This window comes from Micromonospora sp. NPDC005252, assembly GCF_042872475.1.
GTDB lineage: Bacteria > Actinomycetota > Actinomycetes > Mycobacteriales > Micromonosporaceae > Micromonospora.
In genome coordinates this window covers 198807-254303 of the sequence record NZ_JBIAKN010000005.1, presented here as the reverse complement: position 1 = coordinate 254303, position 55497 = coordinate 198807, and the positions used below count along the sequence as shown (strand labels likewise).

Here is a 55497-nt window from a genome sequence, read left to right as displayed (position 1 = left end):
GAGGCGGTGACCGTACGGGAGTTCCGGGAGATGGTCGCGCGACTGCCCCGCGACGACGATGGCGGCGCCGCGACCGATCCGCCCGTTCGGCCCGACCCGTTCACCCGCTGACCCTCGCACGCGCCCCCGTCGGCGCTTTGGGCCGCCAAGATCCACCCGACTTCCAGCAAGTCGGGGCATCCCGGCCCGCGGATACCGCGATTTCCAGGAAACGGAGTGGATCGTCGCGGGCGCTCTGTCATTCGCCGAACCGCTCCCTGAAGGTGCGGATGAAACTCTTGGTCACCTCTTCCACGAAAACCCGGGGTTCGGTGTCGAAGTTCGTCAGCATTGCGCGAGCACCGGGCAGGTCGCCCGATACCGCCAAACAGACAGCCAGAGTGCCGTACTCGACCTGTGACTTCGGTCGGCCGACGAGTGTCTCGATCATCGCCGACAACGTCTGGTTGCCGACGAGGAAGGGCTCACCGTAAGTCGTTAGATCGGCGACCACCTGGGCAACGGCCTCCTCGGCCCGCTCCGGCGACGCGACCCACCACCGAAGGGGGGTGATGTTTGGCGTCGCTGCCTCCCGGAGCAGATCGCCCATGGTCGCGCCGACCTGGCAGACCGTGCTGGTGCGCCGGAAAAGTCTTCGCTGAAGGTCAGCAATGCCAGCATGCTCGACGCCAAGGGCTGGGGTGAGCGAGATGCCGCCGTCGCCGGCGAGGTTCACGCTCAAATGAAAGACGACCTCCGTAGAGGGTGCGCGGATGAAGGCCACCTCGTCGTGGGGCACCAGGCGGTGCTGCCGCCATCCAGCGGGTGCCAACTGCTCGGCCAGCCGATCGACCACCAACGTCCGTATCGGGCTGACATGCTCCGGCCGTGACCTCATGACGCGATCATGGCACGCACGGTTCGGCGAAAGCGCCGCCGAACGGCCACCTGGTGCCCGGCTGGGAGGCGCGGGTGTTCTTCACCTGCCCGGGACCGCCCATCGCCTAGGACCGTGCCGGTGATCGACTCGGTTTCGCCGATATCGGGGTGTCCCCACGACCGGGATACCCCGATATCGCTGATGTGGGGGTCGATAAAGCCCGCGGCGGGCGACTAGGCGTCGGCGTCGGGTAGGTCGTCCGGCTCGGTGACCCACGCCGAGAAGACCGGCACCCCGTGCCACCGCCCGGTGACGCCGTCGGCCCTGCTGTCGGTGGCGACGGCCACCACGGCGTACGGGTGGCCGAAGCGCAGCTCGGCGGTGCGGGCGACGCCCTCCGGCGGCAGGCTGACGGTGCCGAACATCCCGGTGACCGCCGCCGCCTCGAAGCCGTACCGGCCATACCGGGCCATCGCCACCTGCCGCGCCTCGAAGCCCTGCACCGGCTGGGCGAGTGCCCCGGCCAGCGCCGCCGTGGCCGCCGGGAAGCCCAGCGGCTCGGCGGTCAGGTCGTGCTCGCTGCGGGCCGACCAGCAGGGGAGCACCGCGCTGTGTCGTTCCTCGCGGCCGTCGCGGGCCCGGGTCCGGACCCGCTCCTCCCGCAGCGTCCACAGCGCGGTCTCGCCGAGCGGCAGGTCGAACAGCGAGCGCCGTCCGGCCGGTTGCGCGCCGTCGGCCGCGCCGGCACTGAGGTCGTACGCGATGGCGAGCACATCGGTTGGCGGCACGTGCGGTGCGGCGGCCACCGAGAGCACCACCAGCCCCGCGCCGTCGGTCGCCTGGGCCCGGGCGGCGTGCACGATCACGTCGCCGGCCCGCTCGGTCGTGACGATGGCCCCCTGGTGCCCGTGGTCCGGGCTGCGCAGCGCTCGCCGTAGGTCGCGCGCCCAGGCGCTGGCCGGGCCGAGCGCGCGGGCGTCGGTGACCTCGAACGGCTGGGCCCAGGAGATCCGGGTGGCCAGCGCGCTGGCCAGGGCGAAGACGACGTCCGGGCTGACCTTCAGGGGGAACGTCTCGATCAGGCCGTGGGTGTGCTCGCGTGCCCACGCGTCCAACCCGGCCTGGTCGGGCAGCGTGCCGACCTCGGTCGCCGCCGGCAGCGCGGCCCGCCACCCGGCCGGCCACCCGGCCGGCTCGTCGGTGAGCCGACCCGGTCGGAGCCAGAGCGCGGTGGCGGAGGCGACCAGCGGATGCGGCGCGTCCAGCAGGGCGCGGGCAACCTCCGCCGCGCGGGCCAGGTCCGTGCCCAGGGCGTCCGCCAGCTGCCCGGTCGCCGGGTCGGTGTCAGCCGTGGCCGCGCTGAGGGCGAGCAGCAGCCAGGCCCCGAGCGGGGAGGCGACGTGATGCCGGTCGCCGATCGTGGCGTGCAGCCGCTCGGCGTACGCGGAAAGCGGCTCGTGCAGGTCCGTCGTCATGTCCCCACTCTGCCCGTCGTACCGGGGTCCGGCATCTCCGCCGGCCCTGCTCACGACCACAGCTCGAACGGTTCGTCGATCTGCTCGCCGGCCAGGAAGGGCGTGATCAGCCGGGGGAGCTGGCCGGGATAGAACCGCTCCTCGCTGGCCACCACCTCCGGCAGCGGCCACCACCGGAAGCCGAAGTAGTCCTCACGCTCGTAGTCGAGCCGGTCCGCCTCGTCCACGTCCGGCCCGGGCCCGTTCAGCCGTACGGCGACGATCACCTCGTCCTGGACGTGGCGCAGCTGGCGGTGCAGGAAGCTCGCCCGTCGCCGCCAGGTCGGTGCGCCCACCTGGTCGGCGGTGATCACGATGCCGGTCTCCTCGCGCAGCTCCCGCACGGCCGTGTCCCGGTACGTCTCACCGCGGTCCATACCGCCGCCAGGCAACTCCCACCAGGTGCCCAGCCGGGGATGGTCCGGGTCACGGGTGTGGAACAGCAGTACCCGTTCGGTGTCGTCGGAGACGACCACGCGCACCGCGCGCCGCTCGAGGATCGGCAGGTCGTCGGGCAGTTCGTCCATCGGGCCAGTCTGCCGCAGTGCGTCGACTCCGGCGGGCCGCGCCGGGGCCGGTAGGCTGCCCGCCGTGGCTGGTCTCTTGAGGAACGTGGCGCAACGCATCTCCCGGGTAGGCGCGGCAATCCCGTCGCCCCGGCGTACCGGGCCGGCTCCGGCGCGGGTGGCCCGCCCTCGCCAGGTGAGCGCGTTGCAGCGGCGCGAGCTGAGCTACGCGCCGGAGGTCGACGGCCAGGCCGACCCGGGCGAGATCGTCTGGACCTGGGTGCCGTACGAGGACGACCCCCGCCAGGGCAAGGACCGCCCGGTGCTGGTGGTCGGACGGCACAGCCGGACGCTGTTCGGGCTGATGCTGTCCAGCCAGAGCGAGCGGGACGGTCAGCGGCACTGGTTCGCGCTCGGCCCCAGCGAGTGGGACCGCGACAAGCGGCCGAGCTGGGTCCGGCTGGACCGCGTGCTCACCATGCGCGAGGACAGCATCCGCCGCGAGGGCGCCGTGCTGGACCGGCCCCGGTTCGACCGGGTCGGGCAGGCGCTGCGCGCCGGCTACGGCTGGCGCTGACCGTACCCCCTGGCACGCCCGGGGCCGGACGGCCCGTCAGGCCGGCTCGCGGCTCGGGCCCACCGCGGCGCCCTGCGCCTCCGGCGGCGGGTACGGCTGCTCGGCGAGCAGCCGGGCCAGGTGCGCGCTGTTGAGCGCGAGGGCCTTGGTGGTGCGGCCGGTGGTGTCCGGCTTGGGGCCGGCGTCGCGGTAGTCCACCTTGTGCAGTGCCTCGCCGACCCAGTAGGTCGCGCCGGCCGCCGCGAGGGTGAAGCCGACCTCGCTGAGCGCGCCCTGGATTTCGGCGATGGTGTGGTGCGCGCCGTCCTCGTTGCCGACGACCGCGACGCCGGCCACCTTGCCGTAGGTGAGCAGCCGTCCCTCGTCGTCGGTCTCGGACAGTTCGGCGTCCAGGCGTTCGAGGACCATCTTGGTGACGCTGGCGGGCTGGCCCAGCCAGATCGGTGTGGCGATGATGAGTATCTGGGCCGCGAGCAGCTTGGCGCGGATCGCGGGCCAGCCGTCGCCGTCGCCCTCGTCCGTCGACACCCCGAAGCGCACGCCGTGGTCGACCACCCGCACGATCTCGCCGTCCACGCCTTGGCGGGTGAGCTCCGCCACCACCTCGCGACCCAACTGGTCGGAGCTGGACGGGGTTGGCGACGGCTTGAGCGTGCAGTTGAGGACGAGGGCGCGAATGCTCACCACGACGGGTTCCTCTCGGCGACGGGACGGCCGGGTTCCCCATACCCGGTCTCCGGGGTGACTCACCAGGGATCTCCTGAACGGGTTGACAGACAGCGGATGAGCTGTAAATTCAACTCATCGGTTAATCATCTAGGTGGTTGAAAGCGACATGACAGCAGGCCCGGTCAGTGCCGTGTTCGCCGCGCTCGCCGACCCGACCCGCCGCGCCATCCTGGCCCGACTGGCGACCGGCGAGGCGACGGTGAACGAACTGGCGGAGCCGTTCCCGATCAGCCTCCAGGCGATCTCCAAGCACCTCACGGTGCTGGAGCGTGCCGGGCTGATCGTGCGGACCCGCGAGGCGCAGTGGCGGCGCTGCCGGCTCGACCCGGCGCCGCTGCGCACCCTCGCCGAGTGGGTCGACCAGTACCGCCGGCTCTGGGACGAGCGCCACGACGCCCTGGACGACTACCTACGCGACCTGAAGGAGACCAGCCGTGACCGAAACCCGTGACCTGACGATCGACATGTCCTCCGACCGGGACATCACGATGACCCGGTCGTTCGACGCCCCGCGCGACCTCGTCTTCGCCGCACACACCCAGGCCGAACACCTCAGGCACTGGTGGGGCCGGGGCAATCCGCTGGACGTCGAGATCGACTTCCGCGAGGGCGGTCGCTACCGCTTCGTCGAGCACGCCCCGGACGGCAACGAGTACGCCTTCCGGGGCGAGTTCCAGGAGATCGTCGCGCCGGAGCGGATCGTGCAGACGTTCGAGTTCGAGGGCATGCCCGGCCAGGTGGCGGTGGAGACGCTGGTCTTCACCGAGCAGGACGGCCGCACGGTGCTCACCGGCACCACCCGCTTCGACACCACCGAGCAGCGCGACGGCATGGCCGGGTCCGGGATGGCGCAGGGGGTAGCCGAGTCGTACGCCGCACTGGAGCGCCACCTGTCCACAATGCGCTGACGGCTGAGGCGGGAGGGCGGGAAGGCCGGGACGAAACAGAAATGGCAGGGACGTCGCGCTCCCTGCCACCTCCAACATATAGCGCACCGGGGGTCTTGCGGCAAGACCCGGGTGCTGCCGCAGAATCTCCACCCGAAGCCCAGAACTGGGAAAATCGGGGGATCTCGTGATCGATGTGATCATTGCCGGCGGCGGGCCGACCGGTCTGATGCTGGCCAGCGAGTTGCGACTGCACGGTGTGCACGTTCTCGTGCTGGAGAAGGACGCCGAGCCGACCCGCTACGTCCGTTCGCTGGGTCTGCACGCGCGCAGCATCGAGGTGCTGGACCAGCGCGGTCTGCTGGAGCGCTTCCTCGCCCTGGGCACGCGGCATCCGCTCGGTGGCTACTTCGCCGCGATTCCCAAGCCGTCGCCGGGCGGTCTCGACAGTGCCCACGCGTACGTCCTCGGTATTCCGCAGACCACCACCGACCGGCTGCTCGCGGAGCACGCCGTCGAGGTCGGCGTCGAGGTCCGCCGCGGCTGCGAACTGGTCGGGCTGAGCCAGGACGACAACGGGGTGACGGTGGAGCTGGCCGACGGTACGCCGCTGCGGTCGCGCTACCTCGTCGGCTGCGACGGCGGCCGGAGCACGGTCCGTCGGCTGCTCGGGGTCGGCTTTCCGGGTGAACCCAGCCGGGTCGAGTCGCTGCTGGGCGAGATGGAGGTGGGCGTACCGGCGCAGACGGTCGCCGACGTGGTGGCCGAGGTCCGCAAGACGCACCTGCGGTTCGGCCTCGGGCCGCTCGGGGACGGGGTGTACCGGGTTCTCGTGCCCGCCGCGGGGGTCACCGAGGATCGCTCCGTCCCGCCGACCATCGAGGAGTTCCAACAGCAACTGCGGGCGTACGCGGGCACCGACTTCGGCGTGCACTCCCCGCGCTGGCTCTCCCGCTTCGGCGACGCCACCCGGTTGGCCGAGCGCTACCGGGTCGGTCGGGTGCTGCTGGCCGGAGACGCGGCGCACATTCACCCGCCCACCGGCGGGCAAGGGCTCAACCTCGGCATTCAGGACGCGGTGAACCTCGGTTGGAAGCTGGCCGCCGCGGTCAACGGCTCGGCGCCCGACGGGCTGCTGGACAGCTACCACGCCGAGCGGCACCCGGTGGCCGCCGACGTGCTCATCAACACCCGCGCGCAGATGTTCCTGCTGTCCCCCGAACCGGGGCAGCAGGCAGTCCGCCACCTGCTGTCGGAACTGATGGACTTCGAGGACGTCAACCGGTACCTGATCGAGAAGGTCACCGGCCTGGGGGTCCGCTACGACTTCGGCGCGGGCCACGAGCTGCTCGGTCGGCACCTGCGGGACGTGCGGCTGACGCGGGGACGGCTCTACGACCTGCTGCACGGCGGTCGTGGGCTGCTGCTCGACCAGACCGGCCGGCTCTCGGTCGACGGGTGGGCCGACCGGGTCGACCACGTCGTCGACGTCAGTGCGGAACTGGACGTACCCGCGGTGCTGTTGAGGCCGGACGGCCACGTGGCCTGGGCCGGCGACGATCAGACCGACCTGGTGGGTCAGCTGCCCCGGTGGTTCGGCGGACCCGCCACCTGAGACGGACCCGCCACCTGACCGGTCACCACTCCGCGAGGCGGGCGCTGTCGACGAGTTGGCGGGGCGACCGCGGGCCGGCGAGGCTCTTCGCCTGGTACATGGCCGCGTCGGCGCGGCTGAGCGCGTCGGTGAGCTGGGCCGGACCGGTCACCGGGGCGAGCCCGACCGAGGCGGTGACCCGGACGCTGCACCCACTGAGCCGGATGGGCGCGGCGACAGTCTCGCTGAGACGTCGGGTGGCGTGCTCGATCCAGCGCCGGTCGACTGTCGGGCTGGCGAGCAGGCCCGCGAACTCGTCGCCGCCGAGGCGGGCGACGAGGTTGTCCCCGGCGAACCCGGCCAGCCGTTCGGCCACGCTGATCAGCACCTGGTCGCCGGCGGCGTGCCCGTACCGGTCGTTGATCTGCTTGAAGTCGTCGAGGTCGAGCACGATGGCGATCAGCGGCTGGCCGTCGGCGTTGGTGAGCAGCGCGGCCGCGAGGCGGTAGAAGGCGCGTCGGTTGGGCAGCCCGGTGAGCGGGTCGTGGCTGGCGGCGTGCCGTTCGGCGGCCAACTCGGCCTGGAGGTGCCCGATCTCGGCCTCGGCCCGCAGGGCCCGTCGGCGCATTTGCCAGGAGGAGAGCAATGCTCCCGCCGCACAGATGCCGGAGGCGACGCTCATCGGATCCGGCACGAGACCTCCCATCGCCGCGACCGCCTCCAGCCTTCGGTCTCGCGGCGCGGTGCCGCGTCGGGCAGTTTTCCCTGGTGGTTGCCCCAGTCGGGGTAACGCAAAGTGAACGGATAAGCACCGATCACGTGCGTTATCATGCTCGCCGTCCGGTGCAGATGCAATAGCAGATGCACGTGCATAACCGTCCACTGTCGATACCGCACCCTCGCCGTCACCGCTCCTCCCACGGGCACCGGCGGGCTCGTGAGCAGAAAGACGCCTCTCATGCAACAGCCACCCAATGGCGTTCCGATTACTCAGTTGCCCCCGCTGAGCTGGCAGAAGAGCCGCCGCAGCAACCCGAGCGGCAACTGCGTCGAACTCGCCGAACTGCCCGGGGGAGCCGGCATCGCCGTTCGCAACTCGCGCCATCCGGAGGGACCCGCGCTGATCTACACAGTGGACGAGATCGCCGCGTTCGTGCTCGGCGCACGCGACGGCGACTTCGATCACCTGATCAACTGACCGGTCGTCGAAGGCCGTCCCGGGGACGGGACTGAATCGCCGGTCCGGAGGAGTTCACCTCACTGTCGGTCCATGGCATGCTTACACGTCGGCCGGGCTGGGTGCCCGACCGCGTGGTCGGTATCCGGAGGTCCGCACGTGACGATGGTTCCCGCCGAGGGCGGCCCGACAACCGGGCCGACCGTGCTGCGCATGCTGCTCGGCGCCCAACTGCGCCGCCTGCGGGAGTCCAGCGGGGTGACCCGGGAGGGCGCCGGGTGGGAGATCCGCTCCTCCGAGTCGAAGATCAGTCGGATGGAGCTGGGGCGGGTCGGCTTCAAGGAACGCGACGTGTCCGACCTGCTCACCCTGTACGGCGTCAGCGACGAGGGCGAGCGCGCGGCACTGCTGAAGCTCGCCCGGGACGCCAACAGCCCCGGCTGGTGGCACCGCTACGGGGACGTGCTGCCCAGCTGGTTCCAGTCGTACCTGGGCCTGGAGGCGGCGGCCGCGCTGATCCGCAGCTACGAGGTGCAGTTCGTCCCCGGCCTGTTGCAGACCCGGGAGTACGCTCGCGCGGTCGTGCTGCTCGGGCACGGCGGGGCCGGCGCCGCCGAGATCGATCGCCGCGTGGAGTTGCGGATGCAGCGCCAGCAACTACTGCACCGGGACAACCCGCCGCAGCTCTGGGCCGTGGTGGACGAGGCGGCGCTGCGCCGTCCGATCGGCGGCGCCGAGGTGATGCGTGAGCAGCTCGTCGCGCTCATCGAGGCGACCAAGTCGCCCACCATCCGGCTACAGGTCATCCCGTTCGCCGCCGGGGGCCACGCGGCGGCCGGTGGCGCCTTCACCATCCTGCGCTTCGGCGACCAGGAGCTGCCCGACATCGTCTACATCGAACAGCTCACCAGCGCCATCTACCTCGACAAGCGCGAGGACCTCGACTATTACGCCGTGGCCATGGAGCGGTTGTGCGTCGAGGCCGAGCCGCCGGAGCGTACGCCGGAGATCCTCGGTCAACTGCTGGAGGAGCTCTACCCGCAGTGAGCGCCCGGCCGGGGTCGCCCTGAGGGTTCGCAGAATCGTATTGACCGTCGCCAACCCGTCGGGTTAGTCTCTGTATCGATCCAGTCTGAATCGATACAGAGAGGTGCCGGGTGAAGCCAACACTGCAAGCCGTGGCGGACGCCGTCGGCGTCTCCCGCAGCACCGTGTCCAACGCCTACAGCCGCCCCGACCAGCTCTCCACGGCACTGCGCGAGCGGATCCTCGACGCCGCCCGTCAACTCGGCTACCCGGGGCCCAATCCCACCGCCCGCTCCCTGCGCCGCGGCTTCGTCGGCTCGATCGGGGTCCTGTTCACGTCGCAGCTGTCGTACGCCTTCACCGACCCCTTCGCGATCCGCTTCCTCACCGGGGTGAGCGGCGCCGCCGAGCGACACGGCACCAGCATGCTGCTGGTGCCGCTCCCACCGGCGCAGACCGACGCCCGCCGGGCGGTGGAGAACGCCGCCGTCGACGGCTTCTGCGTCTACTGCGTCGCCGACGAGGAGTGGGCGTTGGACGTGATCCGGGCGCGCGGGCTGCCGTACGTCAGCACGGCGTCGCACGACGACGCCGGCGCGGACGAGCGGTTCGTCGGCATCGACGAGCGGGCCGCGGCTCGCAGCGTCGCCGCGCACGTGGCCGGCCTCGGTCACCGCCGGGTGGCCCTGCTCGCCGACGCCGTGCTGCCCGACGCGCCGGCCGGCCCCGTCACCCTGTCCGGGGTGCACGAGGCGTGGCACCCGACCACCCGCGGCCGGCTTGCCGGCTTCGCCGACGCGTTCGCCGAGGTCGGCGTCGGCTGGGCGGAGCTGACGCTGGTCAACGCCCTGGGCAACAGCCGCCAGGCCGCGGCCGCCGCCGTCGCCGGCCTGTTCGACGGGCCCGCACCGCCGACCGCCGTGCTGGCCGGCTCCGACGTCCTCGCCCTCGGTGTGCTCGACGCGCTGGCCCAGCGGCCGGGCGGCACCAACCCGCCGGTCTCGGTGACCGGCTTCGACGACATTCCCGAGGCCGCGTCGGCCGGCCTCACCACCGTCCGGCAACCCGCCGAGGAGAAGGGCCGGATCGCCGCCGAACTGCTGCTCGACCCACCCGCGGACGCCGCAGCCGGTCAGGTGCTGCTGCCCACCGCACTCGTCGTCCGGGCCTCCACCGGACCTGTCCCGAGGAGTTGACCATGGAATTCCCGACCGGCTACGTCACCGCTCTCGACGCGATGAACCGACACGTCAACTCGGCCCGACCGGACGCCCCGGTCCAGGCCGAGCGACCCCGCCGGGCGCTGCTCGCCCCGACCCGACAGGTGACCGCCGTCGCCCTGCGCCGGCTCGCCGACCGGATCCAGCCCCGACCGATGCCGACGGTGACCCGCTGCTCCTGACCCATTTGGGCACGCATGGGACGAGCGGTGCCGGGCCGGACACGCAGAGTGGTCGAAGGGGCACTCGCCAGGCAGACTGGTGAAGCCATGTCACCCTTCACGCCCACCCTCCGCCTCCACGACCGCTACGTCCTGCACGAGCGGATCGGGCTCGGTGGCATGTCCGAAGTGTGGCGGGCCGACGACGAGGTGCTCGGCCGGCCCGTCGCGATCAAGGTGCTCGCCGGGCAGCTCGCCGCCGACCCGCAACTGCGGGCCACCATCCAGCGCGAGGCCCGCGCGGCCGCCCGGCTCACCCACCCACACGTCACCCAGGTGTACGACTACGCCGAGGCGACCCTGACCGGCGGCGTCGTCGTCCCGTACCTGGTGATGGAGCTGGTCGAGGGCCACAACCTGGCCGACCGGCTGCGCAACGGCCCCCTGCCCTGGCCGGAGGCGGTCCGCGTGGCCGGGCACATCGCCGCCGCGCTGGCCGCCGCGCACCGCATCGGCGTGGTGCACCGCGACGTCAAGCCGGGCAACGTCATGCTCACCGACACCGGCGCCAAGGTCCTCGACTTCGGCATCGCCGCGCTCGGCGGGCTCGACAGCCAGTCTGGCGAGCCGCTGATGGGCACACCCGCGTACTTCGCCCCCGAGCGCCTCGCCGCCGGTCCGCCCGACCCGGCCAGCGACGTGTACGCCCTCGGCGCGCTGCTCTACCGCACGCTCACCGGCCAGGCGCCCCTGCCCGTGCAGAGCTGGGAGGACGCCCTCGAGGTGCACCGGCGGGGCACACCGGTGCCGCCGCTGCGGGTGGACGGCCTGCCCGCCGACATCGCCGAGCTGACCCTCGCCTGCCTCGCCGCCGACCCGGCCCGCCGGCCGAGCGCCGCGCAGCTGGCCCGCCGGTTCGGCGCCGGTCAACCGGTCGAGCCCCCCACCGAGCTGCTGCGCATCGTGGCGCCCGCCTCGGCGGCCCACCCGCCGACCCTGATCGACCGCTCGGCCGCGCGTCCCGTGCCGGTCGCGGCCGTGCCGGCCCGCCGCCGATCGCGCCGACCCCTGGCCCTCCTCGTCACGGCCGGTCTCGCCGTGCTGGTCGGCCTCGGCGCGCTGCTCACCCAGGGCCTCGGCGCACCCGACACAACCGGGTCCGGGCAGGTCGCGGCCCCGCCGTCGACCTCCGCCCCGACACCCGCGCCCAGTACGCAGGCACCGAGGCCGCCGGCATCGGCGTCTCCGTCGCCGCCGACCGCCAGCGCCGCGCCCTCGACCGTCGGTCAGCAGGTGCCGGTCAGCTTCCGCCAGGTCAGCGACGAGTTCACCGACGTGCTCGCTGCGGCGGTGGCCCGCGGAGATGTCGACCGCAAGACCGCCCAGGACCTTCGCGACGACCTCGCCGACGTGAACCGACGGTCCAAGGACCGCGAGCGGCGCATCGCCGACCTGCGAAACACCATCGCCGAGCTGGTGGACCGTGGCCGGCTGCCGCGGCAGACGGGCGCCCACCTCGACGAACTGCTCAATCAGGCCCGCGGGCTGCCCGCCGGGCGCACCGCCGACTGAGGGCATCTGTCGTAGTCTCACCGGCATGACGACGAAGCAGACGCACACCCTCGCCTTGCCCGGCGTCGAGCTGGTCTACGACGTCCGCGGCCCCCTACCCCCGGGCGGCGGGCGTCCCGCGCTGCTCATGATCGGCCAGCCGATGACAGCGGAGGGCTTCGACGCGCTCGCCGCGCACTTCACCGACCGCACCGTCGTGACCTACGACCCGCGCGGCCTCGGCCGCAGCGTCCGCACCGACGGCCGGTCCGACCACACGCCACAGCAGCAGGCGGCCGACCTGCACCTGCTCATCGAGGCGCTCGACGTCGGCCCGGTGGACGTGTTCGCCAGCAGCGGCGGTGCGGTGACCGCACTCGAACTCGTCGCGGCCCATCCCGGCGATGTCGTCACGCTGGTGGCCCACGAGCCGCCGATCAACGCGGTGCTCCCGGACGTCACGGCAGCCGAGCGCGCTCAGGCCGCCTTCTACGAGGCGTACCAGGCGAAGGGATTCGGCGCCGGCATGGCCGCGTTCATCGCGATGACGTCGTGGCAGGGCGAGTTCACCGACGCCTACTTCGCCCAGCCCGCGCCCGACCCCGCGATGGTCGGCATGCCGACCGACGACGACGGCAGCCGCGACGACCCGCTGCTGTCAAAGAGCTCGTGGGCGATCACCGACTACCAACCCGACGCGAGCGTGCTCACGGCGTCCCCGACCCGGATCGTGATCGCGGTCGGCGAGGAGTCGGCGGGCACGTACACCGCCCGTACGGCCCTCGGCACGGCGGCGCTGCTCGGCCAGGAGGCCGTGGTGTTCCCGAGTCACCACGGCGGCTTCCTCGGAGGCGAGTTCGGCTATGCGGGCAAGCCCGAAGAGTTCGCCGCACGGCTGCGCGAGGTGCTGGACGCCGGCTGACGGCCGTCATCTCGTACGGACGGCTGATCCATCCGCGTACGTCGCTGGCATGATGGGCCGATGCGAACACGGCTGATCTTCGTGCGGCACGGCGAGTCGGTCCACCAGGTCGATGGGATCGTGGGCGGCCCGCACGGATGCCGCGGGCTGACGCCGCTCGGCCACGACCAGGCACACCGGCTGGCCCAGCGGCTCGTCGACGACTACGCCGTCGAGGGGCCGCTGGCGGTGTACTCGTCCGTGCTGCGCCGCACCGTCGAGACCGCGCAGCCCATCGCCGCGGCGTTCGGCGTCCGCCCGCTGGCCGACTGCGGCCTGTGCACCTGGCACACCCCGCCGTACGCGGACGGGCTGCCGGTCACCCGCTTCCGCACCGAACACGCGGTGCCCGGTGGGGGAGTGTTCCGGCCGTTCGAGGACGGCAACGAGAGCTGGGCCGAACTGGTGGTGCGCGTCAGTCGCGCCATCATGGAGATCGCGCACCGGCACCGGGGCGGCACCGTGGTCCTGGTCGGCCACAGCGAGACCGTCGAGGGCGCCTTCCACGCGCTCGCCGCGCAGCCGATCTTCCGGGCGTTCGACCTGGACGTGCCGCCGGCCTCGATCACCGAGTGGGTCACCGACCAGGACACCGGCGGCTGGCCGCCGGCCCGCTGGACCCTGCGCCGCTTCGGTGACACCGCCCCGGTCGGCCAGAGCGTGATCCAGTAACGCCGCGCCGGCGCCTTACTCGCTGAGGATCTGCTCGCGCAGGATCTCCGCGTGCCCGCAGTGCTGAGCCAGCTCGCGCAGCACGTGCAGGTACACCCAGTTCAGCGGCAGCGGACCGCGCCGGTTGCCGCGCAGCAGGTCGTCCAGACCCAGTGACGCCGTCGCGCGGCGCGACGCCTCGCACGCCTCGCGGTGGGCCTGCTGGACGGTGGCGATCGTGTCGCCGTCATCGAGGATGAACGACTCGTCCGGCGTCGCCGGGATCCCGATCTCGGTGCGCGACCGGCACGTGACGGCCTCGTCGAACCAGACCTTCTCGACGAAGGTCGCGTGCTTCACCAGACCCAGCAGCGTCGTCCGCGATGGCACCAAAGAGCGACGCGCCTGCTCCTCGGTCAGCCCGTCCAGGGCGCCGTTGAGCGCTCCGCGGTGTTCGTCGATGAACGCCTCGACCTGTGCCTGGGCCGGCTGATTCACGACATCTTCGGCGAACGTCGGCGGGAAGATGGTCATGGACCGAAGCATCTCAAGGGCGGTCACCTGTGAGCAACGTCGGCACTCACGAGCCGAAGGAGACGAGGGCACCGCGTTCGTCGAAGACGGCGGTGCCCGCCCAGGCGATCTCCCAGCGGTTGCCCTCCGGGTCGGCGATGTAGGCCGAGCGGCCACCCCACGGGCGGTCGGTCGGCTCCGCCACCACCGTCGCCCCCATCGCGACGGCCGCCGCGAAGGCCTTGTCGACCTCGGCGCGGTCATCGACGTTGCAGGCGAGGGTCACGCCGGACCAGCCGCCGGCCGGACCGGCGACGCCGGGTGCCGCCTCGGCGGCCAGATCCGGCAGCGGATAGAGCGCGAGCAGAACGCCACCGAGCAGGAACGCCGACCAGCCGTCGTCGCTCGCCGACAGCTCCGGCCAGCCCAGGGAGCGGTAGAACGACCGAAGCGAACCCATGTCGCGTACGCCCAGAGTGACCACGGACAGCCGAGAGGGGATCGCACTCATGGCCCCGATCCTGCCGCAGCGGTACGACAACCGGTCCCTCGTCGGGGGCCCTCGGCCCGGTCGTCGACTCCGGCGGCACCCTCAGTGGAGGGTCGTGGCGGTCCACTCGCCCGGTGCCGTGCCCACCCGGGCGGTCACCTCACCCCGCGGTGTCCAGATGGCCGACCGTCCCGCCGCCTCGGTGTAGCCGCCGCCGGTGGACCCGGCGAAGCTCGCCACCGCCACCCAGACCCGGTGTGTCGTGGCGATCCGCTGGGCCCGCTCGTCCGGAACGCCAGCGTCGCGCGCCAACTCCAGCACCCCCGCCGCGTACACGTCAATGCCGAGCGCGGCCGTGCGCTGCGCGTGCGCGGCGACGCCGGTGTCCTTGCAGACCGCCAGCCCGATCCGCCACCCGTCCACATCGAGCACCCTTGGTGTGTCGCCCGGCCGGAAGCGCTGCGCCTCCGCGCCGCCGAGCCACATCTTCCGGTACGCCACGGTCACCCCGTCGCCGGTCACCGCCAGCACCCCGATGTGGTCACCGGCCACCGGCGCACCGGTCAGCGCCAGCGTGCCCGCCTCGGCGCACGCGTCGACCAGCGGCGCCAACCGGGGGTCGTCCACCGACACGACCGGGCCCTGCAACTCGTACCCCGTCAGGGACAGCTCCGGGAAGACCACCACCCGGGCGCGCGCCGCGCGGACCGCGTCGGCGTGCGCCCGCGCGTTCTGTGCGACATCCAGGGGTACGCACGGCGGCTGCGCCACCGCGAGCCGCAACGGGGTGCGGTTTTCCGCACGCCCGCCGGTGGGGGCGACCCGCGGGGTCGGATGGTCCGCCTCATGGTCGATTCTCAGGATCGGTTCGTAGCGTGGGGACATGATTCGAACGTCGCACGCCGTGCTCGCCACCGGAACCCCCGCCGCCGCGGCCGAACCGCCCGAGGGCGGAATCGTCGGCTACGTCAGCGATCTGGTGGAACGGCTCGGCGGGCCGGGCGCCGGTCTGGCGGTGGCGCTGGAGAACCTGTTCCCGCCGATCCCCAGCGAGGTCATCCTGCCGCTGGCCGGCTTCGTGGCCGCGCAGGGGCGGATGAGCCTGCTCGGCGCGATCTTCTGGACCACGCTGGGCTCGGTGCTGGGCGCGCTGGCGCTCTACCTGATCGGCGCGTCCCTGGGCCGGGAGCGGATGCGCGCCATCGTCGCCCGACTGCCGCTGGTGAAGCTCAGCGACGTGGACCGGACCGAGGCGTGGTTTCTCCGGCACGGCGTGAAGGCGGTGTTCTTCGGCCGGATGATCCCGATCTTCCGGAGCCTGATCTCCATCCCGGCCGGGGTGGAGCGGATGCCGGTGCGGATCTTCCTGCTCTACACGACGCTGGGCAGCCTGATCTGGAACACCACCTTCGTGCTCGCCGGATACCTGCTCGGCGACAACTGGCACCTCGTCGAGGGCTACGTCGGCACACTCCAGAACGTCGTGATCGTCGCGTGCGTCGCGGCCGTCGCCTGGTTCGTCGGCTCCCGGGTGCTGCGGGCCCGCCGCGCCGCGCGAAACCCCGAGTCGGCCGACCGTCCCTGGTCGGACTCGGGTCCTTCTCGGGATGGTGCGCCACCGTCGGGGATGCCGGATCCGGGCGGTCGGGGCACCCTCTACCGGGGCGGCTCCTGGGCCTCGGACGAGCGCTAGCCCGCCGCCTTGTCAGACGTCTTAGGTGGGGACGCGAGACGGTGACAGGGGAGCGGCGGACCCGCCCGTGGTGGGCTCGGCTGCCGCAGCCCACCCACATCGACGATGGGTTGCGTGCCGCGCTGGAGATCCGCGAGCGCTGGCCCGACACCGGCGTCCTCGTGCTCTCCCAGTACGTCCAGCGGCGCTACGCCGCCCGGCTGCGCGCGGACCGTCCCGAAGGAATCGGTCGCCCAGGTGGATGACTCCCTCGACGCCTCGACCGGGTCGCCGCCCGGGGCCCCGCGCTCAACCCGGAGGTGGTTAGCCAGGTGGCGGCCGGATCGGAGCGACCCGACCCGTTCGGCCGACTCACCCCGCACGAACGGGACGTCCTGCACGAAATGACCCACGGGCACACCAACGCCGCTGTCGCCCAGCGGTCGCACGTGTCGCAGAGCGCCGTGGGGAAGCACGTCAACGCCATCTGCGACAAGCTCGGCCTCGCCCACACGACCGGCTACAGCCGCCGTATCCCCGCTGTCCTGCGCTACCTCTGCATCCCTTTCCTAAAGATCAAGCCGGATCGGGGAGGCCGGGATGTCCCGATCGCTCGCACCATCCGGTATCGGACATTCCGGGTGGATCGTCACCCGACGGCTCGCTCCGGCCCTCGGATGCGGTTGGTCTGGGGCGTGCTGTCCGGTTGCGAGGCCCGATGGGGTGTGAGCGGGTGCATCCCTGGGCCGGAATCGTGGCGGGCCGGGGGTCGTTACATACCCTGACGATCGCAGGACCACGGCCACCGTGCCCCGCCCAACCGGTGGGGGAATGGGCGGCCGGGTCGGGTCGTTGCAGACCCCCGACCGACCGTGGGCCCGCCCCCGGGTCCGCTGCCAGGTCCCGCTGAGGGCCCGGGAATGACCCCGGACCGGCGGTCGTTACACACGGTCCCGGCGCCACGAGCGACCCCCTCGCCCGTCGGCCGCCGCCCCGGCACCGCGAGGGCCTCGCCCCGCAGGGTGCCGACCCGAAACTTTCCCCCTGCTTTTTGCAGCGCCCGACGAGGTGCTCACATCCGCGTCACCGTCCCCCCGGTGGTGGCGTGTGGTGTTCCTACCCCCGAAGGAGCTACCCCCATGAACACGATCTTCCGTAAGAGCATGCTGTCCGTTGCTGGTCTCGCGTTCGCCGGTGGTGTCTTCGCCGGCCCGATCGCCCATGTCGCCACCCCGAGCACGGACGCCCGTCCGGTGGCCGTGGTGCAGGCCGACAAGCCCGACACGAGCAAGCTGATCCCGCACGGCACCCAGGGTGCCCAGTCGCACATCGACCTGAATGACGAGCAGACGGCCAACGCCAAGGCGATCATCGCCGCGACGAAGAAGGCGGGCCTGCCCGAGCGGGCCGCGGTCATCTCGATCGCGACGAGCCTGCAGGAGTCGAAGCTGGAGAACCTCGGCCACCTCGGCGATATGAACGATCATGATTCGCTGGGTCTGTTCCAGCAGCGTCCGTCCAGTGGTTGGGGCACGCCGGAGCAGATCACCAACCCCGAGTACTCCACCACGGCGTTCCTCAAGGGCCTGCGTCAGGTTGACGGCTGGCAGGACATGCCGCTGACCGAGGCCGCGCAGACCGTGCAGGTCTCGGCGTACCCGGACGCCTACGCCCAGTGGGAGCAGCAGGCCGCCGACCTGGTTGGCCAGTACTGGAACAGCTGACCCACCGCACCATCCGACCGACTGGCCGGCACCCCCCGGGGTGCCGGCCATCGGCATGTCCACCCGCCGGCTCGCCCGGAGTCGCTGGCCTGGCTTGGCCTGCTCGGCCTGGTCCGGGCCTGCTCGCCCTGGTCCGGCCCGGCTCCGCCCGGCCTCGGCCCGGTCTGGCCCAACTTGGCTCGGCTTGGTCCGGCTCGGCCAAGCCGGGGCCGGCCCGGCTCCGGCTTGGCCCGACTCGGGCGCGGGCCGGTCGGCCCGGCCCCGCCCGAACGGGATGTCGCGGCGCAGATCTTGGACAGTTTCCGTTCCGAGCTGACGGAAACTGTCCAAGATCTGCGCCGGAGCGGGAACACCGGGAGGCGTCGGCTGGTTGTGAACCAGTGTCGGTGTGACTCAGTGTCCCCGGGCCTCACCTACATAGCCCTCGCGGAATACCGTTCGGCTGGAGCCGCGTCGCGCCACTCGCCGAGAGGCGACCTGCACACCGACACCGGCGCCGCCCCCGACCAGATGGTCGGGGGCGGCGCTTTCTGTGCCCAGCGGGCACGATGACCCGACCTCGGTCGCGGCACAATGTTCCGGTGACCGCCGCGCAGATCTGGTCGGAGCAGTCCGGGTTGCTCGTACTGCCGAGCGGTGCGGTGGTGCGTGGACGCCGCATCGCCGCGACCGCCTCGCCTGCCGACTTCGCGCTGCTGTTGGCGCCCGGTCCGGCGCCGGCGTGGCCATTCCGGCGGATCAGGTGGCCCGACTTCTGGGTGCCGCTCGATCGGGCGGACGCACTCGACGCGTTGCGTGCGGCGCTGCGGAGGGCACGCGACGGCGAACGCGTTGAGGTGGCCTGCCGGGGCGGGGTCGGCCGGACGGGAACGGCGTTGGCCGCGCTGGCGATCCTCGACGGCCTGCCGGCGGAGCGGGCGGTGCCCTGGGTCCGGGCGGGCTACCACCCGAAGGCGGTCGAGACACCCTGGCAGCGGCGCTGGCTGCGCCGCGTCGCCTGACCGCTGGTGTCGCCGGCCACGCGGTAGGGCCGGCCCGTCCTCGACCGCTGGCGTGGGCCGCCCCACCGCGTCGCGTCGGCCCGCGCACCCGCGCGCCGGCCGCTGGCGTCGCCAGCCCGCCCGCACCGTCGACTCGGCCCACCGCTGGCGTCGGCCGCCCGCGCCGTCGGGCTCGCTCGCACGCCGTGCGGCGTCAGGCGCCGCGTCCCGGGCACCGCTGACCCGTCACCCCTTGGGCAGCTCCGCTGGCTTGTGGACGTACTCGCGGAGATGGGTGGCGGTGAGGGTGTCGCCGTGGGCGACCAGGTCCGCCGGCGTGCCGGTGAAGACGATGCGCCCGCCGTCGTGCCCGGCGCCCGGGCCGAGGTCGATGAGCCAGTCCGCGTGGGCCATCACGGCCTGGTGGTGCACCGTGTTGCCGGCGTCGACCATGCGGTCCAACAGGGCCAGCAGTTGGTCCACGTCGGCCAGGTGCAGGCCGGTGGTGGGCTCGTCGAGGACGTACGTGCTGGTCTTCTCCGCCAGGTGGATGGCGAGCTTGAGCCGTTGCCGCTCCCCGCCGGACAGGGTGGTCAGCGGCTGGCCGAGGCTGAGGTAGCCCAACCCGACGTCGACCAGCCGGTGGAGGATGAGGTGCGCCGGCCCGCTGGGGAAGAACCCGTACGCCTCGGTGACCGACATGGCCAGCACCTCGCTGATGTTCTTCCCGCGCAGGGTGTACGTGAGGACCTCGTCGGTGAACCGCCGCCCCGCGCACCGCTCGCAGACGCTCGCCACGCCGGCCATCATCGCCAGGTCCGTGTAGATCAGCCCGATGCCCTTGCAGGCCGGGCAGGCGCCTTCGGAGTTCGCGCTGAACAGCGCTGCCTTGACGCCGTTGGCCTTGGCGAAGGCGGTACGGGTCGGGTCGAGCAGTCCGCTGTAGGTGGCCGGGTTGCTGCGTCGTGATCCGCGGATCGGGGACTGGTCGACGATCACCACACCGGCCCGGCCGCGCAGTGAGCCGTGGATCAGCGAGCTCTTGCCGGAGCCGGCCACGCCGGTGACCACGGTGAGGACGCCGAGCGGGATGTCCACGTCCACGTCGCGCAGGTTGTGCAGGTCGGCGTGGCGGATGCCGAGCTGCCCGGTCGGTCGGCGTACCTCGTCGCGCACCCTCACCCGGTGGTTTAGGTGCCGCCCGGTGAGGGTGCCCGAGCGGCGCAGGCCGGGGACGTCGCCGGTGAAGCAGATCTGCCCGCCGGCGCTGCCCGCGCCCGGCCGAAGGATCGCCTGCGGGCCGTGGACCTCGCCGCCACCGTGGGGATCTCGGTGCAGCAGGTGCGCAACTACGTCGAGGAGGGCGTGCTGCCGCCGGTGCGGCGTACCGCGAGCGGCTACCGGATCTTCACGACCGCACACGCCCGCGCGCTGACCGTGGCCCGGCGGCTGGCCGAGGGGCACGGCTGGGGCCGTACCCGGGAGATCATGGCGGCGGTGCACCGCGGTGACGTGCCGGCGGCCCTGGCGGCGCTCGACGGCGGCCATGCCGAGCTGGACCGCAAACGCGCCGACATCCGCCGCGTGCTCGGCGCCTTCGAGACCGTGCTGGCCAACCCGCCGGCGACCCGGCCGGCCCAGCGCCGCGGCGTCCGCATCGGCGAGGTGGCAGCCCTGGTCGGGGTGCGGACCTCGCAGCTGCGCCTGTGGGAGGCCCGCGAGCTGCTGCGGCCGGGCCGCGCGCCCGGCACCAACTACCGGGTGTACGACGAGACCGAGCTGCGCGCCGCGCAGGTCGTCGCGCTCCTGCGCCGAGGCGCCTACCCGTTCGAGATCATCGAGGCGGTGCTGGGCGAGCTGCGCACCACCGGCAGCGCCCAGCGGGTACGCGCCGAGCTGGCCCGCCGTGAGCAGGACCTGCACGCCCGCAGCCTGCGCCGGTTGCGGGGCAGCGCCGCGCTGCACGACTACCTGGTGGAGCGGGCCGCCGCCGGAAGGTCGAGCGGCCAACCGCTCCCGCCGGGCGATCTTGTTGACTAGGGTCGGGCACATGAGAGCTGCGCTGCTGGCGGTCACGGCTTCCGCCGTCCTGCTCGCCCCCGCGCCGGTCGCGGCCGCCGCGGCGGCCCCCACGCCCGTCGCCGCGACGGGCGCCGCCGCCACGGGTGCTGCCGCCACGAGTGCGGCTGCCGCCGTGCGGGCCGTGCGGTGCCCTCGGGTGCCCGCGCCGGCGATGTCCCGCCCGCCACGGCCCTCGCCCCCGCCCGCCGTGCCCGAAGCGCGGACGGTGGGCGGCGCCGGGCTGGCCACCAGCGGCCTGGTCGTGCCGACCGGCGCGGGCACGCCACCGGCGATCACCGCCACCTCCTGGCTGGTCGCGGACCTGGATTCCGGCAAGGTGCTCGGGGGCTGCGGCCCGCACGAGTACGGCACTCCGGCCAGCGTCCAGAAGCTGCTGCTGGCGGCCACGATGATGCCCCGGCTCGACCCCGCCCAGACGGTGACCGTCACCGCGGCGGACATGAACATCGAGCCCGGCTCCTCCGCCGTCGGCCTGGTCGAGGGCGGCCGCTACACCATCGAGACGATCTGGCTGGGGCTGCTGCTCAACTCCGGCAACGAGGCGGCGAACGCGCTGGCCCGGCTGGGCGGCGGGTCTGACGGCGCGGCCGGGGGAGTCCGCGCCATGAACGAGCAGGCACACCACCTGGGCGCGCTCCAGACGCACGCGGTCACGCCGTCCGGCCTGGACGGCAAGGGCCAGTTCACCAGCGCGTACGACCTGGCGCTGATCGCCCGGGCCTGCTTCGCGCAGCCGACCTTCCGGCGGTACGCGCTCACCCAGCTGGCGACGATTCCGGCCCAGCCGGCGCAGCGAACCAAGGGCTTCCAGATCCAGAACGAGAACCAGCTCATCTACCGGTACCCGGGCGCGTTGGGCGGCAAGACGGGCTTCACCGACCTGGCGCGGCACACCTACGTCGGCGCGGCGGAACGTGACGGGCGTCGGCTGGTGGTGACGCTGCTGGGCGCCGAGCCGGCGCCGATGCGCGGCTGGGAGCAGGGGGCGGCCCTGCTGGACTGGGGTTTCTCGCTGCCCCGCGACGCCAGCGTCGGCCGCCTGGTCGAGCCGGGTGAGCTGACCGCCACGCCGTCGGCCGCGCCGTCCGCGCTGGCCGCGCCCGGTCCGCCCCGCCCGGCGGCGGCCAGCGGCCCGGCGGGCACCGGCTCCGGATGGCTGTGGTCGGTGGTCGCGCTGAGTGGCGCGGGAGTGCTGGCGCTGCTGGGCGGGTTGCTGTGGCACCGCCGCCGTCGGTTGCCCGGTCAGATCGACAACAGGCCTCGGCATCCATAGACTCCGGTCTTTCTGGCAGCACGAGCCCAGGAGGATCCCTGTGTCGAGTGAACTCGAAACGCCTTCCGGCGCGGCGGCACCCCGCCGGTCGGTACGCGCGCTGACCCGCCTCGCCGGTGTGACGGCGTTCGCCGCAACGCTGATCGTCGGCGCGTCGGCTGCCGCGGTGGCCGCGCCGGTCGCGGCCGACGGCACGGTGAGCGCGGCCGCCGCCGATGCCCGCCCGCCGCGCACCACGCACGGCCCGTGCGCCTACACCGAGACGCCCGACGAGCCAGCCGCCCGGCCGGTGCCGCTGCCGCCCGACCCGCGCCGCACCCCGGACCGGGGCAGCGTCCGGGTGACCCTCTCCACCAACCAGGGGCCGATCGGGTTGACCCTGGACCGGGCCGCCGCGCCGTGCACGGTGCAGAGCTTCCTGCACCTGGTCGGCAAGCGCTTCTACGACCGCACCCCGTGCCACCGGCTCACCGCTTACCCGACGCTGAGCGTGTTGCAGTGCGGCGACCCGTCCGGCACCGGCGAGGGTGGCCCCGGCTACCGGTACCGCGACGAACTGCCGACCGACCTGCCGCCGGCCCCCACCGACCCGACCGGCGTACGCCGGGTCTACGCCCGGGGCGTGCTGGCGATGGCCAACGCCGGGCCGGACACCAACGGCAGCCAGTTCTTCCTGGTGTACGCCAACTCGGCGCTACGCCCCAACTACACGATCTTCGGCACGGTGGACGCGGCCGGGCTCGCCACCCTGGACCGGATCGCCGCTCAGGGAATCGCGCCGACGGCCGAGGACCCGGCGCCGGTCGACGGCGCTCCCGCGCAGCCGGTGACCATCCGGCGTGCCGTCCGGGCACACCACCACCACTGACCCGCTCGGCGCGGTGGGCGGCCCCGGTCGCCCACCGCGCCGCGAAGCGTCCACGTCCGTGGTCGTCGCTTATGGGGCGGACCGGCAGGCCGGAATTTTCGCAGCTGGACCGGAACAGGTGGAACCGGAATCCGACCCGGTTCGGGCCGTCGGAACGGAAGGGATCAGCCGGTCGGCGGGACGGCGGTGCTGTCCCGGACGACCAGCTCGGTGGCCAGCTCCACCCGGGGCGAGTCGATGCCCTCGCCCTGGGCCAGTCGCAGCACCGTCCGCACCGCCAGCCGGCCCATCTCGACCAGGGGCTGCCGGACGGTGGTCAGCGGCGGTGACGCCCACCGGGCTTCCGGCAGGTCGTCGAACCCGACCACGCTGACGTCGTCGGGAACCCGCAGCCCGCGGCGGCGGATGGCCTCGTAGACGCCGAACGCCATCTGGTCGCTGGCCGCGAAGATGCCGGTCGGCGGGTCGGCCAGATCGAGCAGCGCCGTGCCGCCGGCGAAGCCGGAGGCGTGGTAGAAGTCGCCCGGGTAGATCAGCGCGTCGTCCACCGGCACGCCGGCGGCCTCCAGCCCGGCGCGGTAGCCGTCGAGGCGGGCCCGGCTGCACAGCAGGTGTGTCGGCCCGGCCACGAACCCGATCCGCCGGTGTCCGACCGCCAGCAGGTGCTCGGTCGCGGCGAGCCCGCCGGCCCAGTTGGTGGCGCCGATCGTCGGGACGTCCATCGCCGGCACGCCGGCCGGGTCGACGACCACCACCGGCACGTTGAGGCGGCGCAGTTGCGCGTGCAGGGGCGGGCTCAAGTGCGACGTCACGAAGATGACGCCGTCGGTGGCGCGGGTGCGCAGGTTCTGCAACCACTGCCGGGCCGCCGTGGGCTGCCGGTGGATCGCGGAGACCACGGTGCCCACCCCGGCGGCGTGCCCGACGTCCTCCACGCCCCGGATGATCTCCACGGCCCAGGGGCTGTCCAGGTCGTTGAAGACCAGGTCGACGAGGCCCGCGCGGCGGACGCTGCGGCTGCTGCGGCGCCGGTAGCCGTGGTGGCGCAGCAGCTCCTCGACGCGTTCCCGGGTGTCGGGGGCCACATCGGACCGGCCGTTGAGCACCCGTGACACGGTCGGCACCGAGACCCCGGCCTCCCGTGCGATCGCGGTGATGGTCACCCTGCGTCCGTCGTCCGCGTCCACCCGTGTCTCCTTCACCGCTCCGGAGAGACGACCGCGAGCGTCGTCCATCCAGTGTCCCGGAACGGCACGCCCGCTCCTCGCGCCATCTTGCCTCACGGACGGGGGTTGACGACACGCCAGGTCGGTTCTAGCGTTCGGCTGAGTTGCGGAAATGTTCCGGTAATTTGTCGGATGCGTATCGGCGTACGGTCCCGTCTCCGCCGCCCGGCTGTCGGCGTCGGCCACGCCGTGGACGCACCTGATCAGTGCCACGCGACAGACAAGGGGCGCCATGCACACCGACCTGCCCGAGGCGCAGCTACGCGAGTACCGCGGCGTGGTGCGGGACCCGGCCGACTTCGACGAGTTCTGGGCCGACACCCTGGCGCAGGCCCGTGACGCCACCTGGCCGGTCCGGCTCGAGCCCGTGGTGACCGGCCTGCGAGCCATCGACGTGTACGACGTGACGTTCCCCGGGTTCGCCGGTCAGCCCGTACGGGCCTGGCTGCGGGTGCCGCACGGGGCCGGCACGGCGCTGCCGACCGTCGTGCAGTACGTGGGCTACGGGGGCGGGCGCGGGCACGCGCTGGAGAACCTGCTCTGGGCGTCGGCCGGGTTCGCCCATCTGCAGATGGACACCCGGGGGCAGGGTTCGGGCTGGAGCCGGGGCGTCACCGCGGACCTGGGCGCCGCCGGCCCGGAGGCGCCCGGCGTGGCGACGCGGGGCATCGCGGATCCCCGCACCTACTACTACCGGCGGTTGATCACCGACGCGGTCCGGGCGGTGGACGCGGCCCGGACCCTGCCGATGGTCGACCCGACCCGGGTGGCGGTGCTCGGGCACAGCCAGGGTGGCGCACTGGCGCTCGCGGCGGGCGCGTTGGCGCGCGGTGTGCGGGCCGTGGTCGCCCTCGTGCCGTTCCTCTGTGACATCCCGCGTGCCGTGGTGGTCACCGACGCCCACCCGTACCGGGAAGTCCGCGACTACCTGGCGATCCATCGGGACGCCGAGGAGCGGGTGCTGACCACCCTGTCGTACGTCGACGGCGTCAACTTCGCCCGACGCTGCCGCCGGCCGGCTCGCTACTCGGTGGCGCTGATGGACGACATCGTGCCGCCGTCGGGGGTGTACGCCGCCCACAACGCCCATGCCGGGGCGACGGAGCTGTCGGTGTGGCGGTACAACGGCCACGAGGCCGGCGGGATCGACGACGACGAGGCGGCCCTGCGCTTCCTCGGCGCGCACCTGGTCGAAGCCCCCGACCCGGCGCCGACCGTGGCGGATTCGGCTCCGCTGGCGGCCGGCGGTTGAACGGGCTCGCGGCGGCCGGCGGTTGATCCGGCGCGCGGCACCGACCGCTGCTGATAGACAGGACGGGTGCGCAGGTCAGTGCGGGTGGGTGGCGGCGTCGTGCTGGCGCTCGTCGCGGTGCTCGGCGGCTGCTCCCGTCCGCAGCCGCGTCCGGGCCCGACGGCCCCGGTCTCGGCCCCGCTGACCGGGTCGGCGAGCCCTCCACCGTCGTCGGGGACGCCGACCCCGTCGGCGACCGGCGGGTTGCCGGGCTTCGTGGTGCTTACCGACGTCGACCCGCGCATTCACGCCGACATCCGCTACGCCACGGCGCACAACTTCGTGGGCCGGCCGATCGCCGGCTACCGCGAGCCGCTGTGCCTGCTCACCCGTCAGGCCGCCGAGGCGTTGCGCCGGGTCCAGGACGCCGCGCTGGCCGGCGGCCACAGCCTCAAGGTGTACGACTGCTACCGCCCGCAGCCGGCGGTGGACGATTTCGTCGCCTGGTCGAAGCGCCCCGGTGAGCAGCAGACCAAGGCCGAGTTCTATCCGGACCTGGCCAAGGACCGGCTCTTCGCCGACGGCTACATCGGCGCGCCGACCGCCCACAGCCGGGGCAGCACGCTGGACCTGACGCTCGTCGACGAGCCGCCCGCCAGCCAACCCGCGTACGTGCCCGGGCAGCCGCTGGTTCCCTGTACGGCGCCGCCGGGGCGGCGCTTCGCCGACAACAGCATCGACATGGGCACCGGGTTCGACTGTTTCGACGCCCGGGCGCACACCGCCGACCCCCGCATCACCGGCACGGCGCGGGACAACCGGCAGTTGCTGCGGCGGCTGATGACCGACGCCGGGTTCGTCAACTACGACCGCGAGTGGTGGCACTACAGCCTCCGCGACGACCCGCACCCGCGCACGTACTTCGCCGCGCCGGTGGCCCGCTCCTCGCTCGGGTGACACGCTCCTCGGCGCGACCGCCCGCGGTGTCGGCGTTCGGTCGACGAAGCGCGGCTCAGGTCCAGTAAGCAGCGGCTCAGGTCCAGTAGAGGATGCGGCAGGCCGGTACGCGGGCGGCCAGCTCGTCGGTGAACCAGCTCCGCAGCTCGGCCATCGTGTCGCGGGGGTAGACGTACTTCACCGCGCCGAACCTGCCGTGTTTGCGGCTGCGGGACTCCTCGTCCATCTCCAGGCGGGTGTGCGGGTACCAGCCGAGCAGCACCTCCTTGCTGCCCGGGGTGAACCGGTGGGTGATCAGCTCGGCGGTCAGGTCCAGCTCCGGGACCCCGTCGACCGCCGCGCGGACCTGGTCCAGCAGCTCGCCGTAGCGTTCGCGCCAGTTTGGCAGGGGCATGATCGGCGCGATGGTCAGCCCGACGGGATAGCCGTCGAGCGCGAGCCGGCGCAGCGCGGCGAGCCGGTCCGGCACCCGCGCCGTGCCGCCCTCGAACCGTTCGCTGACCGGGGCGCAGTTGACGCTGAACCGGACCCGGGTGCGGCAGTGGTGGGGCAGCCCGACGAAGGTGTCCACGTCGGCGTACTTGGTGGTCCAGCGCAACTGCACGGGCGCGTCCCAGTCGGCGAAGTGCCGCACCGCCCGCCGCCAGCTGCCGGTCAGGTGTTCCAGCGCGAGGGGGTCGGTGTAGCAGGACGCCTCGAAGGTGGTGCCCTCGTCGGCGCGGCGTGCGTTGCGGCTGGTCACCGTTCCGCGCCCGGCGTACGGGGCCAACCCGGCCAGGATGTCGTCGAGGTCCGCGTACACCCGGGTCACCGGCGGGCCGGAGAGCGAACCGGCGAGGTAGCAGTACTGACAGTGCGCGGGGCAGCCCTCGGCGAAATCGACGCGCCAGTCGGCGCTGGGCGCGATGGGTTGCAGGACACGCCGCGAGGGCGGGCTCACCACGATCGCCATGGTCGCCTTGGCGCGCGCGTACGTCTCGGAGTCGGTCTGCCCGCGTACGCCGGTGAGCCGGTTCGACCGCAGTCGTTCCACCTCGATACCCAGCGCCCGCACGCGGTCGACGATCCGCTGCCCGTGGGGGTGGTCCAGGGCGGCCGGGGTGGCCACCACCCGGCCCGGGGTCCAGCGGCGTGCCGGTCTCGCCGCCGGGGCGAGCCCGGCCAGGTCGCGGGTCGGCACCCGCTCGCCGCTGGCGTCGTGCGGCGCGGCGGGCACGTCCACGGCGAGCGGCTGGTCGACGTCGACCGCGTCCGGGCTGGTCATCCGGCCGGGGTACCCGCTGCCGCAGGAATCCCACCCGATCGGTCGACCGCCGATTGACGCACCGGGCGGCACCGCATAACCTTTCGTCTATCTGTAAACCTTGTGAACAGATAGTTCACGTCGACGCGGCGGCGCGCGTCCCGACCGAAGGGACGATCAGGTGATCGCAGAACTTCCCTCTCGTACCAGAAGGATCCTGTCGGTTTTCGTCGCCCTCGTCGTCGCCGTGAGCGCCGGCCTCGGCCTCGGCGTCGCGCGCAGCGCGCAGGCCGCGCCGACGTTCAAGGTCCTGGCCTTCTACAACGGCACCTGGGACGCCGCGCACATCGACTTCGACCGCGACGCCCGCGCCTGGTTCCCGCAGGCCGCCGCCCAGTACGGCTTCTCCTGGGAGGCCACCACCAACTGGGGTCTGCTGAACACCGCGAACCTGGCCCAGTACAAGGTCATCATGTTCCTCGACGACGCTCCGCCCGCCGCGCAGCGGCCCGCCTTCCAGCAGTACATGCAGAACGGCGGGGCGTGGATGGGCTTCCACGTCAGCGCGTTCACCACCGACCCGTCGAGCTGGAGCTGGTACTACAACACCTTCCTCGGCTCCGGCTCCTTCCAGACCAACACCTGGGGGCCGACCCGCGTCACGATGCGCGCCGACAACCGCACCCACCCGGCCACCCAGGCGCTCCCGGCGACCTTCGCGTCGTCGGTCAGCGAGTGGTACTCCTGGAGCAACGACCTGCGCCAGAACCCGGACATCGACATCCTGGCCTCCGTCGACCCGTCCAGCTTCCCGGTCGGCACGGACCCCAACCAGTCCTGGTACGGCGGCTACTACCCGCTGGTGTGGAGCAACAAGCGCTACAAGATGCTGTACGCCAACTTCGGGCACAACGCGATGAACTACAGCACCAACACCGGCCTGTCCTCCACCTTCGACAGCCCGCAGCAGAACAAGCTGCTGATCGACGGTCTGCACTGGCTCGCCGGCGCCGGCACGACGCCCACCCCGACGCCCACGCCGACGGGCACCGCCGGCCCGATCTCGCCGACCGCCTGGCATACCGTCGTCAACCGGGGCAGCGGCAAGTGCGTGGACGCCCGGGCCGCCGGCACCGCCAACGGCACCGCCATCCAGCAGTACGCGTGCAACAGCAGCGCCGCCCAGCAGTACCAGTTCGCGCCGACCAGTGGCGGCTACCTGCGCATCAACAACCGCGGCAACAGCGCCCAGGTGCTCGACGTGACCGATCGGTCGACCGCCGACTCGGCGCCCATCCAGCTCTGGTCGTACAGCGGCGGCAACAACCAGCAGTGGCGGGCGGAATCCGAGGGCGGCGGCTACTACCGGCTGGTCAACCGCAACAGCGGCAAGTGCCTGGACGTGCCGGGAGCGTCCACCGCGGACAGCGTCCAGCTCATCCAGTACACCTGCAACGGCACGGCCGCGCAGTCCTTCCGGCTGGTGCCGCAGCCGTAGCTCGCGGGCGGTAGCGTCCGCGCATGGCCATCCCTGATCGTGTGCCCATCGCGTACGAATCCGACTACCGCACCCGCTACATCGGCAGGTACGACAAGGGCCAGTTCTTCGGCTCCGTCACCGCGACACTTGAGGACGGTGCCGGAGCCGAAGACGACTGGTACCGCCACAAGCGGTGGTACGCGGTGCTGCACCGGTTCGACGCCGACGGCGTGCATACCGACTCGGACATCTGGTTCGCCGGCACCAGCGAAGACGAGGACGCCTCGATCACCCGTGCCGAGGCCCGCCTCCTCGAATGGATCGACGGGCTGCCCGGCCGGGTCTTCGGCGACATCGCCATCGCGCTGTTCCAGGTCGAGGTCGACGGGCACGCCTTTGGCCTGGTCGACTGGTCCGCGGAGTACGACGGCGCGGACCACGCCGAGTTCGTCCCCGACGAACTGGGCTTCGACCCGCCCTGGGACGGCTGCTACGACACCTGAGCCCCGCTACGTCGCTCGGCGGCCCGCCCCGACGCCCCCTGGCGTGCCCTGTCGAGCTGCCCCACGAACGGGGCAGGCAGGCGGGCAGACGTGTCGGTCCCGCGACCACCGTCGGCCGTGAGCGGCGGCGCGACCGCCGTGGGCGGTGCTTCCTCCGGCTGGCCTCGGCGGAAGCACCGCCCCATCTATGGGGCAGCTCGACAGGTCGCGAGAGTGACTCCCCGGGGCCAGACCACGGCCGGCCGCGCGGGCGCAATATCCTTTGCGGACAGCTCCTGCCCCGCCTACCGTCATGCGCAGTACGGCCGAGCACACCCGGGGAGCACGCCATGTCGCAACGCACAGCCACCGACGCCACCTGGCGCAGGCCAGGTAGCGGTGCCGGTGCCGCGTTGCCGCCCGGCGCGTCGTACCGCTGTCTCGGCCGGCCCGCGCAGGGGCGACCCCAGGCTCGGTGCCAGTGGCGGCGACCTCGCTGACGCCACACGCGTCAGGCGTGGCCGCCCACCCCCTGCGGGTTGGCGGCCCTTTTCGTATCCGACGAGCTTTCGCGCCGGTTCCATCCTGGCGCACGATCATTTCCGGTCATCAATAACGATTGGTGCCGGCCTGACACGAGGAGACCACGATGGGATTCATCCCCCTGGCCGGTACCCGGGCGCCCGTCCGGGTCTGGACCGACCCGTACGCCATCGAGCCGCAGGCCGCGAAGCAGCTGCGCAACATCGGCGCGCTGCCCTGGGTGCAGGGCGTCGCCGTCATGCCCGACGTGCACTTCGGCAAGGGCGCCACTGTCGGCTCGGTGATCGCCATGCGACAGGCCGTCTCGCCGGCCGCGGTCGGTGTCGACATCGGCTGCGGCATGTCGGCGGTGCGTACCTCGCTGACCGCCGCCGACCTGCCGGACGACCTGGCCGGGCTGCGTTCCGCGATCGAGGCCACCATCCCGGTCGGCTTCGCCCAGCGGACCGAGGCGGTCAACCCGCGCCGGGTCCGTGGCCTGGAGCAGGCCGGCTGGGACGACTTCTGGAGTCGGTTCGCCAGCCTGGACCGCCGGGTGGCGCAGCTGGAGACCCGGGCCCAGCGGCAGCTCGGGACGCTCGGCGGCGGCAACCACTTCATCGAGGTCTGCCTGGAGCAGGGCGGCGCCGACGAGGGCCGGGTCTGGCTGATGCTGCACTCCGGGTCGCGCAACATCGGCAAGGAGCTGGCCGAACGGCACATCGGAGTGGCCCGCAAGCTGCCGCACAACGTCGACCTGCCCGACCGGGACCTGGCGGTGTTCCTCGCCGGAACGCCCGAGATGGACGCGTACCGGCGGGACCTGTGGTGGGCGCAGGAGTACGCGCGGCGCAACCGGGCCGTCATGCTGGCCCTGCTCTGCGGTGTGGTGCGTGAGCACTTCCCGCAGGTCGGCTACGACGAACCCATCTCCTGCCACCACAACTACGTGTCCGAGGAGAGCTACGACGGGGTGGAGGTGCTGGTCACCCGCAAGGGCGCGATCCGGGCTGGCCGGGGCGACCTGGGCATCATCCCCGGGTCGATGGGCACCGGGTCGTACATCGTGCGGGGCCGGGGCAACCCGGACGCGTACTGCTCGGCCTCACACGGCGCCGGCCGGCGGATGTCGCGGGCGCAGGCCAAGCGGACGTTCAGCACCGACGACCTGGCCGCGCAGACCGCCGGCGTCGAGTGCCGCAAGGACGCCGGGGTGGTCGACGAGATCCCCGGCGCGTACAAGGACATCACCGAGGTGATGGCCCAGCAGGAGGACCTGGTGGAGGTGGTCGCGCACCTCAAGCAGGTCGTCTGCGTGAAGGGCTGACGGGGGTACGCGCGGGCCGGGAGCACCGGCCCGCGCGGCGTCCCCTCAGAAGCCGACGAAGACCCGGCGGAGGTCGTCCAGGGTCAGCGGACCGGTCACCTGGACCCCGTCCGGCGTGTACTGCGGCCCGAGCCGGCCGACCACCAGCCGCAGCCACGTCTCGGCCGGCAGGGACAGCTCGCCGTCGGGCTGCTCCGGCGCGTCGGTAAGCGTGATCTGCTCGCCCAGCCGCAGCCCGAACGTGCGCTCCGGGTCCCGCAGCCGGACCAGCAGGGTGGCCTCCCGGCCGCCCAGCTCCTGCGGCCGGCCCGTCCAGCCCAGCATGCCGCCGATCTGCTCGATCAGCAGCGGCACCGCCTCCGGCGTCACCGCCGCGAACGGGTTGAACGCCACCTCGGCGTCCCACTGGTGCAGGGCGAACTCGCTGAGCCGGAACCGTCCGGCGGTGGCCACGTCCACCGGCTCCGGCAGGAAGCCGAGGTTGATCCGCAACGTCGCGCGGGTGTCGGCGTCCAGCGCCTCGTACGCCTCGACCAGCCGCTGGTTGGACTCCAGGAAGCCGGCCGCGTGCTCCTCCGGGGACATGGCGTCCCAGCGCTGCCAGACGGTGCGGTTGAAGTCGCCGTCCGGGGCGGGCGTGCCGTCGCGGGCGGCGGTCAGCCCGGCGAGGCCGATCTCCGCGCCGCTGCCGAGGTGGCTGAGCACCTGGGAGACCTGCCACTCGCTGGCACCCGAGGGCCGGCGCAGGTCGTCTTCCTTGAGGTCGCGCACGAGCGCGGCGAGCTCCTCGTGGCCCGCCCGTAGCGCATGGATGATCTGGTCGGTAGCCGTGGACATGTGTCTCCTCAACGGATCTTCGACGATGGTCGGGACGCTACCGGACGGGTGCGCCGGCCGGGCCGCTCCGATCGGGAGCGGCCCGGCCGGCCGTGTCGTCCGGCTCAGCCCATGTGCACGGCGTTGCCGGCGGGGATGTCCTCCTTGCGCACCTTCACCAGGACCAGGGTGACCAGCCCGGCGAGCACGATCAGGGCCGCGCCCCAGGCGAACGCCACGCGGTAGCCGTGCACGAGCGCCTCGACCTGGGTGACCGGGTTCGGCGCCCGGCCGAGCAAATACGCGGCCACCGCGCTGGTGTAGAAGGTGTTCAGCAGCGCGGTGCCCAGCGAGCCGCCGATCTGCTGCGTCGCGTTCAGCGTCGCGCTGGCCGCTCCGGCGTCGTGCTCCGGCACCCCGACCAGCGCGAGGCTGGACAGCGGCACGAAGGTGAAGCCGAGGCCCATGCCGAGGATGACCTGGGCGGGCAGCAGGAGGGTGAGGAACGAGGTGTCCACGTCGATCTGGGTGAGCGTCAGCATGGCCACGGCGGCGAGCACGGCGCCGCCGACCATCAGCGGCTTCGCGCCCACCTTCGGCATCAGCTGGCTGGCGCCACCCGCCGCGATCAGCACGCCCGCGGTGACCGGCAGCGACGCGAGCCCCGCCTCGAGGGGCTTGTACTGCAACACCACCTGGAAGTAGAAGGTGAGGAAGAGGAACGCCCCGAACAGGCCGGCGCCGATCAGCGTGGAGGCGAGGTACGCCCCACCCCGGTTGCGGTCCAGGATGATCCGCAGCGGCAGCAGCGGGTGGTTGGAGCGCAGCTCGATCACCACGAAGGCGGCCAGCAGCACCACACCGGCGGCGATGAAGCCGAGCGTCGCGGTGGCGTCCCAACCGTCCTCGGCGGCCTTGGTGAAGCCGTACACCAGGGAGACCAGGCCGGCGGTGACGACGACCGCGCCGGGCACGTCGTAGCGGGTGTTGCCGTGCGCCCGGCTCTCCGGCACCAGCGGGATCGCGAAGGCGATCGCGACGGCGGCGACCGGGATGTTCACCAGCAGGCACCAGCGCCAGTCGGCGTACTCGGTCAGCACCCCGCCGAGCAGCAGCCCGACCGCGGACCCACCGCCGGCGATCGCGCCGTACACGGCGAACGCCTTGGCCCGCTCCGTGGCCTCGGTGAACAGCACCGTGAGCAGCGCCAGCGCGGCCGGGGCGAGCAGCGCGCCGAAGGCGCCCTGCAACGCGCGGGCGGCGAACAGCATCTCGCCGCTGGTGGCCAGACCGCCCAGCGCGGACGCCAGCGCGAAGCCGACCATGCCGACGAGGAACGTGCGCTTGCGACCCCAGTAGTCGGCGATCCGGCCGCCGAGCAGGAGCAGACCGCCGAAGGCCAGCGTGTAGGCGGTGATCACCCACTGCCGGTTCGCGTCGGTGATCCCCAGGTCCGCCTGGGCCTGCGGGAGCGCGATGTTCACGATCGTGGCGTCCAGGACGACCATCAGCTGTGAGACCGCGATGACCGCCAGCGCGATCCAGCGCCGCGGGTGCGGCGCGCCTGTCGACGTCCCGGCGCCGGGTGCGCCGGGGGCTGTCGAGGTGGTTCCGGGCATGGTGAAGCCTTCCGTGGTGCGGATGTCGAGGGATCAGGCCTGGGACGGGCGGTCGTGCTGGTAGCGGAGCACCGGGATCAGCACCTGGTCGACGACCTGGGTGAGGAACGCGTCGTCGGCGGGCAGGCCGTGCGCGACGACGCGGGACAGGGTGAGCGCGGGCGCCAGGTCGTGGAACAGCTCCCGTTCACCGGCGTCCGGGGGGATCTCCCCGCGGGCGGCGGCGCGGACGAGGATGGCCGTGCTGGCCACCCGCCCGGCGGGCAGCACCTGGTGGCGTACCAGGCGTTCCAGCTCCGGGCTGGTCCGCATGGCGAAGGTCAGCGCCTGCATCAGGTCGCAGTCGGCGACGCAGATGGCTGCGGTGGCGCGCAGCAGCTCGATCAGGTCGCCCCGCAGCGAGCCGGTGTCGGGCGGGTTGTGCACGCCGACCTGACGGTCGCGCAGGGCGGCGACGACCAGCTCGGCCTTGCCGTCCCACCGCCGGTAGATGGTGGCCTTGCTCACGTGTGCGCGGGCGGCGACGGCGTCGATGGTCATCCGGTCGTAGCCGACCTCGCGCAGCAGGTCGATCACCACGGTGAACAGGTCGCTGGACGTGCAGCGCGCGGCCCGGGCGGCCGGCACCCCGACGCCCGCGCTCACCTGCTGACCATCCAACACCCGAAGACCCCCCGCGAAACGATGTCGTACTGACCCTAGTTCGTTGCTGGCCGTTCCTGCAGGCTTTTATGAGGTGCGTCGCACCCGGCGGACGAAACGGTTACGTTTCTGTCCCACGTCGGGCGGATGAACCCCGTGGTCAGCTCCCGGTGGGCGCGAGGATCACCGGCACGACCACGGTGTTGATCCGGGCGCCGTCGCGCGGGGACACCTCGTACACCTCGATCGTGCCGTGCTGCTCCCGGGCCGTGCGCCAACCGACCACCAGCCGGTAGGCGCCCCGGCAGCCACTGCCGCAACTGGCGGTGCCGAAGCCGGTGGCCACCTCCCGGCCGGCGGCGTCCAGCACCCGGATGCTCACCGTGGCCTCGAACACGTCGGCGGTGCCGGTGACGGTGAGGGGGGCGGTGACCCGCTCGCCGACGCTCGGGGCGGTCACCACGATCGGCGCGAGCAGGTCCGGGTAGTCGGCCCGGCCGACCGGTGCCCCGCCGGGGAAGCGGACCTGCCGGACGGTGGGGAACTGGGTGAGCGTCCACACCACCTGCGCCTCGCGCAGCCGCCGACGCTCCGCCGGGTCGTTGCCGGACGGAACGGGACCGAGCGTCGCCACGCCGTCGGTGATCCGGGTGACCTCGACACCGGCCGGCAGCAGGGTGACCATCCCGGTGGCGGCCTCGGCCGGCGTGGGCCCGGCGGCCAGTTCGGTCAGCGCGAGCCGGGACGTCGTGAGGGTGGCCGGCCGGGTGCGCCGGGTGGGGACGAGCAGGCCGTTTCGCACGTACCACAGCTCGATCGTCACCGGGTCCGCCCGGCGCGTGGCGGTGGCTGTCGGTGCCGGCGGACGCGGCGCGGTGCGGGTGGCCACCGGCGACGGTGGTGGCCCGGACGGCGGGGTGGGCGCGGAGGTCGGGCCTCCGGCGGGCGGGGTGCTGTGCGGCGGCGCGGTGGGCGCCGCGCCCAGGACGCCGGAGCGGGGCGTGCCGCACGCGCCGAGCAGGAGCGCGGCGACGAGCACCGGCACGCCGACCGCGCGCCACCCGCCGCGCCGGCGCACGCTGACCGCGCCGCGCCGGTTCACGCTGACCGTGCCGCGGCGGCTCATCCGTCACCGCCCGTCGGGCCGGCGGGCGCCGCCTCGGCGTCCTCGTCGAGGTGCCCCGCCGGGCGTGGCACGCCGCCGGGCGGCCCGTCCGGGCCGTGCGCGGGCAGTTCCAGACGGAACCGGGCGCCGGCACCCGGCGCGCTGCGGACGCTCAGCACCCCGCCGAGCAGGGCGGCGTGTTCCCGGGCGATGGCCAGGCCGAGCCCGCTGCCCGGCGCGGAACGCGAGGCGTCGACCTTGTGGAACCGGTCGAACACGTGCGGCAGGTGCTCGGCGGGAATGCCCGGCCCCTGGTCGGTGACCTCGAAGACGACGAGCGCGCCCGCCCCGGTGACGGTCGCCCGGATCTCGCCGCCGCCGTGCTCGACCGCGTTGGTGACCAGGTTGGCCAGGACACGCTCCAGGCGACGCGGGTCCGTGCGCAGCGCGACCGGGTCGCCGGTGACCAGCACGCGCTCCGACCAGCCGCGCGCCGCGACGATCGTGCGCAGCAGCGCCGGCGCGTCCACCGGCTCGACGTTCGGCCGTTCCCGCCCTGCGTCCAGCCGCGAGATCTCCATCAGGTCCTCGACCAGGCGACGCAGGCGGACCACGTCGCCCACCAGCAGCCGGGCGGCCGGCCGGGCGTCGTCGGGCAGCCGGTCCAGCTGCTCGCGCAGCAGCGAGGCCGCGGCCACCAGTGCGGTCACCGGGGTACGCAGCTCGTGCGCCACATCGGCGGTGAACCGCCGCTCCCGGGCCTGCGCGGCCGACAGGGCGGCGATCTTCGACTCCAGCGCCTCGGCCATCTCGTTGAACGACGCCGCCCACACGCTGAACTCGTCGCGCCCGCGGACCGGCAGGCGGGTGGCGAGCAGCCCTTCGGTGAGCGCGCGGGCGGCGCGGCTGGCCCGACCCACCGGCTCCAGGGTGCGGCGGGCCAGGAGATGGCCCACCCCGGCGGCGACCAGCACGACGAGCACCCAGCCGGCCAGCAGTGCGGTGCGCACCTGACCCAGGTCGGCGGCGATGTCGTCCTCCACGGTGATCACGTACAGCTCCGCGGTCGAGCCGGGGATGCGTCCGCCGACCACCAGCAGTCGGGGTCGCTGGCCCGGCGCCGAGCGCTGGTAGGCGAGCTGCCCGTCGGCGACCGCGGCCCGCAGTCGCGTGCCCAGGGCGGGGGCGTACGCGGGATGGGAGGGGCGGGTCGGGCCGTCGACGAGGACGACGTGCCGGCCGCTGCCCTCGAAGCTGGCGAGCAGTTCGGTGCCGCGCTGCTCGGTCAGGGGCAGGAACTCACCGGCGAGCAGGAGCTGGTAGCGCGCGTCGGCGGCGGCCTCGTGCAGCGAGGCGTCCAACCAGGACTGTCGCAGCAGCACTCCCGCCCCACCGGCGAGCAGGCCGGCGGACACCCCGGCGACCAGCACGAACGCGATCGTCAGCCGGCGCCGCAGGCGGCCCGGCGCCACCGCTCGTCCGGCCATCGCCGACCTCCCGTCAGAGCGTGGACAGTTTGTAGCCGGCGCCGCGCACCGTGCGGATGCGCCGTGGGTGCGCCGGGTCGTCCTCGACCTTGGCGCGCAGCCGCTGCACCGCCACGTCGACGAGCCGCGAGTCGCCCAGGAAACGGTGGTCCCAGACCAGATCCAGCAGCAGTTCCCGGGTGAAGACCTGGCCGGGACGTCGGGCCAGCTCCAGCAGCAGACGGAACTCGGTGGCGGTCAGGGTCACCTCGCGGCCGTCGCGGCGTACCACGAAGCCGCCCGGATCGATCTCCAAGTCGCCGACGGCGATGGTGTGCGACCCGGCCGGCGCGCTCGCCCGTCGCAGCACCGAGCGGACCCGCGCCACCAGCTCGGGCAGGTCGAAGGGTTTGCGCAGGTAGTCGTCGGCGCCGCATTCGAGGCCGACCACCACGTCGAGCGTGTCGGTGCGGGCGGTCAGCATGAGGATCGGCACCTGGCTCGTGCGCCGGATCTCCCGGCAGACCTCCAGGCCGTCCAGGCCGGGCAGCATGACGTCGAGCACGATCGCGTCGACCGGGTGCGCTCGCCAGGTCATGAGCGCCTGCCGCCCGTCGACGGCGGTGTCGACCCGGAAGCCGGCGCGACGCAGACCGAGGGCGGTGACCTCCCGGATGGAGGCGTCGTCCTCGACCACCAGCACGCGGCCCTCCACCACCTGAGGGTAGACCCGCCGCGACGCTGCGCAGCCCTGGCGAAACGGTCGGTGTCGGCGGCCCGGTCGGGTTCGGGGCACGGGAACGGTCGCCCGACCTCCGGCGGGTGATCCTCGATCTTGGCTACGGCTACCATCGGGTCGCCAACGCGATGGCCGTCGATGGCCAACCTGCTCCGGGCCGTCGCCACCCGCGTGACCAGTTCACCTGAGAGGACACGACGTGCAACGTCATGGCTGCGTGATCCGGCTTCGCCCGGAGCACCGGGAGACCTACCTGCGCCTACACGCCGAGGTCTGGCCGAGCGTCGAGAAGACGCTGCGCGAGGCGAACTTCCGCAACTACACCATCTTTCTCCACGACGACCTGCTCTTCGGCTACTACGAGTACGTCGGTGACGACTACGAGGCCGACCTGCGGTACATCGCCGCCGACCCGCAGACTCAAGAGTGGTGGAAGCTGACCGACCCGTGCCAGGAGTCGCTCGCCGAACCCGGATCGGGGGACTGGTGGGCCCCGATGCGGGAGGTCTGGCACCTGGCCGACGAGGCGGCTGGAGAGGCAGCCGAGCAGACCCCGGCGAGCTAGCTGTCCGTGGTCGGGTGCCGCGTTGGTGGCTGCGCACGATGCCCGCTTGGCCGTCCGCCTCGACGGGCGGGCGGACGGCCAAGCGGATCGCCCCACTGCGGCTCCACTCACCACTGGTGGGCGACGTCCAGCACGATGCGGCTGTGTGTGCCGGGGCCGGCGAGCGTGAACGTGCGGAACGGCAACCGAGCCCGTACGCCGACCGCGAAGGTGCTGTAGCCCTCGAAACTGCCGCCGAAGACGACGTCGCGCAGCGTTGAACAGCGCAGCAGGTTCGCGACGTGCTCGCCGACCGCGTAGGGCACGGTGCCCTGGTGTTCGGCGTCGTACGCCGGGGCCCGCAGCGAGACCCGCAGCAGCGCGTCCCCGGCGGTGTACGGCGACAGCGCCAGCCCCTCGCCCTCGGTCCACGTCTCGCCGTAGCCGACCGCGTAACCGTCGACCGGTCCGGCGAACTCGAAGACCACCCGGTCGTAGCAGTCGTGCTGCCCGGTCCGTACGGCGACCAGCGGGGCGTCGCTCAGCGTGCCGGCCGACTTGTCCGCGCTGCCCCAGGTGATCCCGCAGGACGCCGACCCGGTCGTGGTGCCCGCCGCGGTGCTGCTGCCCGCGCTGGCGACCAGACCGGCGAGGACGACCGCCAACGCGGTAAGTGTGCTCCTGATCCTCATGGTGCTCTCTCCGCTCGATGCCGGGGTCACGTCGCGGCAGCGTTGCCGGTGACCCTCTGCCGTCACGGTCGCCCGCCCGCGGCACGCGAGCTTCGCCGCGGCGTAACCGCTGGGTAACAGTGGCCGGCGGCCGTCGGTCGCCGGCCGACCGCGGGGGAGTGCGTGCCCCTGCTCCGACCCGAGGTCGGGAAAGGCCCCGACCCGACGTGGCGGTGTCACCCACGCCGTCCCACAACGCGGTACTGTGCCTGGCAGTCGACACATTCGAGGTGGACCCGTGCCTACCGTCGTCGTCCTCGCGCTGACCCTCGCCCTCGCGCCCGCGCCGTCCCCGTCGGCCACTTCGGGCCCGGTCGGCGACATCCTCGGTGGCGTCGGCCGGGTTGTCGGCGATCTGCTCGGCGGCCAGGGTGCGCCGAGTGCGACGCCGACGCCGAGCGTCAACCCCACCGCGACGTCCGCGCCGACCCGGCCACCAGCGACCGGCCAGCCCAGCCCGACCGCGCCCGGTGCGACCGCCGCGCCCGCCGGGTCGTCGGCCGGGGTCCGGGCTCCGGCCGCCCCCGGCCGCCCGGCCGGAGGCTCCGGCGCCGACGCCCACGAGGTCGCCGTGCCCGTGCGCACCGTCGACACCCCGGCGCCCGAGGTCCCGCCGGCGCTCGCCAACCCCGCCCGCGGTGGCTGGCCGCCGGTGTCCTACCTGCTGGTCGCGGCCGTCCTGGCGGTGCTGGCACTGCTGCTCCTGCGTCGCCGCGCGCCCGACTTCTCCGCCGCTCCCGCGCCGGATCCCGCTCCCGCGCCGGATCCGGACCCGGGGCCGGATCCCGACCCCGGGCCGGACAATGTCCGCCGCCTGCCGACCAGCCTCAACGCCATCTACGAGCTGGGTCGGCTGGACGAGCGGCTCGAGCAGGAACGCCGCCCCCGCACCTGACGGACGGCCTCCCGGTCGTCGGGGTCAGTGCGCCGCGTAGGCGCCCTCGCGCCGTGGGATCTCGTCGTCGTACGCCCCGACCGGTCCGCGGTAGCGGGTCGTGCCGTTCGGGTACGGCCAGGCCCCGGCGCGGCACCCGTGCAGGCCCAGCGTCTGCTGCTGCATCACCGGCGCCGGCCGGCCCCGCCCCGGGCAGCGCTCGTGACCGAACCCGAGTTTGTGCCCCACCTCGTGGTTGACCATGTACTGCCGATAGGTGGCCAGGCTCGCGCCGTAGTCCGGCACCCCCGTGACCCAGCGCGCCACGTTGAGGACCACCCGGGCGCCGTTGCGGCACGACGTGTAGCCGTCCGGCACGTCCTGGCAGAGGGTGTCGCGGGTGCCCGGGGTCGCCAGGTAGATCGTGAAGTCGGTGGGTTCGTTCGCGCCGACCCGGCGCAGCCGCCACGTCCCGTCCGCCGTCCACCCGCGAGGGTCGTTCAACGTCGCGGAGATCGCCGTGGCGATGTCGCCCACCCGCAGGCCCCGGATGTCGCGCTCCACGGCGACCCGGTAGCGCAGCAACCCGCCGGTGCTCCCGCCGCCACCCGTCGTCTCGGCCGCGGCCACCGACCAGCGGTTGCTGCCGGTGGCGGGATAGCTGACCGGCACGACCGTGGGCGCCGCCGGCGCGACACCGCCGCTCCCGGCCACTCCCGCCGGACGTCCCGTCGCGACCGGTCCCGCCGAGGGCAGGCCGGCGGGGTCCGGTCCGCTCGCGGCGCCACCGGCCGGTCCCTTCCCGGCGGCGGGCAGGCCACACCCGGTGAGCAGCGCTACGACCAGCAGCAACGCCACTGGGGGCAGATACCCCCGACGGGTAGCCTTCGTCGACATGTCTCTCTCCCCTCGCGTGCCGGTCCGCGGCGACGCGGGAGAGAAGACGGGTGAGCCCGGCAAAAGGTTGACGTCGCGAGGACTCAACCTTCGCGGAGCCTCGCCCGTCTGAAAGGGTGTGGCACGGGGGAGGGTTCGCGGTGGCGCGGGGTGACGCGGAGTTCGTCGAGTTCGCGCGGGCGGCGTCCGCGCGACTGGTGCACGCCGCGTTCCTGATGACCGGCGACCACCACCAGGCCGAGGACGCCGCGCAGACCGCGCTGGTGCGCACCTACGCGTCGTGGTCGCGAATCCACGACGACGACGCCTACGGGTACGCCCGTCGCACCCTCGTCAACCACCTGGTGGATCGGTGGCGGCGGCCGATGCGGGAGTACCCCACCGAGGAGGTGCCGGAACAGCGGCGTGGCGACGTGGCCGACGACGTGGCCACCCGGCGCTGGTTGGTCACCATCCTCGGCGCGCTCAGCCCTCGGGAGCGGGCCATCGTCGTGCTGCGCTACTACTTCGACCTGCCGGAGGCGCAGGTGGCCCGGGAACTCGCCGTATCCGTAGGCACCGTCAAGAGCACCAGCTCGCGAGCCCTGGAGAAGCTGCGCACGGCCGCGCCGCGCACGGCCGACGAGGAGGCCCGCCGATGAGCGAGCTGGACCGGCTCCGCCACGCCATGCGGGCGACCGAGCGCCCCGACGCCACGCTCGATCTGGCCACCGTCATGCGTGCGGGACGGCGGCTGCGGATCCGTCGGCGGGTCGCCGGGGGCGCGGCGGCGACGGTCGTGGCGGGGCTGGTCGCTGTCACCGTGGTGGCGGTCGGCGGGCCCGGGCCGACCGGTCCGGCGCCGACCGGTCCCGCACCGCCGGTCGCCGTCGCTCCGCCCTCGGCCGCTGCCACGGCATCGGCCGCGGCGTCGGCGTCGGGGGAGCCCACACCACCGCAGACGGTGGCCCCCGGGGTGCCAGGTCCGAAACCCCTGGGCAAGCTGATCGACACGGGGGTGCGGCACGGCGCCGACTGGCGGGTCTACTACGTCGTCGCGGTGTCGGTGCCCGGCGAGCCCAAGGTGACCATCGGGTTGGCCGCCGGTCGTCGCGCCCCCGACGGCACGTTGAGCACGGACATCCTGGTCAACGACGTCGAGGGCGCCGACCGCAGCCCCGGGTTCCACCAGATCGGCTACGACGAGCGCTCGTCGGCCGTGCCGGTGCCCACCTTCGGCTACTTCGTCGGCCCCGCCGAGCGGATCATCGGCACGGTGGCCGGTCGGCAGGTCGATGCCCGGGTGGCGCGCTGGAGCATCGACAAGCAGGTGGTGATCTTCTGGTTCGACCCGGCCACGCTGACGCCGGGGGAGCGCCTGGACGGCATCGTCGCCCGTGACCGCGGGGGCCGTCGGCTCTGAGGCGCTGGCGGTGACTCAGGCCGGGTCGGTCAGCCGGCGCTCGATGGTCACCGTCGTCCCCTCGCCGGTGGAGACCAGTCGTACGTCGCCGTAGGCGTTCATCAACAGTGCGCCCCGGCCCCGGTCCATGGCCGGCCGACGGTCCCTCCAGGTGCCGAAGTCGCGTACCGAGATCCGGACCCGGTCGGCACCCACCTGGAGCCGGACCCGCACCTCGGGGCGGCTGGGTCGTTGTGCGTGCTCGACGGCGTTGTTCATCGCCTCGGACGCGGCGAGCAGCAGATCCTGCAACACGTCCGTGTGGACGTCCAGCTCGTCCAACGCCAGCCGGACGTCCTGGCGCATGGCGGCCGCCGAGGTGGGCACGGACGGGTACGTCCACTCCGCGGCCAGGATGTCGCCGAGCCCGCCGTCGGCCGTGCCGACCACGGACCCGCCGGCCGGTTCTCCGTGGGCTGGTTCGGCGTTGGCCGGTTCCCCGCCGGCTGGTTCGGCGTTGGCCGGTTCGTCGTAGGCCGGTTCGGCGGCGGCGCTCTCGACGGGTGCGCTCTCGGCGGGCTCCGCCACCGGCGGAGCGGGCGCGACGGCGGTGGCCCCGGCGGGTCGCGTCGACCTCGGGGCGTCGGCCGCGCTCAGGCTGTCGTCGGCGGTCCGCGCGGTGGCGTCGTCGCCGGACGGGTCGGTGCGGGCGCGGCGGATGGCAGCCCGGACGCGGGCGATCAGCTCCGCGGCGGCGAACGGCTTCACCAGGTAGTCGTCGGCGCCGAGGCTCAGGCCCACCACGCTGGCCTCCTCGCCGGCCCGGGCGGAGAGCACCAGCACCGGCAGCGCCCGGGTCGCCGGGTCGGCGCGTAGTCGGCGTACCAGGTCGAAGCCGTCCAGCACCGGCATCATCACGTCGGTGAGCACGAGGTCCGGCGGGTCCCGGTGGATCGCGTCGAGGGCCTGCCGACCGTCGGTGACCGACCGCACCCGCCAGCCCTGACCGGCGAGCAGCCGACTCAGGTACGCGCGCATGTCGCTGTTGTCGTCGGCCACCAGGATCCGGGCGCCGGCCAACTCGTCGGCGGCCGGGCCGGGCGCCGCGGCGGGCTCGACGATGCTGCCGGCCGGGTCGGTCAGCCAGCCCACCGCTTCTGAAACGGCGGCGCGGGCCACGTCGCCCCGCCCGTTGAGTGCCGGCCCGGTCGTCACCGCGCGCCGCGCCGCCGACCACGGCAGGGCCACGGTGAAGGCGGTGCCGGCACCCACCTGGCTGGTCACCCGGACCTCGCCGCCCTCCAGCCGGGTCAGCTCGTGAACCAGGGCCAGGCCGATGCCGGTGCCCTCGTGGCTGCGCGAGCGCGCGCCCTGCACCCGGTGGAAGCGCTCGAAGAGCTTCGGCAGGTCCGCCTCGGCGATGCCGATTCCGGTGTCGGCGACGGTGAGGCGTACCTCGTCGTGGTCGGCGTCCACGGCGATCCGGATCCGGCCGATGAACGTGTACTTCAGGGCGTTGGACAGCAGATTGGTGACGATGCGTTCCCAGTTGACCGGGTCGACGGTGACCGGCCGGGGCAGCGGCGGGCAGTCGACCTCCAGAGCCAGGCCGGCCCGTTCGACGGCGGCCCGGAAGACGCTTGCCAGCTCCGCGGTGAGCGCGGCGAGGTCGACCTCGCGGGCGTCGCTGCGAGCCCGGCCGGCCTCCAGGCTGGAGAAGGTGAGCAGGCTGTTGACCAGGGTCAACAGCCGGGTGGCATTGCGCCAGGCGGTCTCCACCCGCTCCCTTTGCCCGGGTGCCAGCGGCGCGGCGGTGTCGGCGAGCGCGTCGGCGAGCGGCCCGAGCATGAGGGTCAGCGGCGTACGGAACTCGTGGCTGACGTTGGTGAAGAAGGTGGTCTTCACCCGGTCCAGCTCGGCCAGCGTCTCGGCCCGGCGCCGCTCCTGCTCGTACTCCTTCGCGTTGCGTACCGCAATGGAGACCTGTTGGGTCAGCAGTTGGTAGAAGGAGCGGTACGCCTCGTCCAGCTTCCGGTTGGGGCTGACGCCGGCCAGCAGGACGCCGAGCGGCTGGTCATCGGCGGCCGAGGGCAGCGGCAGTGCCAGCGCGGTGCGAGTGGCATCGCCCCACGGGCCGGCGGGCAGGGGCAGTCGATCCGCGACGCCCGTCACGTCGGTGGGCCGACCCTGCGCGGCGTCCGGGAGCGCCCAGGCGCGGGCCGCCGGGCTCGGGTCGGCCAGGTCGACGACGTCCGGCAGCGCCCCGGCCACCGTGGGGTGACCCGCGTCACCGCCCGCGCAGGCCGTCCGGCGCAGCACCGCGCCGTCGCGCAGGTAGATCGCGGCGAACGGCACGTCCAGTGGGTGGTCGCCGATCGCGTCGATCAGCCGGGCGCAGGTGGCCTCGACGTCGACGGTGCGCCCGTCGCCGCGCAGGCTCAGGTCGCGCAGCAGTCGCAGTCGCCGTTCGCCGACGACCTGCTCGGTGACCTCGCTGCACACCGTCAGCACACCGACGGTGCGGCCGTCGTCGTCGCGGGCGGGGGCGTGCGAGACGCTGAAGTACGCCTCCTCGCGGTAGCCGGCGCGCTCCAGCAGGAGTTGCAGAGCGGGCACCCAACTGGCCACCCCGGTCGCCATGGCCTGCTGGATCAGGGGCGCGAGGACGTCCCAGCCCTCGGCCAGGGTCACCCGCACGTCGTCGCCGAGCGCGGCGGGGTGCTTGTCGCCGATCAGGGCGGAGTACGCGTCGTTGTAGAGCTGGGAGAGGCGGTCGCCCCAGAGCAGGAGCATGGGGTAACGGGAGGAGAGCACCACCCGCACGGCGGCACGCAGGCTCTGCGGCCAGCTCGACACCGCGCCCAGCGGGGTGTCGGCCCAGTTCAGCTCGGCCATCAGCCGTCCGGTGTCACCGCCATCGTCGAACAGGTCGGTGCGGGGTCGTGTCACGCTCGACCCGGCCTCATCGCTAAGCCCCCCGTTCCGGGCCCGACGACCCCGCTGGCGTTACCTACCCATCCTGGCACCTCTACTCACCTGTGCCGACGTCGGTACCCATCGTCGAACCGGTGGCGGTTCGGGACGAACGTCCGATGCCGACGACATAGATCTCTGTAAGTGTCTCGGTTATCTCTCCAACCCCCGAGGAGCCCCCATGAGAGGCAGAACGCTGAGCGCGGGAATCGCGCTCACCGTGTTCACCGGGATGACGGTGACGCTGGCCGCCCAGCCGGTGACCGCGTCACCCTCCGCCCCGACGACAGCGGCCCGGCCGATCGCCGCGTCCGCCGCCGTCCTGGCGGCGCCGGACATCTCCGTCACCAACGTCCAGGCGCACCTGACCCAGCTCAACTCCATCGCCAGCAGCAACGGCGGCAACCGGCGGGCCGGCTCGGCCGGCTACACCGCCTCGGTCAGCTACGTGAAGAGCAAGCTCCAGGCCGCCGGCTACACCGTCAGCGAGCAGACCTGCTCCAGCTGCACGTACCCCTCGAACAACCTCATCGCCGAGTGGCCCGGCGGCCCGGCCGACCAGGTGGTGATGTTCGGCGCCCACCTCGACAGCGTCTCGGCCGGCCCGGGCATCAACGACAACGGCTCCGGCTCGGCCACCCTGCTGGAGAACGCGCTGGTCCTCGCCGCGCAGAACCCGACCATGACGAAGAAGGTCCGGTTCGCCTGGTGGACCGACGAGGAGCAGGGCCTGAACGGCTCCCGGTTCTACGTGAACTCGCTCAGCGCCACCCAGCGCGGCTACATCAAGGGCTACTACAACTTCGACATGGTCGGCTCGACCAACGGTGGCTACTTCATCAACCGGGTCACCTCCACGACGGCGGCGCCGCTGAAGGCGTACTGGGACTCGCTGGGGCTGCAACCGGAGGAGAACGTCGAGGGTCAGGGCCGCTCCGACGACTACTACTTCCAGCAGGCCGGCATCCCCACCTCCGGCTACGCCGCGGGCGCGAGCGCCCGTAAGACGAGCACCCAGGCGGCCAAGTGGGGCGGCACGGCCAACGCCGCCTACGACTCGTGCTACCACCGTTCCTGCGACACCACCGCCAACGTCAGCGCCACGGTGCTGAACCGGGCCGCGGACGGCGTCGCGTACGCGCTGTGGCAGCTCGCCGTGGGCGGCGGCACCCCGACCAACGACTTCTCGATCTCGGTCAGCCCGACCGCGCTCACCGTCGCCCGGGGCGCCAGCGCCACCGCCACGGTCGGCACCGCGACCACCGCCGGCTCCGCGCAGACGGTCAGCCTCACCGCGTCCGGGGCGCCCAGCGGGGTGAGCGTCTCCTTCAGCCCGTCGTCGGTGACCTCCGGCGGGTCGGCCACGCTGACCCTGACCGCGTCGGCCAGCGCCGCCACGGGCACCGTCACCGTCACGGTCACCGGCACCGGGTCGGTGACCCGGACGGCCAGTCTCACCCTCACGGTGACCGGCACCGGCGGCTGCGCCGGCGGGCAGGTGATCGGCAACGGTGGCTTCGAGAGCGGCAGCACGCCGTGGACCGCGTCCTCCGGCGTGATCACCAACTCCAGCAGTCAGCCGGCCCGGACCGGGTCGTACAAGGCGTGGCTCGACGGGTACGGCAGCGCTCACACCGACACCCTGTCCCAGTCGGTGACCGTGCCGGCCGGCTGCGCCAGCTACACGCTGTCGTTCTGGCTGCACGTCGACACCGCCGAGACCACCACCTCCACGGCGTACGACAAGCTGACCGTGCAGGTGGGCTCGACCACGCTGGCGACGTACTCGAACCTGAACGCCGCCAGCGGCTACGTGCAGCGCACGTTCAACGTGGCCGGGTTCGCCGGGCAGACGGTGACCCTGAAGTTCACCGGCACCGAGGACTCGTCGCTGCAGACCAGCTTCGTGATCGACGACGTGACGTTGCAGGCCAGCTGAGGGCGTACCCGTCGAAGGGGGCCGCCGCCGGGATGATCCGGCGGCGGCCCGTCGCGTCCTGGCTCAGGGGAGCTGCGGGTAGAGCGCGGCGACCCCGCCGGCGAGCCCGGCCTGCACCTGCCGGCTGATCTCGTCGGTGACGATCTCGTACGCGTCGGCCTCGATGCCATCGATGCCGATCCGGGCGATCGCCGCCGGGTCGGACTTCGGGGCGGTGACCCCGGCGGTCATCTCGGTGTCCATGTAGCCGACGTGCAGGCCGGCGACCCGGACGCCCCGCTCGGCGAGCTGCACGCGCAGGGCGTTGGTCATCGCCCACTCGGCCGACTTCGCGGCGCCGTACGCCCCGGCGTTGGGGAAGTTGACCCAGGACAGCACGGAGAGCACGTTGAGGATCGTCCCGCCGCCGTTGCCGGTGATGACCGGCGTGAACGCCCGGACCACCGACAGGGTGCCGAGGTAGTGGGTCTCCAGCTCCAGGCGGACGAGCGTGAGGTCGCCGTCGAGGAGGTCGGTTCCGGTGTCGATGCCGGCGTTGTTGATCAGCAGGTTCACGTCGCCGGCCAGCTTCGCGGCGGCGGCCACCGAATCGGGGTCGGTGATGTCCAGCCGGACCGGCGTCACGCCGGGCAGGTCGACGGAGTCGGGGTTGCGGGCGCCGGCGTAGACGGTCGCGCCCCGGGCGACGAGTTCGGCGGCGAGGTGGCGGCCGAAGCCCCGGTTGGCGCCGGTGACGAGGGCGGTGCTTCCAGCGATCTTCATGGGGGTGCTCCAGGTTCGTGGCTGGCCGAGATGGCGCGAGGTCGATTGCTGACCGGAACGCTATCCGGCTGACTTCTGCTGAGCAAAGTCAGCTATGTCACCGCGCGCACCCCGCGGATCGGGAATACGACCCGGACGCGGGCACGACCGCGGCGGTGACGACTCGTATCCTTTGCGCGAACCTCCGCACGAGCCGAGAAGGGAGACGGTGTGAGCAACCAGGCCGAGACGTTGGAGTTCCAGGCCGAGGCGCGTCAGCTCCTCCAGCTGGTGGTCCACTCGATCTACTCGAACAAGGACGTCTTCCTGCGGGAACTCATCTCGAACGCGTCCGACGCCCTGGACAAGCTGCGGCTGGCGACGCTCGTCGACAAGGATCTCGTCGCCGACATCGACGACCTGCACGTCGCCATCGAGGTCGACCGGGACGCCCGCACGCTTACCGTGCGGGACAACGGCATCGGGATGACCCGCGACGAGGTGGTCCGGCTGATCGGCACGATCGCCAAGTCGGGCACCGCCGAGCTGCTGCGCCAGCTGCGCGAAGCCTCCGACGCCCACGCCTCGCAGGACCTCATCGGCCAGTTCGGCGTCGGCTTCTACGCCGCGTTCATGGTCGCCGACCGGGTCACCCTGCTGACCCGCAAGGCCGGCGAGACCGGCGGCACCCGCTGGGAGTCCACCGGCGAGGGCACGTACTCGATCGAGGCGGTCGACGAGGCGCCGCAGGGCACCACGGTGACCCTGCACCTCAAGCCGGCCGACACCGAGGACAACCTGCACGACTACACCGCCGAGTGGACCATCCGCGAGATCGTCAAGCGGTACTCCGACTTCATCGCGTGGCCGATCCGGATGACCGTCGAGCGTCCCGGCGCCGAGGGTGAGCCGGCCACCAGCGAGGTGCAGACCCTCAACTCCATGAAGGCGCTCTGGGCGCGTCCCCGCGACGAGGTCGACGCCGCCGAGTACAACGAGTTCTACAAGCACGTCAGCCACGACTGGGCCGACCCGCTCGAGGTCGTGCACATGAAGGGCGAGGGCACCTTCGAGTACGAGGCGCTGCTGTTCCTGCCCAGTCACGCCCCGCTGGACCTCTTCTCCCCGCAGGGCCGGCGCGGCGTCCAGCTCTACGTCAAGCGCGTGTTCATCATGGACGACTGCGAGGCGTTGGTCCCCACCTACCTGCGCTTCGTCAAGGGCGTCGTCGACGCGCACGACCTGTCGCTGAACATCTCCCGCGAGATCCTCCAGCAGGACCGGCAGATCCAGATCGTCCGCCGCCGCCTGGTCCGCAAGGTCCTCGCCACGGTCAAGGACCTCAAGGCCAACCACCCCGAGCGCTACCGCACCTTCTGGACCGAGTTCGGCGCCGTGGTCAAGGAAGGGCTGATCGACGACACCGACAACCGGGACTCCCTGCTGGAGATCCTGTCGGTCGCCTCCACCCACGACGCGGCGGAGCCCACCGACCTGGCCGGCTACCTCGCGCGCATGAAGGACGGCCAGAGCGACATCTGGTACGCCACCGGCGACTCCCGCGCCACCATCGAGAACTCCCCGCACCTGGAGGCGTTCCGGGCCAAGGGCCACGAGGTGCTGCTGCTCACCGACCCGGTCGACGAGGTGTGGGTCGAGCGGGTCGGCGAGTACGACGGCCGGCCGCTGCGCTCGATCGCCAAGGGCCAGGTCGACCTGGACACCGACGAGGAGAAGCAGCAGGCCGAGGCCGAGCGCGAGCAGCAGCGGCAGGAGTTCGCCGCGCTGGTGGAGTGGCTGGGCACCACCCTCGCCGACAGCGTCCGGGAGGTCCGCCTCTCGTCGCGGCTGACCACCTCACCGGCCTGTGTGGTGGGCGACGCGCACGACCTCACGCCGACGCTGGAGAAGATGTACCGGGCGATGGGGCACGACGTCCCCTCGGCCAAGCGCATCCTGGAGATCAACCCCGGTCACCCGCTGGTCACGGGGCTGCGCAAGGCTCACGAGCAGGGCGACTCCACCGAGACCCTGACCGAGACCGCCGAGCTGCTGTACGGCCTGGCGGTGCTCGCCGAGGGCGGTGAGCTGGCCGACCCGGCCCGGTTCACCCGTACGCTCGCCGATCGGCTGGCGCGCACCCTGTAGCCGTTCGACCCCTCCGGCCGGCGGGTCGCCCGATCAGCGGGCCCCGCCGGCCGGTCCGGTTGCGTTGGCGTCCGCCAGCCGACGGCGGACCCCCTCGGCGTCCGGGTGCCCGAGTTCGTCGAGGATGCCCAGCGCCGTCCGCCAACTCCGCGCCGCTTCCGCCGGGTCGCCGACGTCGGCCAACGCCTCCGCGAGGTGCGTCAGCGTGTCCGCCTCGTAGTACCGGTCCCGGAACTCCCGGTACAGCTCAACCGCGTGCCGGTACGCGGCCACCGCCTCCGCGGGTCGTCCCGCGCGGTGCTGCGCGTAGCCGAGGGTGTCCCAGGTGGGCGCCTGGCCCTGCCGGTCGTCGAACTCGCGCAGCAGCTCCAGCGCCTGCTGGCACGCCTCCACCGCGGCGTCGTGCGCGCCGAGCTGGGCCCGATACCAGCCGACCGCGTTCAACGCCATCGCCTGCCCGTAGCGGTGGCCCGCCTCGCGGTACAGCGCCAACGCCGCCTCGGCATGCTCGACCACCTCGGCACGCCGGCCCTCGCGGTCGGCCACCTCGGCGAGGTCGAGGCAGGTGTGCCCCTGGTTGGCCGGGTCGCCCAGCTCGCGGAACAGTTCCAGCGCCCGCTGGAGCTGACCGGGCGCCTCGTCGAGCCGACCCAGGCGGGCGTGCGCCCGGGCCAGGCTGCGGTGCGCGTGCGCCTGCCCGGCCACCTCGCCGCCGCGCCGCGCCGCCGCCAGCGCCGTACGCTGCACCGCCAACTGGTCGTGCCAGCCGCCCTGCCGGTCCAGGAAACTGGTCAGGCTCCAGGCCAGCTGCCAGGCGTGTCGGTCGAACCCGCTGGCGGAGCATCGTTCGACAAGCGCGATCAGCACGTCGCGCTCGCGCGTGAACCAGGCCACCGCCTCGTCATGGTCGCCGAACTTCTCCGGCCGGACGCCGGCGACGGCCGGGGCGAGGGTGATCGGATCCCAGTGCGGGTGCAGCAGCACGGCGGCGCCGTGCGCGCTGTGCAGGTAGTGGTCGAAGAGCCGGCCGCGCGCCTCGGCCCGGTCGCCGGCCGGATCGTGTTCGGCGGACAGTTCGGCCGCGAAGGCCCGCAACAGGTCGTGCATCGCGTACCGGTCCGGGCCGCGCTCCAACACCAGATGCGCGTCGGCCAGCTCGGCGAACGCCGCCCGGACGGCCCGTCGACCGCCGCCGGCGAGACTGACCGCGGCCGCCGTACTCACCGTCACGTCCGTACTTCCCCCGACCAGCCGGAACAGCCGCGCGGTCGACGCCGACAACAGCCGGTACGACCAGGACAGCGCCCCCCGCACACTGCTCTCGTGCTCTCCGGTGTCCAGTCCGTCCAGCCGGCCGTCGGCCCGGAGCTGCGCGCCCAACTCGGTCAGGGGCAGCTGGGGCCGGACCACCGCCCGGGCCGCCACCACGACCAGGGCCAGTGGCAGCCGGTCGCAGAGTCGGACCAGCTCGTCGACGGCGGCCCGCTCGACCCTCGCCCGCGCCCCGATCCGCGCGTAGAGCAGGGCCTGCGCGTCCTCGGCGGTGAGCAGATCCAGCACGACCGCCTCGGCGCCCTCGGTGGCCACCAGCCCGGTGAGCCGATCCCGGCTGGTCACCAGCACCAGGCAGCCGGCGGCGCCCGGCAGCAGCGGCCGGACCTGCGCCGCGTCCCGGGCGTTGTCGAGCAGCACCAGCATCCGCCGACCGGCGAGCAGACTCCGGTACAGCGCGGTCTGTGCCTGCTCATCCGCCGGCACCTCCCGCGGCGGCACCCCGAGCGCGGCCAGGAAACCCCGGACCACCTGCTCCGGGCTGCGCACCACACCGCTGTGGCTGTAGCCCTGCAGGTTGGCGTAGAGCTGCCCGTCGGGGAAGTGTCCGGCGGCCCGGTGCGCCCAGTGCACGGCGAGCGCCGTCTTGCCCACCCCGCCCGCCCCGGAGAGCACCGCCAGCGGGACCGCCCCGGGTTGCGCCTCGGCGGACGCCCGCAGCGCGTCCAGACGAGCCAGCTCCGGACCGCGCCCGGCGAAACCCCGGACATCCGACGGCAACTGCGCCGGGATCGGGCGCTCCGGGTGCGGCCTGGCGACCGGGCCCGCGGCGGCGGGGGCGGGGGACGGTCCCGGAGTGGGCACGGTGATCTCACCGCGCAGGATGGCCTGGTGCAGCTGGCGGAGCTCGACGCCCGGGTCCGCGCCGAGCGCGTCGGCGAGCCGGTCCCGCAGCCGGGCGTAGTACGCCAGCGCCTGTGCGCCGCGACCGGCCGCGGCCAGCGCGTGCAGCAGCACGGCGGCGACCGGTTCGTCCAGGGGGTGGTCGTCGGCGAGCCGGGTCAGCGGGTCGATGACCGCTTCCGGCTCGCCCCGCCGCAGCAGGCCGCGCGCCCACTGCACGGCGGTGTCGGTGTGCCGGCGGTGCCAGTCCTGCCGGACCCGGGCCGCCCACTCGCCGGGCAGCCCGGCCAGCGGCTCGCCGCGCCACAGCTCCAGCGCCCGGCGCAACAGCTCCACCCGCTCGGGGTCGTCGTCGACCAGCCCATCGGCCCGGTGCCGCAGCACGTCGAAGTGCGGGCCGTCCACTGTCTCCGGTGGTTGGTCCAGCAGGTACCCGCCGGAGCGTCGTACCAGCGCGTCCGGTGCGCCCGCGTCGGCCAGCACGCGGCGGAGCCGGGCGAGGTAGACGTGCAGGTTGTGGCGAACCCTGGGCGGTGGCGTGTCGCCCCAGACCCGGTCCACCAGCGACTCCACATGGACCGGTCGGCCGACGTCGACCGCCAGCGCGGCCAGGACGGCGCGCTGGCGGGCTGCTCCGGCGTCGACCAGGCGGCCGTCCGCCCAGACCTCGACCGGCCCGAGGACCCGAATCTCCATGAACCGCCGCTCGCCGCATCGCCAGTCGGACAATCCGCCGACGGACGGCCGGATTGAGGTTCCGGCAGGAATTCGTCGACCTGCCGCGCAGATCATCGTTGGCACAGCGGCATCAATCAATGCGATGTCGGCAATTCGACTCACGGCCTGTTCCGGTCGTGACGACACCGGAGGTCACCATCGTGCGAAGTGCTCTGCGAAGGTTCACGTCCGCCCTGCTCGGCGTGGTTGCCGTGGGCGCCGCGCTCGGCGTCGCCCCGAGCCCTGCCCAGGCCAACTACGCCTGCCCCTCGGGTCTGCTCTGCCTGTACGCCGGGACCAACTTCAGCGGGGACATCTTCCTGCTCGACGGGCCGTACAACGGCTGCAACGACGTCGGGCTGCCCTCGTACTTCCGCAACAGGACCCAGTCGATCATCAACAACCGGCCGTCGGGCACCGTCTCCACCTTCTGGGACAACGCCAACGCCACCGGCCTGCTCGGCTACCAGCACGCCTACGGCTACCGGGCGAACCTGGCGTACGACTCGGCCGCGATCGGGGGGAACTGGAACCAGCGGATCGAGGCGGTCCGGGTCTGCTGATCCGCGGACCGAAGCGGGCAGGGGGGTGCACGACGGCGCCGGTCGGAATTCCACGGGGGACTCCGACCGGCGCCGTCACGCGGCTCAGCCCGGGTAGTAGCAGACGTTCGGGATGACCGGGCCGCCGTTGACCCCGAAGATCGCGAAGCCCATGTACGCCCGGGTCTGCGGGCCGTACTCGCCGTCCTCGGCGATGTTCGCGTACACGATGTCTTCGTTGATCTTGTGTTGGGCGTACCGGACGGCGTCGCGGGTCTTCGGGCCGTAGTTGCCGTCGAGGCTCAGTGAGCGCGAGTAGCAGTTGTTCAGCGCCTCTTGAAGCACCAGCACCGCCGAGCCCGAGTGGCCGTAGGTGAGATAGCACTGTTTGTTCCCGGTCTGCCAACCGATGGTCGGCACGTGCATGTCCGCGCCGCCCGGATAGCCGCCGACCCGGTAGAAGGTCAGGCTGGTGCAGGGGCTGGACGCGTGCGCGGCGGTCGGTGCGAGCAGGGTCAGGCCGGCGCTGGCCAGGACGGTCACGAGGGTGGCGGCGGCGCTGCGGCGGCCGATGCGGCTCCGGTGGATCGGCATGCTCTCCTCCTGGGAAGGTTGCCGGGGTCGACCCGGTGTGCTTCCGAGCATCGCGGCCGTCGATCTATGGTTTCCTGCCCGAACGTCAATTCCCAGGAGCGCCGATGCCCGTCGACGCCGTGATCTTCAGCGGGCAGGGACCGCACGCCGAGCTGGCGTGCCACGATCGGCGCCTCCTGGGAGCACGGCCGCTCCCACCACCCGCCGATCGGCCCGTTCCTCACCTCGAACTGCTCCGTCGCACCGGCGCCTGGCTGCGTACGGGCGGTGACATCCGGGCCTGATCGGAATCGGTCCATGATGGTCGGTGCACAGCCGCGCGTGGTCCGCAACCGCTGGCAGAGGCGCCGCGCGTGCGCCGGTGAACAAGTTCACAAGCGTTGGGCGAGGGTCACCGACCGTGCCTACCGTCGATCGAGTCCACCACCGTGGACACCACGACCGGCAACGCCAAATCCTGCCCCCGGTCGTCGGATACCAGAACCCCGGGCAGGAGCGGGGGACCCACGTTCCTCGGTGCATGTCACCTCGGGGTGAAGCCGCCACCGCGCGGCCGGGCTCCTCGGCCCGAACCCGACAGCTCACCTCGCCGGCGTGGAGGAACCACACATGACGTCTGTCCACACGCCCCGTCATCGACGGGTCACCACCCGCCGCGTCGCCGTCGGCACCCTGGCCGTCGGCGCGATCACCGGCGCCGTCGCCCTCTTCGGCCCCGCGGCCCCGGCCCAGGCCGGTGTCAACTGGGACGCGATCGCCAAGTGCGAGTCCGGCGGCAACTGGAAGATCAACACCGGTAACGGCTACTACGGCGGGTTGCAGTTCTCCCAGGGCACCTGGGCCGGCTACGGCGGCAAGAAGTACGCCGCCCGTGCCGACCTGGCCAGCCGCGGCGAGCAGATCGCCATCGCCGAGAAGGTGCTCGACGGGCAGGGCATCGGCGCGTGGCCGACCTGCGGCCGCAAGGGCGGCTCGTCGGGCGGCTCCGCCACGAAGTCCTCGACGAAGTCGACCGCGAAGTCGTCGAAGTCCACCGCCCCGAAGGACCGGTCCACCGCCGGGAAGGACCGGTCCACCGCCCCGAAGGAGCGGTCGTCGCGCGGCGACCAGCCGGCGACCCGCAACCACGAGCGCACCGCCCCGGCGGCCAGCGGCGACACGTATGTGGTCAACCCGGGGGACACCCTGTCGGAGATCGCCGACAGCCACCGCCAGGCCGGCGGCTGGCAGGCCCTGTACGAGCGCAACCGGCAGCTGATCGGCGCCGACCCGGGTCTGATCCTCCCGGGCCAGCGGCTCAGCCTGTAAGAGCACCAGCAGCGGGGGGGGGGGGGGGGGCGGGGGCGGGGGGGGGGGGGGCCGGGCGGGGGC

At 73.0% G+C, this 55497-nt stretch carries 55 protein-coding genes, 1 pseudogene and 1 riboswitch (1 of these 57 cut by a window edge); of the genes and pseudogenes, 33 read left to right on the top strand and 23 right to left on the bottom strand.

The genetic code is table 11. The features are described from left to right. Window positions 1-111, top strand: the 3' portion of a protein-coding gene (locus tag ACFYPH_RS17300) for a DUF2267 domain-containing protein (RefSeq protein WP_387182781.1). Its footprint begins 507 nt before the window's first position; only the last 111 of its 618 coding nucleotides appear in the window; its start codon lies beyond the left edge, outside the window; the stop codon is at window positions 109-111. Between the two features lie 127 nt (window positions 112-238). On the opposite strand, the gene ACFYPH_RS17295 is transcribed toward ACFYPH_RS17300, so the two are convergent. From ACFYPH_RS17295 to ACFYPH_RS17285, 3 genes are all read right to left on the bottom strand, one after another. Next, the gene (locus ACFYPH_RS17295; RefSeq protein WP_387182778.1) at window positions 239-835 is read right to left on the bottom strand and encodes a hypothetical protein; all 597 of its coding nucleotides are present in this window, start codon (window positions 833-835) and stop codon (window positions 239-241) included. A gap of 257 nt (window positions 836-1092) precedes the next feature. Continuing rightward, on the bottom strand, window positions 1093-2334 hold the full coding sequence (locus ACFYPH_RS17290) for a hypothetical protein (RefSeq protein ID WP_387182775.1): 1242 nt from the start codon (window positions 2332-2334) through the stop codon (window positions 1093-1095). Between the two features lie 50 nt (window positions 2335-2384). Continuing rightward, window positions 2385-2900, bottom strand: coding sequence for an NUDIX domain-containing protein (locus ACFYPH_RS17285; protein WP_363936492.1), 516 nt, complete (start codon window positions 2898-2900; stop codon window positions 2385-2387). Window positions 2901-2964: 64 nt separating this feature from the next. On the opposite strand from ACFYPH_RS17285, the gene ACFYPH_RS17280 reads away from it, so the two are divergent. After that, a complete protein-coding gene (locus ACFYPH_RS17280) occupies window positions 2965-3456 on the top strand; it encodes a type II toxin-antitoxin system PemK/MazF family toxin (protein WP_387182772.1) in 492 nt (163 codons plus the stop codon). A gap of 36 nt (window positions 3457-3492) precedes the next feature. On the opposite strand, the gene ACFYPH_RS17275 is transcribed toward ACFYPH_RS17280, so the two are convergent. Continuing rightward, window positions 3493-4143, bottom strand: a complete 651-nt coding sequence (locus ACFYPH_RS17275; RefSeq protein WP_355067389.1) for an NAD(P)H-dependent oxidoreductase — start codon at window positions 4141-4143, stop codon at window positions 3493-3495. A gap of 148 nt (window positions 4144-4291) precedes the next feature. Here ACFYPH_RS17275 and ACFYPH_RS17270 point away from each other — a divergent pair, with 148 nt between their 5' ends. The 3 genes from ACFYPH_RS17270 to rox all read left to right on the top strand — a co-directional run bounded on the left by ACFYPH_RS17270 (window position 4292) and on the right by rox (window position 6687). Next, the gene (locus ACFYPH_RS17270) at window positions 4292-4636 is read left to right on the top strand and encodes an ArsR/SmtB family transcription factor (RefSeq protein WP_387182769.1); all 345 of its coding nucleotides are present in this window, start codon (window positions 4292-4294) and stop codon (window positions 4634-4636) included. After that, complete coding sequence (locus ACFYPH_RS17265; protein ID WP_355067385.1) at window positions 4620-5093, top strand: SRPBCC family protein; 474 nt, start codon at window positions 4620-4622, stop codon at window positions 5091-5093. The genes ACFYPH_RS17270 and ACFYPH_RS17265 overlap by 17 nt, the downstream gene beginning before the upstream one ends. Before the next feature lie 166 nt (window positions 5094-5259). Further along, on the top strand, window positions 5260-6687 hold the full coding sequence (rox, locus tag ACFYPH_RS17260) for a rifampin monooxygenase (RefSeq protein WP_355067383.1): 1428 nt from the start codon (window positions 5260-5262) through the stop codon (window positions 6685-6687). 22 nt (window positions 6688-6709) lie between these two features. Here rox and ACFYPH_RS17255 read toward each other — a convergent pair whose 3' ends face one another. Then, window positions 6710-7360 (bottom strand): GGDEF domain-containing protein, encoded by a 651-nt coding sequence (locus ACFYPH_RS17255; RefSeq protein ID WP_387182765.1) that lies wholly within the window; start codon window positions 7358-7360, stop codon window positions 6710-6712. 264 nt (window positions 7361-7624) lie between these two features. Here ACFYPH_RS17255 and ACFYPH_RS17250 point away from each other — a divergent pair, with 264 nt between their 5' ends. From ACFYPH_RS17250 to ACFYPH_RS17220, 7 genes are all read left to right on the top strand, one after another. Then, the gene (locus ACFYPH_RS17250) at window positions 7625-7864 is read left to right on the top strand and encodes a DUF397 domain-containing protein (protein WP_234588179.1); all 240 of its coding nucleotides are present in this window, start codon (window positions 7625-7627) and stop codon (window positions 7862-7864) included. A gap of 138 nt (window positions 7865-8002) precedes the next feature. Continuing rightward, window positions 8003-8890, top strand: coding sequence for a helix-turn-helix domain-containing protein (locus ACFYPH_RS17245; RefSeq protein ID WP_387182762.1), 888 nt, complete (start codon window positions 8003-8005; stop codon window positions 8888-8890). A gap of 131 nt (window positions 8891-9021) precedes the next feature. Next, the gene (locus ACFYPH_RS17240) at window positions 9022-10065 is read left to right on the top strand and encodes a substrate-binding domain-containing protein (protein WP_387182759.1); all 1044 of its coding nucleotides are present in this window, start codon (window positions 9022-9024) and stop codon (window positions 10063-10065) included. A 2-nt stretch (window positions 10066-10067) separates the two neighbouring features. Beyond that, window positions 10068-10271 (top strand): hypothetical protein, encoded by a 204-nt coding sequence (locus ACFYPH_RS17235; protein ID WP_354859992.1) that lies wholly within the window; start codon window positions 10068-10070, stop codon window positions 10269-10271. An 87-nt stretch (window positions 10272-10358) separates the two neighbouring features. Then, complete coding sequence (locus ACFYPH_RS17230) at window positions 10359-11822, top strand: serine/threonine-protein kinase (RefSeq protein ID WP_387182756.1); 1464 nt, start codon at window positions 10359-10361, stop codon at window positions 11820-11822. A gap of 25 nt (window positions 11823-11847) precedes the next feature. After that, entirely contained in the window at window positions 11848-12723 is an 876-nt protein-coding gene (locus tag ACFYPH_RS17225) for an alpha/beta fold hydrolase (protein WP_387182753.1), read from the top strand. A 60-nt stretch (window positions 12724-12783) separates the two neighbouring features. Next, complete coding sequence (locus ACFYPH_RS17220; RefSeq protein ID WP_354859985.1) at window positions 12784-13434, top strand: histidine phosphatase family protein; 651 nt, start codon at window positions 12784-12786, stop codon at window positions 13432-13434. Window positions 13435-13449: 15 nt separating this feature from the next. Here ACFYPH_RS17220 and ACFYPH_RS17215 read toward each other — a convergent pair whose 3' ends face one another. From ACFYPH_RS17215 to ACFYPH_RS17205, 3 genes are all read right to left on the bottom strand, one after another. Continuing rightward, the gene (locus ACFYPH_RS17215; protein WP_387182750.1) at window positions 13450-13947 is read right to left on the bottom strand and encodes a DinB family protein; all 498 of its coding nucleotides are present in this window, start codon (window positions 13945-13947) and stop codon (window positions 13450-13452) included. Window positions 13948-13993: 46 nt separating this feature from the next. Next, the gene (locus ACFYPH_RS17210; protein ID WP_387182747.1) at window positions 13994-14437 is read right to left on the bottom strand and encodes a VOC family protein; all 444 of its coding nucleotides are present in this window, start codon (window positions 14435-14437) and stop codon (window positions 13994-13996) included. A gap of 81 nt (window positions 14438-14518) precedes the next feature. Further along, complete coding sequence (locus tag ACFYPH_RS17205) at window positions 14519-15199, bottom strand: carbon-nitrogen hydrolase family protein (RefSeq protein WP_387183148.1); 681 nt, start codon at window positions 15197-15199, stop codon at window positions 14519-14521. A gap of 100 nt (window positions 15200-15299) precedes the next feature. On the opposite strand from ACFYPH_RS17205, the gene ACFYPH_RS17200 reads away from it, so the two are divergent. The 5 genes from ACFYPH_RS17200 (at window position 15300) to ACFYPH_RS17180 (ending at window position 18813) form a co-directional block, all read left to right on the top strand. Beyond that, window positions 15300-16109: a DedA family protein gene (locus ACFYPH_RS17200; RefSeq protein ID WP_354859979.1), complete on the top strand. Its 810-nt coding sequence runs from the start codon at window positions 15300-15302 to the stop codon at window positions 16107-16109. A gap of 41 nt (window positions 16110-16150) precedes the next feature. After that, entirely contained in the window at window positions 16151-16354 is a 204-nt protein-coding gene (locus ACFYPH_RS17195) for a hypothetical protein (RefSeq protein WP_355136801.1), read from the top strand. A 54-nt stretch (window positions 16355-16408) separates the two neighbouring features. Next, window positions 16409-16873, top strand: coding sequence for a LuxR C-terminal-related transcriptional regulator (locus tag ACFYPH_RS17190; RefSeq protein ID WP_363936466.1), 465 nt, complete (start codon window positions 16409-16411; stop codon window positions 16871-16873). 354 nt (window positions 16874-17227) lie between these two features. Then, the gene (locus ACFYPH_RS17185) at window positions 17228-17812 is read left to right on the top strand and encodes a hypothetical protein (RefSeq protein ID WP_387182743.1); all 585 of its coding nucleotides are present in this window, start codon (window positions 17228-17230) and stop codon (window positions 17810-17812) included. Window positions 17813-18393: 581 nt separating this feature from the next. After that, entirely contained in the window at window positions 18394-18813 is a 420-nt protein-coding gene (locus ACFYPH_RS17180) for a protein-tyrosine phosphatase family protein (protein ID WP_354863339.1), read from the top strand. 225 nt (window positions 18814-19038) lie between these two features. On the opposite strand, the pseudogene ACFYPH_RS17175 reads toward ACFYPH_RS17180, so the two are convergent. After that, window positions 19039-20079, bottom strand: a pseudogene (locus tag ACFYPH_RS17175) (ATP-binding cassette domain-containing protein); the annotation flags it as partial. Between ACFYPH_RS17175 and ACFYPH_RS17170 the strand changes: the two are divergent. Genes ACFYPH_RS17170 through ACFYPH_RS17160 form a run of 3 tightly spaced genes read left to right on the top strand, consistent with a single transcriptional unit; the run spans window position 19987 to window position 23015 of the window. Next, entirely contained in the window at window positions 19987-20832 is an 846-nt protein-coding gene (locus tag ACFYPH_RS17170; RefSeq protein WP_387182738.1) for a MerR family transcriptional regulator, read from the top strand. The pseudogene ACFYPH_RS17175 and the gene ACFYPH_RS17170 overlap by 93 nt on opposite strands. 10 nt (window positions 20833-20842) lie before the next feature. Next, entirely contained in the window at window positions 20843-22147 is a 1305-nt protein-coding gene (locus tag ACFYPH_RS17165; protein ID WP_387182735.1) for a D-alanyl-D-alanine carboxypeptidase family protein, read from the top strand. A gap of 40 nt (window positions 22148-22187) precedes the next feature. After that, window positions 22188-23015 carry a peptidylprolyl isomerase gene (locus tag ACFYPH_RS17160; RefSeq protein WP_354862663.1) on the top strand — a complete coding sequence of 276 codons (828 nt, stop codon included), beginning with the start codon at window positions 22188-22190 and terminating at the stop codon, window positions 23013-23015. A gap of 164 nt (window positions 23016-23179) precedes the next feature. Here the strand turns inward: ACFYPH_RS17160 and ACFYPH_RS17155 are convergent, their stop codons facing one another. Further along, window positions 23180-24202, bottom strand: coding sequence for a LacI family DNA-binding transcriptional regulator (locus tag ACFYPH_RS17155; protein ID WP_234588215.1), 1023 nt, complete (start codon window positions 24200-24202; stop codon window positions 23180-23182). A gap of 271 nt (window positions 24203-24473) precedes the next feature. Between ACFYPH_RS17155 and ACFYPH_RS17150 the strand changes: the two genes are divergently transcribed. Together ACFYPH_RS17150 and ACFYPH_RS17145 are read left to right on the top strand one after the other, a co-directional pair. Next, complete coding sequence (locus ACFYPH_RS17150) at window positions 24474-25493, top strand: acetylxylan esterase (RefSeq protein ID WP_387182731.1); 1020 nt, start codon at window positions 24474-24476, stop codon at window positions 25491-25493. A 66-nt stretch (window positions 25494-25559) separates the two neighbouring features. Further along, window positions 25560-26429 carry a M15 family metallopeptidase gene (locus ACFYPH_RS17145; protein WP_355068659.1) on the top strand — a complete coding sequence of 290 codons (870 nt, stop codon included), beginning with the start codon at window positions 25560-25562 and terminating at the stop codon, window positions 26427-26429. Window positions 26430-26505: 76 nt separating this feature from the next. Here ACFYPH_RS17145 and ACFYPH_RS17140 read toward each other — a convergent pair whose 3' ends face one another. After that, the gene (locus tag ACFYPH_RS17140; RefSeq protein ID WP_355068660.1) at window positions 26506-27693 is read right to left on the bottom strand and encodes a spore photoproduct lyase family protein; all 1188 of its coding nucleotides are present in this window, start codon (window positions 27691-27693) and stop codon (window positions 26506-26508) included. 160 nt (window positions 27694-27853) lie between these two features. On the opposite strand from ACFYPH_RS17140, the gene ACFYPH_RS17135 reads away from it, so the two are divergent. The 3 genes from ACFYPH_RS17135 (at window position 27854) to ACFYPH_RS17125 (ending at window position 31483) form a co-directional block, all read left to right on the top strand. Continuing rightward, window positions 27854-29170 carry an RICIN domain-containing protein gene (locus ACFYPH_RS17135; RefSeq protein ID WP_387182727.1) on the top strand — a complete coding sequence of 439 codons (1317 nt, stop codon included), beginning with the start codon at window positions 27854-27856 and terminating at the stop codon, window positions 29168-29170. A gap of 23 nt (window positions 29171-29193) precedes the next feature. Continuing rightward, on the top strand, window positions 29194-29655 hold the full coding sequence (locus tag ACFYPH_RS17130; RefSeq protein ID WP_354862671.1) for a hypothetical protein: 462 nt from the start codon (window positions 29194-29196) through the stop codon (window positions 29653-29655). A 628-nt stretch (window positions 29656-30283) separates the two neighbouring features. Then, entirely contained in the window at window positions 30284-31483 is a 1200-nt protein-coding gene (locus ACFYPH_RS17125) for an RtcB family protein (protein ID WP_387182723.1), read from the top strand. A 45-nt stretch (window positions 31484-31528) separates the two neighbouring features. On the opposite strand, the gene ACFYPH_RS17120 is transcribed toward ACFYPH_RS17125, so the two are convergent. The 6 genes from ACFYPH_RS17120 to ACFYPH_RS17095 all read right to left on the bottom strand — a co-directional run bounded on the left by ACFYPH_RS17120 (window position 31529) and on the right by ACFYPH_RS17095 (window position 37846). Beyond that, complete coding sequence (locus tag ACFYPH_RS17120) at window positions 31529-32320, bottom strand: maleylpyruvate isomerase family mycothiol-dependent enzyme (protein WP_387182720.1); 792 nt, start codon at window positions 32318-32320, stop codon at window positions 31529-31531. A 104-nt stretch (window positions 32321-32424) separates the two neighbouring features. Next, window positions 32425-33918, bottom strand: a complete 1494-nt coding sequence (locus ACFYPH_RS17115) for an MFS transporter (RefSeq protein ID WP_387182717.1) — start codon at window positions 33916-33918, stop codon at window positions 32425-32427. A gap of 33 nt (window positions 33919-33951) precedes the next feature. Beyond that, on the bottom strand, window positions 33952-34563 hold the full coding sequence (locus tag ACFYPH_RS17110) for a TetR/AcrR family transcriptional regulator (RefSeq protein WP_354863097.1): 612 nt from the start codon (window positions 34561-34563) through the stop codon (window positions 33952-33954). A gap of 157 nt (window positions 34564-34720) precedes the next feature. Continuing rightward, window positions 34721-35686 (bottom strand): Gmad2 immunoglobulin-like domain-containing protein, encoded by a 966-nt coding sequence (locus ACFYPH_RS17105; RefSeq protein ID WP_387182714.1) that lies wholly within the window; start codon window positions 35684-35686, stop codon window positions 34721-34723. Beyond that, entirely contained in the window at window positions 35683-37152 is a 1470-nt protein-coding gene (locus ACFYPH_RS17100) for an ATP-binding protein (protein WP_387182710.1), read from the bottom strand. The genes ACFYPH_RS17105 and ACFYPH_RS17100 overlap by 4 nt, the downstream gene beginning before the upstream one ends. Before the next feature lie 13 nt (window positions 37153-37165). Then, window positions 37166-37846, bottom strand: a complete 681-nt coding sequence (locus tag ACFYPH_RS17095; RefSeq protein WP_354863091.1) for a response regulator transcription factor — start codon at window positions 37844-37846, stop codon at window positions 37166-37168. Between the two features lie 241 nt (window positions 37847-38087). Here ACFYPH_RS17095 and ACFYPH_RS17090 point away from each other — a divergent pair, with 241 nt between their 5' ends. Further along, on the top strand, window positions 38088-38435 hold the full coding sequence (locus ACFYPH_RS17090) for an L-rhamnose mutarotase (RefSeq protein ID WP_355136827.1): 348 nt from the start codon (window positions 38088-38090) through the stop codon (window positions 38433-38435). Window positions 38436-38542: 107 nt separating this feature from the next. On the opposite strand, the gene ACFYPH_RS17085 is transcribed toward ACFYPH_RS17090, so the two are convergent. After that, window positions 38543-39106, bottom strand: a complete 564-nt coding sequence (locus ACFYPH_RS17085; RefSeq protein ID WP_387182706.1) for a hypothetical protein — start codon at window positions 39104-39106, stop codon at window positions 38543-38545. Window positions 39107-39383: 277 nt separating this feature from the next. Here ACFYPH_RS17085 and ACFYPH_RS17080 point away from each other — a divergent pair, with 277 nt between their 5' ends. After that, window positions 39384-40040, top strand: coding sequence for a hypothetical protein (locus ACFYPH_RS17080; protein WP_387182703.1), 657 nt, complete (start codon window positions 39384-39386; stop codon window positions 40038-40040). Between the two features lie 24 nt (window positions 40041-40064). Here ACFYPH_RS17080 and ACFYPH_RS17075 read toward each other — a convergent pair whose 3' ends face one another. Next, window positions 40065-40916, bottom strand: coding sequence for a DUF3152 domain-containing protein (locus tag ACFYPH_RS17075; protein WP_363939652.1), 852 nt, complete (start codon window positions 40914-40916; stop codon window positions 40065-40067). Between the two features lie 140 nt (window positions 40917-41056). On the opposite strand from ACFYPH_RS17075, the gene ACFYPH_RS17070 reads away from it, so the two are divergent. Both ACFYPH_RS17070 and ACFYPH_RS17065 read left to right on the top strand, forming a co-directional pair. Beyond that, the gene (locus tag ACFYPH_RS17070) at window positions 41057-41557 is read left to right on the top strand and encodes a SigE family RNA polymerase sigma factor (RefSeq protein ID WP_354862204.1); all 501 of its coding nucleotides are present in this window, start codon (window positions 41057-41059) and stop codon (window positions 41555-41557) included. Further along, window positions 41554-42318: a hypothetical protein gene (locus tag ACFYPH_RS17065; RefSeq protein WP_354862205.1), complete on the top strand. Its 765-nt coding sequence runs from the start codon at window positions 41554-41556 to the stop codon at window positions 42316-42318. Before ACFYPH_RS17070 ends, ACFYPH_RS17065 begins: the two co-directional genes overlap by 4 nt. Window positions 42319-42333: 15 nt before the next feature. Here ACFYPH_RS17065 and ACFYPH_RS17060 read toward each other — a convergent pair whose 3' ends face one another. Beyond that, entirely contained in the window at window positions 42334-45246 is a 2913-nt protein-coding gene (locus ACFYPH_RS17060; protein ID WP_387182699.1) for an ATP-binding protein, read from the bottom strand. 205 nt (window positions 45247-45451) lie between these two features. On the opposite strand from ACFYPH_RS17060, the gene ACFYPH_RS17055 reads away from it, so the two are divergent. Continuing rightward, window positions 45452-47209, top strand: coding sequence for a M28 family peptidase (locus ACFYPH_RS17055; RefSeq protein WP_387182697.1), 1758 nt, complete (start codon window positions 45452-45454; stop codon window positions 47207-47209). A 63-nt stretch (window positions 47210-47272) separates the two neighbouring features. Here ACFYPH_RS17055 and ACFYPH_RS17050 read toward each other — a convergent pair whose 3' ends face one another. Beyond that, window positions 47273-47971, bottom strand: a complete 699-nt coding sequence (locus ACFYPH_RS17050; protein WP_355068682.1) for an SDR family oxidoreductase — start codon at window positions 47969-47971, stop codon at window positions 47273-47275. A gap of 210 nt (window positions 47972-48181) precedes the next feature. Here ACFYPH_RS17050 and htpG point away from each other — a divergent pair, with 210 nt between their 5' ends. Further along, on the top strand, window positions 48182-50098 hold the full coding sequence (htpG, locus tag ACFYPH_RS17045; RefSeq protein WP_387182693.1) for a molecular chaperone HtpG: 1917 nt from the start codon (window positions 48182-48184) through the stop codon (window positions 50096-50098). Between the two features lie 33 nt (window positions 50099-50131). Here the strand turns inward: htpG and ACFYPH_RS17040 are convergent, their stop codons facing one another. Continuing rightward, window positions 50132-52969, bottom strand: coding sequence for a BTAD domain-containing putative transcriptional regulator (locus tag ACFYPH_RS17040; RefSeq protein WP_387182690.1), 2838 nt, complete (start codon window positions 52967-52969; stop codon window positions 50132-50134). Between the two features lie 182 nt (window positions 52970-53151). On the opposite strand from ACFYPH_RS17040, the gene ACFYPH_RS17035 reads away from it, so the two are divergent. Next, complete coding sequence (locus ACFYPH_RS17035) at window positions 53152-53553, top strand: peptidase inhibitor family I36 protein (RefSeq protein WP_354863346.1); 402 nt, start codon at window positions 53152-53154, stop codon at window positions 53551-53553. A gap of 84 nt (window positions 53554-53637) precedes the next feature. Here ACFYPH_RS17035 and ACFYPH_RS17030 read toward each other — a convergent pair whose 3' ends face one another. After that, on the bottom strand, window positions 53638-54126 hold the full coding sequence (locus tag ACFYPH_RS17030; RefSeq protein WP_354863347.1) for a peptidoglycan-binding domain-containing protein: 489 nt from the start codon (window positions 54124-54126) through the stop codon (window positions 53638-53640). 465 nt (window positions 54127-54591) lie between these two features. After that, a riboswitch (cyclic di-AMP (ydaO/yuaA leader) is annotated at window positions 54592-54736 on the top strand. Here ACFYPH_RS17030 and ACFYPH_RS17025 point away from each other — a divergent pair. Then, window positions 54736-55434 carry a transglycosylase family protein gene (locus tag ACFYPH_RS17025; protein WP_354863349.1) on the top strand — a complete coding sequence of 233 codons (699 nt, stop codon included), beginning with the start codon at window positions 54736-54738 and terminating at the stop codon, window positions 55432-55434. (Overlaps the previous riboswitch by 1 nt.) The last annotated feature ends 63 nt before the right edge of the window (window positions 55435-55497 follow it).

What these genes read in the sequence shown, in the direction of transcription:
- ACFYPH_RS17220 (WP_354859985.1), top strand. Translation starts at nt 12,784, where the DNA reads ATGCGAACACGGCTGATCTTCGTGCGGCACGGCGAGTCGGTCCACCAG.
- ACFYPH_RS17250 (WP_234588179.1), top strand. Translation starts at nt 7,625, where the DNA reads ATGCAACAGCCACCCAATGGCGTTCCGATTACTCAGTTGCCCCCGCTG.
- ACFYPH_RS17105 (WP_387182714.1), bottom strand. Translation starts at nt 35,686, where the DNA reads ATGAGCCGCCGCGGCACGGTCAGCGTGAACCGGCGCGGCGCGGTCAGC.
- ACFYPH_RS17030 (WP_354863347.1), bottom strand. Translation starts at nt 54,126, where the DNA reads ATGCCGATCCACCGGAGCCGCATCGGCCGCCGCAGCGCCGCCGCCACC.
- ACFYPH_RS17085 (WP_387182706.1), bottom strand. Translation starts at nt 39,106, where the DNA reads ATGAGGATCAGGAGCACACTTACCGCGTTGGCGGTCGTCCTCGCCGGT.
- ACFYPH_RS17285 (WP_363936492.1), bottom strand. Translation starts at nt 2,900, where the DNA reads ATGGACGAACTGCCCGACGACCTGCCGATCCTCGAGCGGCGCGCGGTG.
- ACFYPH_RS17065 (WP_354862205.1), top strand. Translation starts at nt 41,554, where the DNA reads ATGAGCGAGCTGGACCGGCTCCGCCACGCCATGCGGGCGACCGAGCGC.
- ACFYPH_RS17225 (WP_387182753.1), top strand. Translation starts at nt 11,848, where the DNA reads ATGACGACGAAGCAGACGCACACCCTCGCCTTGCCCGGCGTCGAGCTG.
- ACFYPH_RS17115 (WP_387182717.1), bottom strand. Translation starts at nt 33,918, where the DNA reads ATGCCCGGAACCACCTCGACAGCCCCCGGCGCACCCGGCGCCGGGACG.
- ACFYPH_RS17150 (WP_387182731.1), top strand. Translation starts at nt 24,474, where the DNA reads ATGCACACCGACCTGCCCGAGGCGCAGCTACGCGAGTACCGCGGCGTG.
- ACFYPH_RS17130 (WP_354862671.1), top strand. Translation starts at nt 29,194, where the DNA reads ATGGCCATCCCTGATCGTGTGCCCATCGCGTACGAATCCGACTACCGC.
- ACFYPH_RS17100 (WP_387182710.1), bottom strand. Translation starts at nt 37,152, where the DNA reads ATGGCCGGACGAGCGGTGGCGCCGGGCCGCCTGCGGCGCCGGCTGACG.
- ACFYPH_RS17230 (WP_387182756.1), top strand. Translation starts at nt 10,359, where the DNA reads ATGTCACCCTTCACGCCCACCCTCCGCCTCCACGACCGCTACGTCCTG.
- ACFYPH_RS17140 (WP_355068660.1), bottom strand. Translation starts at nt 27,693, where the DNA reads ATGACCAGCCCGGACGCGGTCGACGTCGACCAGCCGCTCGCCGTGGAC.
- ACFYPH_RS17185 (WP_387182743.1), top strand. Translation starts at nt 17,228, where the DNA reads ATGAACACGATCTTCCGTAAGAGCATGCTGTCCGTTGCTGGTCTCGCG.
- ACFYPH_RS17025 (WP_354863349.1), top strand. Translation starts at nt 54,736, where the DNA reads ATGACGTCTGTCCACACGCCCCGTCATCGACGGGTCACCACCCGCCGC.
- ACFYPH_RS17215 (WP_387182750.1), bottom strand. Translation starts at nt 13,947, where the DNA reads ATGACCATCTTCCCGCCGACGTTCGCCGAAGATGTCGTGAATCAGCCG.
- ACFYPH_RS17210 (WP_387182747.1), bottom strand. Translation starts at nt 14,437, where the DNA reads ATGAGTGCGATCCCCTCTCGGCTGTCCGTGGTCACTCTGGGCGTACGC.
- ACFYPH_RS17075 (WP_363939652.1), bottom strand. Translation starts at nt 40,916, where the DNA reads ATGTCGACGAAGGCTACCCGTCGGGGGTATCTGCCCCCAGTGGCGTTG.
- ACFYPH_RS17165 (WP_387182735.1), top strand. Translation starts at nt 20,843, where the DNA reads ATGAGAGCTGCGCTGCTGGCGGTCACGGCTTCCGCCGTCCTGCTCGCC.
- ACFYPH_RS17050 (WP_355068682.1), bottom strand. Translation starts at nt 47,971, where the DNA reads ATGAAGATCGCTGGAAGCACCGCCCTCGTCACCGGCGCCAACCGGGGC.
- ACFYPH_RS17290 (WP_387182775.1), bottom strand. Translation starts at nt 2,334, where the DNA reads ATGACGACGGACCTGCACGAGCCGCTTTCCGCGTACGCCGAGCGGCTG.
- ACFYPH_RS17120 (WP_387182720.1), bottom strand. Translation starts at nt 32,320, where the DNA reads ATGTCCACGGCTACCGACCAGATCATCCATGCGCTACGGGCGGGCCAC.
- ACFYPH_RS17125 (WP_387182723.1), top strand. Translation starts at nt 30,284, where the DNA reads ATGGGATTCATCCCCCTGGCCGGTACCCGGGCGCCCGTCCGGGTCTGG.
- ACFYPH_RS17270 (WP_387182769.1), top strand. Translation starts at nt 4,292, where the DNA reads ATGACAGCAGGCCCGGTCAGTGCCGTGTTCGCCGCGCTCGCCGACCCG.
- ACFYPH_RS17055 (WP_387182697.1), top strand. Translation starts at nt 45,452, where the DNA reads ATGAGAGGCAGAACGCTGAGCGCGGGAATCGCGCTCACCGTGTTCACC.
- ACFYPH_RS17235 (WP_354859992.1), top strand. Translation starts at nt 10,068, where the DNA reads ATGGAATTCCCGACCGGCTACGTCACCGCTCTCGACGCGATGAACCGA.
- ACFYPH_RS17040 (WP_387182690.1), bottom strand. Translation starts at nt 52,969, where the DNA reads ATGGAGATTCGGGTCCTCGGGCCGGTCGAGGTCTGGGCGGACGGCCGC.
- ACFYPH_RS17200 (WP_354859979.1), top strand. Translation starts at nt 15,300, where the DNA reads ATGATTCGAACGTCGCACGCCGTGCTCGCCACCGGAACCCCCGCCGCC.